The 57,315-nt window shown below is 64.7% G+C and carries 49 protein-coding genes and 1 tRNA gene (2 of these 50 running past the window's edge); 34 read left to right on the forward strand and 16 right to left on the reverse strand.

The genetic code is table 11. From position 1 onward, the window contains the following. Positions 1–29 carry the 5' end (the start) of a ThuA domain-containing protein gene (locus OSH05_RS14130; protein ID WP_104219918.1) on the reverse strand. Its footprint begins 760 nt before the window's first position, so only the first 29 of its 789 coding nucleotides appear in the window; its start codon is at positions 27–29; its stop codon lies off the left edge, out of view. Between the two features lie 258 nt (positions 30–287). Here OSH05_RS14130 and OSH05_RS14135 point away from each other — a divergent pair. Further along, a tRNA-Val gene (locus OSH05_RS14135) sits at positions 288–362 on the forward strand. Between the two features lie 3 nt (positions 363–365). Here the strand turns inward: OSH05_RS14135 and mazG are convergent. Beyond that, positions 366–1,208 (reverse strand): nucleoside triphosphate pyrophosphohydrolase, encoded by an 843-nt coding sequence (mazG, locus tag OSH05_RS14140; protein ID WP_104219917.1) that lies wholly within the window; start codon positions 1,206–1,208, stop codon positions 366–368. A 99-nt stretch (positions 1,209–1,307) separates the two neighbouring features. Between mazG and OSH05_RS14145 the strand changes: the two genes are divergently transcribed. Together OSH05_RS14145 and OSH05_RS14150 are read left to right on the forward strand one after the other, a co-directional pair. Further along, on the forward strand, positions 1,308–2,060 hold the full coding sequence (locus OSH05_RS14145) for a thioesterase domain-containing protein (RefSeq protein WP_133163125.1): 753 nt from the start codon (positions 1,308–1,310) through the stop codon (positions 2,058–2,060). Positions 2,061–2,091: 31 nt separating this feature from the next. Continuing rightward, complete coding sequence (locus OSH05_RS14150) at positions 2,092–3,180, forward strand: NAD-dependent epimerase/dehydratase family protein (protein WP_104219915.1); 1,089 nt, start codon at positions 2,092–2,094, stop codon at positions 3,178–3,180. On the opposite strand, the gene OSH05_RS14155 is transcribed toward OSH05_RS14150, so the two are convergent. Continuing rightward, positions 3,177–4,475 carry a flavin-containing monooxygenase gene (locus OSH05_RS14155; protein ID WP_104219914.1) on the reverse strand — a complete coding sequence of 433 codons (1,299 nt, stop codon included), beginning with the start codon at positions 4,473–4,475 and terminating at the stop codon, positions 3,177–3,179. The genes OSH05_RS14150 and OSH05_RS14155 overlap by 4 nt on opposite strands. Positions 4,476–4,776: 301 nt before the next feature. Here OSH05_RS14155 and OSH05_RS14160 point away from each other — a divergent pair, with 301 nt between their 5' ends. The 4 genes from OSH05_RS14160 to OSH05_RS14175 all read left to right on the forward strand — a co-directional run bounded on the left by OSH05_RS14160 (position 4,777) and on the right by OSH05_RS14175 (position 10,784). Continuing rightward, positions 4,777–6,213, forward strand: coding sequence for a basic amino acid/polyamine antiporter (locus tag OSH05_RS14160; protein WP_104219913.1), 1,437 nt, complete (start codon positions 4,777–4,779; stop codon positions 6,211–6,213). 28 nt (positions 6,214–6,241) lie between these two features. Next, positions 6,242–7,480 (forward strand): arginine deiminase, encoded by a 1,239-nt coding sequence (arcA, locus tag OSH05_RS14165; RefSeq protein WP_104219912.1) that lies wholly within the window; start codon positions 6,242–6,244, stop codon positions 7,478–7,480. A 218-nt stretch (positions 7,481–7,698) separates the two neighbouring features. Then, positions 7,699–9,183 carry a Na+/H+ antiporter NhaC family protein gene (locus tag OSH05_RS14170; protein ID WP_104219911.1) on the forward strand — a complete coding sequence of 495 codons (1,485 nt, stop codon included), beginning with the start codon at positions 7,699–7,701 and terminating at the stop codon, positions 9,181–9,183. Positions 9,184–9,218: 35 nt separating this feature from the next. After that, positions 9,219–10,784, forward strand: coding sequence for an alpha/beta hydrolase (locus OSH05_RS14175; protein ID WP_104219910.1), 1,566 nt, complete (start codon positions 9,219–9,221; stop codon positions 10,782–10,784). Positions 10,785–10,792: 8 nt separating this feature from the next. On the opposite strand, the gene gltS is transcribed toward OSH05_RS14175, so the two are convergent. The 3 genes from gltS to OSH05_RS14190 are packed head-to-tail and all read right to left on the reverse strand — an operon-like array spanning position 10,793 to position 14,529. Continuing rightward, positions 10,793–11,998, reverse strand: a complete 1,206-nt coding sequence (gltS, locus tag OSH05_RS14180; protein ID WP_104219909.1) for a sodium/glutamate symporter — start codon at positions 11,996–11,998, stop codon at positions 10,793–10,795. 27 nt (positions 11,999–12,025) lie between these two features. Next, positions 12,026–13,480 carry a GntP family permease gene (locus OSH05_RS14185; RefSeq protein WP_104219908.1) on the reverse strand — a complete coding sequence of 485 codons (1,455 nt, stop codon included), beginning with the start codon at positions 13,478–13,480 and terminating at the stop codon, positions 12,026–12,028. A 2-nt stretch (positions 13,481–13,482) separates the two neighbouring features. Beyond that, positions 13,483–14,529, reverse strand: coding sequence for a patatin-like phospholipase family protein (locus tag OSH05_RS14190; protein WP_104219907.1), 1,047 nt, complete (start codon positions 14,527–14,529; stop codon positions 13,483–13,485). A 383-nt stretch (positions 14,530–14,912) separates the two neighbouring features. Here OSH05_RS14190 and OSH05_RS14195 point away from each other — a divergent pair, with 383 nt between their 5' ends. Further along, positions 14,913–15,854: a helix-turn-helix domain-containing protein gene (locus OSH05_RS14195; RefSeq protein ID WP_165801629.1), complete on the forward strand. Its 942-nt coding sequence runs from the start codon at positions 14,913–14,915 to the stop codon at positions 15,852–15,854. A 2-nt stretch (positions 15,855–15,856) separates the two neighbouring features. Here the strand turns inward: OSH05_RS14195 and OSH05_RS14200 are convergent, their stop codons facing one another. From OSH05_RS14200 to OSH05_RS14230, 7 genes are read right to left on the reverse strand one after another with little or no spacing between them, the layout of a single operon-like run. Continuing rightward, positions 15,857–17,500 carry a complex I subunit 5 family protein gene (locus OSH05_RS14200; RefSeq protein ID WP_104219905.1) on the reverse strand — a complete coding sequence of 548 codons (1,644 nt, stop codon included), beginning with the start codon at positions 17,498–17,500 and terminating at the stop codon, positions 15,857–15,859. Further along, complete coding sequence (locus tag OSH05_RS14205) at positions 17,497–19,035, reverse strand: complex I subunit 5 family protein (RefSeq protein WP_165801628.1); 1,539 nt, start codon at positions 19,033–19,035, stop codon at positions 17,497–17,499. Before OSH05_RS14205 ends, OSH05_RS14200 begins: the two co-directional genes overlap by 4 nt. After that, positions 19,032–19,361 (reverse strand): cation:proton antiporter subunit C, encoded by a 330-nt coding sequence (locus OSH05_RS14210; RefSeq protein WP_104219904.1) that lies wholly within the window; start codon positions 19,359–19,361, stop codon positions 19,032–19,034. Before OSH05_RS14210 ends, OSH05_RS14205 begins: the two co-directional genes overlap by 4 nt. Then, positions 19,358–20,299 (reverse strand): hydrogenase subunit MbhD domain-containing protein, encoded by a 942-nt coding sequence (locus tag OSH05_RS14215; RefSeq protein ID WP_266352487.1) that lies wholly within the window; start codon positions 20,297–20,299, stop codon positions 19,358–19,360. The genes OSH05_RS14210 and OSH05_RS14215 overlap by 4 nt, the downstream gene beginning before the upstream one ends. After that, a complete protein-coding gene (locus tag OSH05_RS14220; RefSeq protein WP_104219903.1) occupies positions 20,296–20,589 on the reverse strand; it encodes a monovalent cation/H(+) antiporter subunit G in 294 nt (97 codons plus the stop codon). Before OSH05_RS14220 ends, OSH05_RS14215 begins: the two co-directional genes overlap by 4 nt. Beyond that, entirely contained in the window at positions 20,586–20,873 is a 288-nt protein-coding gene (locus OSH05_RS14225) for a monovalent cation/H+ antiporter complex subunit F (RefSeq protein ID WP_266352488.1), read from the reverse strand. The genes OSH05_RS14220 and OSH05_RS14225 overlap by 4 nt, the downstream gene beginning before the upstream one ends. Then, a complete protein-coding gene (locus OSH05_RS14230) occupies positions 20,866–21,369 on the reverse strand; it encodes a Na+/H+ antiporter subunit E (protein ID WP_104219902.1) in 504 nt (167 codons plus the stop codon). Before OSH05_RS14230 ends, OSH05_RS14225 begins: the two co-directional genes overlap by 8 nt. A 566-nt stretch (positions 21,370–21,935) precedes the next feature. Between OSH05_RS14230 and OSH05_RS14235 the strand changes: the two genes are divergently transcribed. The 3 genes from OSH05_RS14235 (at position 21,936) to OSH05_RS14245 (ending at position 27,353) form a co-directional block, all read left to right on the forward strand. Beyond that, positions 21,936–23,060, forward strand: a complete 1,125-nt coding sequence (locus OSH05_RS14235) for an efflux RND transporter periplasmic adaptor subunit (protein ID WP_104219901.1) — start codon at positions 21,936–21,938, stop codon at positions 23,058–23,060. Then, positions 23,057–26,164 carry an efflux RND transporter permease subunit gene (locus tag OSH05_RS14240; RefSeq protein WP_104219900.1) on the forward strand — a complete coding sequence of 1,036 codons (3,108 nt, stop codon included), beginning with the start codon at positions 23,057–23,059 and terminating at the stop codon, positions 26,162–26,164. Before OSH05_RS14235 ends, OSH05_RS14240 begins: the two co-directional genes overlap by 4 nt. 97 nt (positions 26,165–26,261) lie before the next feature. Beyond that, positions 26,262–27,353 carry an AI-2E family transporter gene (locus tag OSH05_RS14245; protein ID WP_165801627.1) on the forward strand — a complete coding sequence of 364 codons (1,092 nt, stop codon included), beginning with the start codon at positions 26,262–26,264 and terminating at the stop codon, positions 27,351–27,353. 144 nt (positions 27,354–27,497) lie between these two features. On the opposite strand, the gene OSH05_RS14250 is transcribed toward OSH05_RS14245, so the two are convergent. Then, complete coding sequence (locus OSH05_RS14250; protein ID WP_266352490.1) at positions 27,498–28,685, reverse strand: alpha/beta hydrolase; 1,188 nt, start codon at positions 28,683–28,685, stop codon at positions 27,498–27,500. A gap of 101 nt (positions 28,686–28,786) precedes the next feature. On the opposite strand from OSH05_RS14250, the gene OSH05_RS14255 reads away from it, so the two are divergent. The 8 genes from OSH05_RS14255 (at position 28,787) to OSH05_RS14290 (ending at position 38,934) form a co-directional block, all read left to right on the forward strand. Next, positions 28,787–29,455 carry a MarC family protein gene (locus OSH05_RS14255; protein WP_104219898.1) on the forward strand — a complete coding sequence of 223 codons (669 nt, stop codon included), beginning with the start codon at positions 28,787–28,789 and terminating at the stop codon, positions 29,453–29,455. 195 nt (positions 29,456–29,650) lie between these two features. Beyond that, on the forward strand, positions 29,651–30,157 hold the full coding sequence (locus OSH05_RS14260; RefSeq protein ID WP_104219897.1) for a GAF domain-containing protein: 507 nt from the start codon (positions 29,651–29,653) through the stop codon (positions 30,155–30,157). A gap of 14 nt (positions 30,158–30,171) precedes the next feature. Continuing rightward, entirely contained in the window at positions 30,172–32,241 is a 2,070-nt protein-coding gene (locus tag OSH05_RS14265; RefSeq protein ID WP_104219896.1) for a hydantoinase/oxoprolinase family protein, read from the forward strand. Between the two features lie 3 nt (positions 32,242–32,244). Then, on the forward strand, positions 32,245–33,915 hold the full coding sequence (locus OSH05_RS14270; protein ID WP_104219895.1) for a hydantoinase B/oxoprolinase family protein: 1,671 nt from the start codon (positions 32,245–32,247) through the stop codon (positions 33,913–33,915). After that, positions 33,912–35,144, forward strand: a complete 1,233-nt coding sequence (locus OSH05_RS14275) for a metal-dependent hydrolase family protein (protein WP_104219894.1) — start codon at positions 33,912–33,914, stop codon at positions 35,142–35,144. Before OSH05_RS14270 ends, OSH05_RS14275 begins: the two co-directional genes overlap by 4 nt. 97 nt (positions 35,145–35,241) lie before the next feature. Beyond that, a complete protein-coding gene (locus OSH05_RS14280; protein WP_165801626.1) occupies positions 35,242–36,237 on the forward strand; it encodes a sugar ABC transporter substrate-binding protein in 996 nt (331 codons plus the stop codon). 187 nt (positions 36,238–36,424) lie between these two features. Then, a complete protein-coding gene (locus OSH05_RS14285; RefSeq protein WP_165801625.1) occupies positions 36,425–37,954 on the forward strand; it encodes a sugar ABC transporter ATP-binding protein in 1,530 nt (509 codons plus the stop codon). Beyond that, positions 37,951–38,934, forward strand: coding sequence for an ABC transporter permease (locus OSH05_RS14290; RefSeq protein ID WP_104219891.1), 984 nt, complete (start codon positions 37,951–37,953; stop codon positions 38,932–38,934). The genes OSH05_RS14285 and OSH05_RS14290 overlap by 4 nt, the downstream gene beginning before the upstream one ends. A gap of 79 nt (positions 38,935–39,013) precedes the next feature. Here the strand turns inward: OSH05_RS14290 and OSH05_RS14295 are convergent, their stop codons facing one another. Continuing rightward, positions 39,014–40,324 (reverse strand): porin, encoded by a 1,311-nt coding sequence (locus OSH05_RS14295; protein ID WP_104219890.1) that lies wholly within the window; start codon positions 40,322–40,324, stop codon positions 39,014–39,016. A gap of 735 nt (positions 40,325–41,059) precedes the next feature. Between OSH05_RS14295 and OSH05_RS14300 the strand changes: the two genes are divergently transcribed. The 5 genes from OSH05_RS14300 to OSH05_RS14320 all read left to right on the forward strand — a co-directional run bounded on the left by OSH05_RS14300 (position 41,060) and on the right by OSH05_RS14320 (position 47,351). Beyond that, positions 41,060–41,779, forward strand: coding sequence for a sugar transferase (locus OSH05_RS14300; RefSeq protein ID WP_104220015.1), 720 nt, complete (start codon positions 41,060–41,062; stop codon positions 41,777–41,779). Positions 41,780–41,927: 148 nt separating this feature from the next. After that, the gene (locus OSH05_RS14305; RefSeq protein WP_104219889.1) at positions 41,928–43,445 is read left to right on the forward strand and encodes an O-antigen ligase family protein; all 1,518 of its coding nucleotides are present in this window, start codon (positions 41,928–41,930) and stop codon (positions 43,443–43,445) included. Between the two features lie 30 nt (positions 43,446–43,475). Continuing rightward, on the forward strand, positions 43,476–44,294 hold the full coding sequence (locus tag OSH05_RS14310) for a metallophosphoesterase family protein (RefSeq protein WP_104219888.1): 819 nt from the start codon (positions 43,476–43,478) through the stop codon (positions 44,292–44,294). Between the two features lie 61 nt (positions 44,295–44,355). Next, on the forward strand, positions 44,356–46,599 hold the full coding sequence (locus OSH05_RS14315) for a GumC family protein (protein WP_165801624.1): 2,244 nt from the start codon (positions 44,356–44,358) through the stop codon (positions 46,597–46,599). Then, entirely contained in the window at positions 46,596–47,351 is a 756-nt protein-coding gene (locus OSH05_RS14320; protein WP_104219886.1) for a hypothetical protein, read from the forward strand. The genes OSH05_RS14315 and OSH05_RS14320 overlap by 4 nt, the downstream gene beginning before the upstream one ends. Positions 47,352–47,360: 9 nt before the next feature. On the opposite strand, the gene OSH05_RS14325 is transcribed toward OSH05_RS14320, so the two are convergent. After that, positions 47,361–49,172 (reverse strand): DEAD/DEAH box helicase, encoded by a 1,812-nt coding sequence (locus OSH05_RS14325; RefSeq protein WP_104220014.1) that lies wholly within the window; start codon positions 49,170–49,172, stop codon positions 47,361–47,363. 207 nt (positions 49,173–49,379) lie between these two features. Between OSH05_RS14325 and OSH05_RS14330 the strand changes: the two genes are divergently transcribed. The 10 genes from OSH05_RS14330 to OSH05_RS14375 form a co-directional block, all read left to right on the forward strand. Further along, positions 49,380–49,739, forward strand: coding sequence for an FtsB family cell division protein (locus OSH05_RS14330; RefSeq protein WP_104219885.1), 360 nt, complete (start codon positions 49,380–49,382; stop codon positions 49,737–49,739). Between the two features lie 144 nt (positions 49,740–49,883). After that, entirely contained in the window at positions 49,884–50,975 is a 1,092-nt protein-coding gene (gene pdhA, locus OSH05_RS14335) for a pyruvate dehydrogenase (acetyl-transferring) E1 component subunit alpha (RefSeq protein WP_104219884.1), read from the forward strand. A gap of 13 nt (positions 50,976–50,988) precedes the next feature. Next, positions 50,989–52,386: a pyruvate dehydrogenase complex E1 component subunit beta gene (locus OSH05_RS14340; protein WP_104219883.1), complete on the forward strand. Its 1,398-nt coding sequence runs from the start codon at positions 50,989–50,991 to the stop codon at positions 52,384–52,386. A 9-nt stretch (positions 52,387–52,395) separates the two neighbouring features. Then, positions 52,396–53,736 (forward strand): pyruvate dehydrogenase complex dihydrolipoamide acetyltransferase, encoded by a 1,341-nt coding sequence (locus tag OSH05_RS14345; protein WP_104219882.1) that lies wholly within the window; start codon positions 52,396–52,398, stop codon positions 53,734–53,736. Between the two features lie 93 nt (positions 53,737–53,829). After that, on the forward strand, positions 53,830–54,066 hold the full coding sequence (locus tag OSH05_RS14350; protein ID WP_104219881.1) for a YdcH family protein: 237 nt from the start codon (positions 53,830–53,832) through the stop codon (positions 54,064–54,066). Between the two features lie 114 nt (positions 54,067–54,180). Continuing rightward, a complete protein-coding gene (gene lpdA, locus OSH05_RS14355; RefSeq protein WP_104220013.1) occupies positions 54,181–55,620 on the forward strand; it encodes a dihydrolipoyl dehydrogenase in 1,440 nt (479 codons plus the stop codon). 27 nt (positions 55,621–55,647) lie between these two features. Continuing rightward, positions 55,648–55,902, forward strand: coding sequence for a GlsB/YeaQ/YmgE family stress response membrane protein (locus OSH05_RS14360; RefSeq protein WP_104219880.1), 255 nt, complete (start codon positions 55,648–55,650; stop codon positions 55,900–55,902). Between the two features lie 76 nt (positions 55,903–55,978). After that, complete coding sequence (locus OSH05_RS14365) at positions 55,979–56,230, forward strand: GlsB/YeaQ/YmgE family stress response membrane protein (protein WP_104219879.1); 252 nt, start codon at positions 55,979–55,981, stop codon at positions 56,228–56,230. 17 nt (positions 56,231–56,247) lie between these two features. Further along, positions 56,248–57,210 carry a lipoyl synthase gene (gene lipA, locus OSH05_RS14370; protein WP_104219878.1) on the forward strand — a complete coding sequence of 321 codons (963 nt, stop codon included), beginning with the start codon at positions 56,248–56,250 and terminating at the stop codon, positions 57,208–57,210. Positions 57,211–57,216: 6 nt separating this feature from the next. Continuing rightward, positions 57,217–57,315, forward strand: partial view of a type II toxin-antitoxin system RatA family toxin gene (locus OSH05_RS14375; protein WP_104219877.1) — the start only. 372 nt of this gene lie beyond the right edge of the window; the window shows 99 of its 471 coding nt (coding positions 1–99); it begins with the start codon at positions 57,217–57,219; its stop codon lies beyond the right edge, outside the window.

A 57,315-nucleotide genomic window follows, 5' to 3' on the forward strand; every position in this document is an offset into this window, starting at 1 on the left:
TCGCCCCAGACGACGACGCGGATGGTCATGGAGACTTCCTCCCTTGCGGTTGTGGATTGTTTTGATTCGGCCTCCCAGGAGGTGGCCGGTGCCGGTTAAAGGCAGCGATGGCTGCTGCGCGTGAACTCCGTCCAAAGCGCTTTGGATGCCCTTTGCAGTATGTATAGCGCGCGCGGCGCCGGGTGCAATATCGCGTCGATCACCAATGAGCGGAGGATCGCCTGATCCCCCGCCTTGACTTCGCTTCACGCCGGATTCTATATGCGGCGACCCGAACGATGGGTCGAGGGCGGTTAGCTCAGCGGGAGAGCATTCGCTTCACACGCGAAGGGTCACTGGTTCAATCCCAGTACCGCCCACCATTTTCATGACGATCCCGAAGCGGCGGCCTTGCCCTTCGCCTCCACCCAGAGCGCTTCCATCTCATCCAGCGACGCTGATCCGAGCGGCGTCCCTCGCGTGGCGAGGCTCGTTTCGATGTGTCGGAAACGCCGCTTGAACTTTTCGTTTGTGCCGCGCAGCGCCGCGTCCGGATCAACGTCGACATGTCGTGCGAGATTAGCGACGGCGAAAAGCAGGTCGCCGATCTCGTCCTGAATCCGATCGGGTGACCGGGTTTCCGCGTCGAGTTCTTCCTCGATCTCGGCGATCTCCTCGCGGATCTTGGCGAGCACGGCACGCGGATCGTTCCAGTCGAACCCGACCGTGCCAGCCTTCTTCTGAAGCTTCACCGCGCGGGCAAGCGCCGTCATGCCCGCCGGTATGTCATCCAGCAGGCTGGACGCTGATGCCAATTCGCTGGATGCGCCGCGCCGCTCCGCGCGCAGACGCTTCTCCTCGGCCTTGATCTTCTCCCAGAAGCCTTTGGCCGAGCCAGCGCTCCGTGCTTCCTCGCTGCCGAAGACATGCGGGTGACGGCGGATCATCTTCGATGTGATCGCCATGACCACGTCACCAAAGGCGAAGGCGCCGGCCTCGGCCGCCATCTGGGCATGATAGACGACCTGCAGCAGCAGATCGCCCAGTTCCTCTTCCAGATCCAGCATGTCGCCGCGCTCGATCGCATCGGCAACCTCGTAGGCCTCCTCAATCGTGTACGGAGCGATCGAGGCGAAGTTCTGGACAATGTCCCATGGGCAGCCCGTCGCTGGATCGCGGAGCGCAACCATGATCTCGATGAGGCGTTGGATGTCGGTCGAGGGCTGCATGGCATGTTTCCAGGGCGGGATGTGTAATTTGTGTCACTTGCACGCTGTTTGGCCCTTCACCTATAGTTCGGATCATTCGAAACGGAAGCGGAGGATGCCGTGAGAATCGGAGCGCGGGGCTGTGTTCTATTTCTCATCGCCATGCTTGCGGGAACGTTGGCGGTCGGACCTGTCTCGGCTGCAGCCGTCGACGATCCTTCTCCAGCTGTTGCCGCCAAGCCTCTGACGAAAACCAGCTCAGCGGAAGCGCCGGTCAAGAAGCAAAACCGGTCCGCAGCGAAGGCCAAGCCGAAGGTCGCGCCGGCCAATCCGGACTTGAAGCCAACCGGCGCCGCCAATGTCTATTTGTTCCGCGGCTTCATGGGTGTGTTCTCGCTCGGCATGGACGAGCTGAACGAGAAACTGAAGGCGAAGGGCGTCAAGACCAAGCTGCTCGGTCATACGGGCTGGGCGAGTGTCGTCAACGAGATCGTCGCCGAGTCGGCGCGCAATCCGAAAGGCCAATATCCGATCGTCCTCGTCGGCCATTCGCTCGGCGCCAATGCGGCGCTCGTGCTGGCGCGTGAGCTTGGCGAGAAGGGTATTTCGGTCAATCTCGTGCTGACGATCGACCCGACCGTGTCGCAACCTGTAACGCCTACCGTCCGGCGCTATCTCAATATCTATCAGGCCAACAACGGCTTGGGCGTTGCTCTCAACCCGTCGGGTCTGCCCCCGAGCCGGCTCCTGAACTACAATACCTGGGAGCACAAAAACCTGACCAAGCCCGATGTCACGCATTTCACGCTGGACAAGAACAACGATGTCCAGCAGCAGATGTACGATGCGATCATGAAGGCGCTGAAGCGCTGACCTTCGCAAGATAGAGGCTGGGCCTGAACGTATGACGCTATCCTCCGTTGCGATGTTCCCTGCGCGTGTCATCGTCACGGGGGCCAGCGGTCATCTCGGGGGGTGGATCGCCGCTATATTGGTCGAGCGCGGCCATGAGGTGCTAGGCACTTCGGGGCCGGGCGAAGATCCGCGTGACATCCGGGACCGTCTCGTGGCGGCTGGTGTCGACCGCCGGCGGTTCGACATGGTCACGCTCGATCTGCTCGCCGAGGAAGACCTGGCCGGCCTCCTGGCAGGTCGCGAGGCGCTGATCCATGTCGCGGCGCCGATCCCGCTTCACCTTCCCGAGGCGTCGCCTTCCATGCTGAGGGCGGCACGCGAGGGCACGCGGCGAATTCTGGAATCAGCTGCGACGGCTGGCGTCCGCCGTATCGTCTCGACCTCCTCGATCATGGCCGCGGTCTATGGCCCCGGGCATGGGTCGCCCGGATTGCTTCAGGAAACCGATTGGTCGGCGCCGGAGACGGAGCCGATGACGGCCTATGCCATCGCCAAGACCGAGGCGGAGCGGGAATCTTGGCGCTGCGCGACGGAATTGGCGCTCGACTTGACGGTAGTCAATCCAGGTGTGCTGCTCGGGCCGGGCCTCACCGGCTCTGTCTCAGCCTCGCTGAACGTGTTTCATGAGGCGCTGGCTGGGAGGGCGACCATCAGCCCGCGCGTCCTGTTGCCAGTGGCGGATGTGCGCGACGTCGCGCGGCTGCATGTCGACGCGCTGGCGGCTCCAGCCTCGATCGGCGAGCGGATCTTCTGCGTTTCCGAACAGGTGTGGCTCATCGATCTCATCGAGATGATCCGCGCCGAATCCGGACTGGACACGTTGCCTGCCCCCCGCCTGCTGCATGATGAACTCGCGCGAAAGATCGCCGATTCCTTCTCGATGCTCCGGTATCTTCGCTATGACATCGGCGAGAGCCGAGCGATCGACCGGGGCAAGGCGGCCAAGCTCGTTGGGGCCCGTTGGCGGCCGCTCGCCGAGACGGTTCGTGACACGATCGCCTATTTGCGCGAGGTCTTTCCGGACCTCCGCCAGCCGGCGGGAAGCGCGCCGCGCCCGATTGTGAAGGCTCCCGTCTAGGCTGCCTTGGCGCGGCCGAGTTCGCGGCGCAGTGCGTCGCCGAGGTCATAGGTATCGACCTCGATCGCGTGGCGCGGCGTCCGTTCGAAATTCCAATGCGGCGCCGCCTGTTCCGCCGCGATGCGCTGTTCGATATCGGCCGGGCGGTCGAGCCGGCCTGCGATCTGCGCGGCGATCACACGGGCCTGAAGTTCGGCGAGCGGCCAGATGCAGCCGATCGGCTGGAACAGGCCGACGAAATCGAGCGTCGGATAACCGACCGGCATCATCTTCAGATAGAGCGGCACGTCGAGCGCGCCCTCCCAGTCGAACAGCCCCGGCTCGAAGAAGGGGAACGAAATGCGGTAGCCGGTCGCATAGATCACGGTATCAAACGGCTCGGCGCCGCCATCGGCGAAGCGCACGACCTCGCCGTCGAGCCGCTCGATGCCGACGCGCGGATGCACGCGGCCATGGCGGATCAGATAGAGCAGCTCGGAATTGAGCGTGGGATGCATCTCCATGATCCGCCGCGACGGCTCCTGCAGCCCGTAGCGCGAATAGGGTCCGACCAACAGCTTGAGCATGCGATCCAGAACACGCTGGCGCAGCCATTTCGGCAGCCTGCGGATCTTGCGATAGGCGATGTCGACCGGCAGGCCGAACACGACCTTGGGCACGATGTGATAGCCGCGCCGCATGCTGATGGCCGTGAAGGCCGAGACGCGCGAGGTTTCCACCGCGATGTCACAGGCCGAATTGCCCCCGCCGACGACGAGGACGCGCTTGTCGCGAAAGGGTTCGGCTCGGCGATAGTCATGCGCGTGCAGTATCTCGCCGTCGAACGTGCCCGGATAGTCCGGCCAGTTCGGCTTCCAGTGATGGCCGGAACAGACGATCAGCCGGTCGACGATCTCTTCGCTCGGCCCCTCCGGCGCCAGGAGTAGAAGCCGCCAGCGGCCGTCCGCTTCGAGAGTCGCGTGTTCGAGGCGGGTATTGAAGCGGATAAAGCGCTCCAGCCCGAACTCGGCCGCATAGCCGCGGAAATAGTCGAGCAACTGCCGGTGCGAAGGGAAGTCCGGGTAGCTGCGTGGCATCGGATAGTCGGAATATTGCGACAGCCGCCGGGACGAGATGATGTGCGTCGTCTCGTAGACGCTCGCATGGCCGGACGTGTCCCGGTAGACCCAGTTTCCACCGACCTCAGCCTGTGCCTCGACGGCGAAGAGATTGTCGCAACCTGCCTCGACGAGTGTCTTGATCGCCGCCAGGCCTGAAGGGCCTGCGCCGATGATCGCTATCCGGGGCTGCTTCATCGATCCTCCGCTCCGATGCTGCGAGGAACTCTAGCGGGCCTTGCCTCGAGACAGAAGGCGCAAGCTGTCGCGGGGCGTCACCAACGACGTGCCGAGGCAGGTGCGGCTGGCCGGACTCGGGCATATGGCCGTAGCGGGCGGTTTCTGGTAAGTTGAAATCGCCGTGGCCGTCGATCCGGCCAATATGAATAAAAGAGACATCAAGCACAGAGGTGAGATTCCGGGCTCATGTCGAGTTGCCCGGAAGGCGTCATAAAGCAGATAACAGCCGGAATCGGCGAAGATCTTCTCGGGAGGAAGCATGGCGTCTTCGTCACAGGCGAGGCTGTCTGTCGGTGCCTTGACGGCTATGGTCGTCGGCTCGATGGTCGGCGCGGGAATCTTCAATTTGCCTGGCCGGTTCGGCACGGCCACGGGTCCGTTTGGCGCCATCATCGCCTGGGCGATCGCGGGCACCGGCATGTACATGTTGGCGCGGGTATTCCAGGCGCTCGCCGAAAAGCGGCCCGACATCGACAACGGCGTCTTCGCCTACGCCAAGGCCGGCTTCGGCGACTATATGGGCTTCCTGTCGGCCTTCGGCTATTGGCTCGGCAGCTGCCTCGGCAACGTCTTCTACTGGGTGCTGATCGGCTCGACGCTCGGCGGCTTCTTCCCGGAATGGTTCGGCGAGGGCAGCACGGCGATCGCGATTATCGTCTCGCTGATCGGCATCTGGCTGTTCCACTTCATGATCCTGCGGGGCGTCGAGCAGGCGACCTTTATCAACACCATCGTCACCATCGCCAAGATCGTGCCGATCCTCGTCGCGATCCTCGCCTTCATCTTCTTCTTCAACTACGCGCAGTTTTCCGAGAATTTCTTCGGCGGCGTCGGCATGCCGGAGAAAACGTTGGTGCAGCAGGTGCGCGACACCATGCTGATCACCGTCTTCGTGTTCCTCGGCATCGAAGGCGCCAGCGTCTATTCGCGCTTTGCCAAGAAGCGCTCGGATGTCGGGACGGCGACCATCCTCGGCTTTGTCGGCGTCACCGGCCTGATGGTGGCCATCACGCTGCTGCCCTTCGCGACGATGCCGCGCGCCACGATGGCCGGCGTCAGCAACCCGTCGCTTGCCGGGGTCCTGGAAGTCGTGGTGGGCCATTGGGGCGCCGTTTTCATCAAGATCGGCGTGCTGATCTCGGTGCTCGGCGCCTATCTCGCCTGGTCGCTGATCTGCGCCGAAGTGCTTTCGGCCGCGGCCAAGTCAAGGGACATGCCGAAGCTCTTCGCGGCGATGAATAGCAACAAGGTGCCGGCCAACGCGCTGTGGCTGACCAACATCGTCGTCTCGCTGTTCGTAATCTCGACCTATTTCTCGCGCGACGCGTTCAACTTCATGCTCGACATGACCAGTGTGACGGCGTTGCTGCCCTATCTGCTGGTCGCCGGCTATGGCGTGCTGGTGGCTCGGCGCGGCGAGGGCTATGAGACGACGCCGCGGGAACGCACGCGCGATCTGATCTTCGCCTGGATCGCGGTCATCTACACGATCGTCATGTTTCTGGCAGCCGGCCTCGAGAAGGTGCTGCTGCTCGCGGTGCTCTTCGTCCCCGGCACAGCCATCCTCTATTTCTGGGCGCGGCGCGAACAGAACGCCCGCCTCTTCACCCCGACTGAGCTCATCATTTTCGGCGTCACGCTGGTCGCCGGGCTGGCAGGGGCCTTTGGTCTGCTGACCGGCGCGATCACCGTCTGACGCGAGGCAATCAAGAAGGATCATGGCGATGGAAACGAAATTCGGCGTCCACTCCGAAGTCGGCCAGTTGCGCAAGGTGATGGTGTGCGCTCCCGGGCGCGCGCACCAGCGACTGACGCCCAGCAATTGCGACGATCTGCTGTTCGACGACGTGCTCTGGGTCGAAAACGCCAAGCGCGACCATTTCGACTTCATGACCAAGATGCGCGATCGCGGCATCGAGGTGGTGGAGATGCACAATCTGCTCGCCGAGACGGTGGCGATCCCCGAGGCGAAGAAATGGATCCTCGATAACCAGATCATCCCGAACAAGATTGGGCTCGGCCTCGTCGACGAGGTCCGTTCCTATCTCGAAGGGCTTTCCAATCGCGATCTGGCCGAGACGCTGATCGGCGGCCTTTCGACCGAGGAATTCCCCGATACGATCGGCGGCGAGATGCTCGCGATGATCCGCGATGCGGCCGGCGTCAACGAATATCTGCTGCCGCCGCTGCCCAATACGCTCTACACCCGCGACACGACCTGCTGGATCTATGGCGGCGTGACGCTGAACTCGCTCTATTGGCCGGCGCGGCACGAGGAGACCATCCTCACCACCTCGATCTACAAGTACCATCCCGATTTCGCCGGCAAGGTGAATGTCTGGTGGGGCGATCCGACCCATGAATGGGAACTCGCCACGATCGAGGGCGGCGACGTCATGCCCATCGGCAAGGGCAATGTCCTCATCGGCATGAGCGAGCGCACCTCGCGCCAGGCGATCAGCCAGGTGGCGCAGGCGCTGTTCGACAAGGGTGGCGCCGAGCGCGTCATCGTCGCGGCGATGCCGAAGCTGCGGGCCGCAATGCACCTCGACACGGTCTTCACCTTCGCCGATCGCGACTGCGTGCTGCTCTATCCCGACATCGTCGATAGCATCGAGGCCTTCTCCTACCGTCCGGACGGCAAGGGCGGGCTGGAACTGCACAAGGACAAGGGCACCTTCGTCGAGACGGTCCGCGATGCGCTCGGCCTCAAGAAGATGCGTGTCGTCGAGACCGGCGGCAACGCCTATATGCGCGAACGCACCCAGTGGGATTCGGGTGCCAATCTCGTCTGCGCCTCGCCGGGCGTCGTCTATGCCTATGACCGCAACACCTACACCAACACGCTGCTGCGGAAAGAGGGCATCGAGGTCATCACCATCACCGGCGCCGAGCTCGGCCGCGGCCGCGGCGGCGGCCACTGCATGACGTGCCCGATCGCCCGCGACGCGGTGGATTACTAGGGCCGGCTCTCTTCTTGGACCCTCCCCTTGAGGGAGGGTCAAAACCGCAAAGCGGTTTTGGGGAGGGGTCACGTTGGTCGGGGAGAACAAGCACGCTTCGGCTTTGCCGAAGCTAGCCCCTCCCCGAAAACGCCTTGGCGTTTTCGACCCTCCCGCAAGGGGAGGGTTCAAGAAAGATGCGTCGTCCGGCTTGCTGGGGAATCGATTGGGGGCATCCGATGGAGCGGGAAGACGGCGCGAAGACGGTGGCCCTCCACCGGCCGCTCTCCTTCGTCGAAGCGATCATCCCCGTGGCGGTCCTGGTCGGGCTCGTCGGTCTTTCCTATTATCTGTTCGGCGATGCGGGCATGAGCGGGCCGAACCAGGTGGCGCTCGTCGTCGCCACCATGGTGGCGGTGCTGGTGACGCGGCGCCATGGCTATACGCTGGACGAACTCGGCGAGGCGGCGGTTGCCAGCGTCAGCACGGGCGTGGGCGCGATCTTCATTCTCTTCGCCGTCGGCGCGCTCATCGGCACCTGGGCCATGAGCGGTACGCTGGCCGCCATGGTCTATTACGGGCTGCAGATTCTCTCGCCTGATTATTTCTACGTCACCACCGTCGCCATTTGCGCCATCGTTTCCTTCGGCATCGGCAGTTCATGGACCGTGGCCGGCACGATCGGCATCGGGCTCATGGGCATCTCGGCCAATATGGGCCTCGATCCGGCGATCACGGCCGGCGCCATCATTTCGGGCGCCTATCTCGGCGACACGACATCGCCGCTCTCCGATTCAGCAAATCTCGCGGCCGGCGTCGCCGGGGCCGAGCTCTATCGCCATCTCGGCGAGACGTTCGTTACGTCGATCCTGGCGATTGCCATTGCGCTTGGCGTGTTCTGGTTCCTCGGTCAGAGCGGCGCGGCGATCGATGTCGCACCGAAGCTCGCCATCATCGACGGCGCCTTCCATATTTCCCCCATCCTGTTCATTCCGCTCGCGATCGTCATCGTGCTGGCCCTCTTCAAGTTGCCACCCTTCACGACGATCTTCATCGGGGCGCTGGCGGGCGGCATCGTCGCGGTCATCCTGGCGCCGGAGCGGGTGGGCGCCTTTGCCGATCCCGTCGGCGAGCTTCCGGTCTGGCTTGGCCTCATGAAGGGCGTCTGGCTCGCGCTGGCGCGCGGCTATGTCTCGTCGACGGGCGATCCCGGCCTTGACCAACTTTCGACGCGCGGCGGCATGAGCAGCATGCTGGAGACGATCTGGCTGGTGATCACGGCGCTGGCCTTTGGCGGCGTCGCCGAGCGCACTGGCATCCTTCTGCGCCTCACCGCGCCGATCGTTCAGACGGCGAAGTCAACCGGCAGTCTCGTGGCCGCGTTGGTTGCGACCGTATTCGCGACGAACATCGCCACCGCTGATCAGTATCTCGCCGTGGTTCTGCCGGGACGCATGTTCAAGCAGCCCTTCGCGGATCGCGGCCTTGCGCCGGTCGTGCTGTCGCGATCGGTCGGCGCATCGGCAACGCCGAGTTCGGCTCTGGTGCCCTGGAACAGCTGCGGCGCCTATATGGCGGCCACGCTGGGCGTCGCGACCTTCAGCTACCTTCCCTACGCCATCTTCAATTTCGCCAGCCCCTTGCTCACGATCGTCGGCGCCTATGCCGGCATCCGCCTCTTGCGTGGCCCCGCGGCTGCAACGAAGGTGCCGGACGCGTCTTGATCGGGATGGCGAGTCGCAAGCGGGAAGGGCGGGGGATGCGTCGCTGGTTCATGCGTTGGGTGAGACGGATCGTTGCGGTGATCGCGATCGTCGCCATCACCTTCTTCGGCGCACGGGTCTATGAAATCGAGGGTGGGCCGCCGCTGCAGCTCTGGCACAGCTATATTCCGCGCGAGATGACGAGAGCGGCCATGGAGCGGGCCGATTGGGCCGGCTACATCGCGGCGGAGGACGCTATCTTCGACGGGGTGCGCCGCGAGGTCACCGAAAAGCTCGAACCGGCCCAACAGGTCCCAAGCAACCGCTATTTCAGCGGCAGCCCGGTCAATCCCGGCCGCTTCGCGCAGGACTGGAACCGTTCCTTCGTGCTGAAGCCGGAGGGAGAGCCCCAGGGCGCCGCCGTCTTCCTGCATGGGCTCACCGACGCGCCCTATAGCCTGCGCCATATCGCGGAGGATTATCGGAGGCACGGCTTCGTCGCCGTTGGCATCCGCCTGCCCGGCCATGGCACCGTTCCGGGCGGCCTCACCCAGGTCGACTGGGAGGACTGGACGGCGGCGACGCGCCTTGCCGTGCGCGAGGCGGAACGGCTCGCCGGCGCGGGCAAGCCGCTGCACGTGATCGGCTATTCGAATGGCGGCGCGCTGGCACTCATGTATGCGCTCGACGCGATCGAGAACCCGAAACTCTCCCGTCCGGACCGCATCGTGCTGATGTCGCCCATGGTCGGCGTGACGCGCTTTGCCCGCTTTGCGGGTCTCGCCGGTCTGCCGGCGCTGCTGCCGCCCTTCGCCAAGGCGGCGTGGCTCAACATCCTGCCGGAGTTCAACCCGTTCAAATATAACTCCTTCCCGGTCAACGCGGCGCGGCAGTCCTTCCTGTTGTCCGACGCGCTGCAGCGGCGAATCGCCGAGCTTGCGAGCGCCGGACGGCTGACCTCCCTGGCACCGGTCCTGACGTTCCAGTCGGTGCTCGACCATACGGTCAGCACGCGGGCGATCATCTCGGCGCTCTACGACCAGCTTCCGGCCAATGGCTCGGAACTGGTGCTGTTCGACTTGAACCGCAGCAGCAAGGTGAGCCCGCTCCTGACGCAGGCCGCCGACGATACGCTGGAGGAGATCTTGACGCCGCCGCCGAGGCGATATCGCACCTCCGTGCTTGCCGATGCGGGAGGCGGCAGCACCAATGTCTTCGAACGCGTGACCGATGCTGGGTTATCCGAGGCTCGCACGGTCCCTCTGGGACTGACCTATCCGAGCGACGTCTATTCCCTGTCGCATATCGCGATCCCGTTCCCCGTCAGCGACGGGCTCTACGGCACGGACCCCGATCCCGCCGACGATTTCGGCATCCAGCTTGGCGCCATGGCCGAGCGCGGGGAGCGCGGCGCGCTGATCATCGGCGCGGATACGTTGATGCGCATGTCGTCGAACCCGTTCTATCCCTACATGATCGGGCGCATCGACGAGGGCTTCGCGGCGGTCGCTGCGCCGCCCGCGGCACCGGCGGTGCAACCCGCGCCTGCCACCGTGCCGGCCGACGAGGCGCTCCCGCCCGTCCTGGCGCCCGAGGAAGCGGTGCCGTCTCAGGCGCCGTGAACCAAAGGTCAGCGGACCATGAAGCCGATGACGAGCGCGTTCACGATGTCGATGAAGAAGGCGGAAACCAGCGGCAGGATGATGAAGGCGACCGGGGAGGGGCCGTGCGTCTTCGTCACCGCCGTCATGTTGGCGATGGCGGTGGGCGTCGCGCCGAGGCTGATGCCGCTGAAGCCGGCCGAGATCACCGCCGCATCATAGTTGCGTCCCATGGCCGGGAAGACGACGAACAGCATATAGAGGACGGCGGCCAGCGTCTGCAGGCCGATTACGACGACCAGCGCCGGCCCAAGCCCGCCCAGCGTCCAGAGCTGCATGCTCATCAGCGACATGGCGAGGAAGATGTTCAGCGACAAATCGGAGATGAGCGCCAGCGCGCGGGTTCGCGTCGGCCAGGCGAGACGCGGCAGGATGCGCGGCACGATGTTGGTCAGCACGATCGCCACCATGAGGCAGGCGACGAAAAGCGGCAGGCGGACGCCGATCTCCGTCAGGAAAGCGTCGACGCCATAGCCGATCAGCACGGCGACGTTGAGCACCAGAATGGTGCGCAGCAGCGTGAAATGATCGAGATCGTCGTTCTGCGGGCGAAGCTTGCCTTGCGGGAGCCCGACCACCGGCGCCTCATTTGGCTTGCCGCTCAACTTGTAGCGCTTGATCAGCAGTCCCGCGACCGGGCCGCCGACGAGGCTCGCCACGATCAGGCCGAGCGTCGCCGAGGCGACGCCGACTTCCATCGCATTGGCGAGGCCGAAGCGCTGGGTGAGAATCGGAGCCCAGGCGATCGTCGTGCCATGGCCGCCGATCAACGAGATCGAACCAAGCAGGGGCGCCATGCCGTCAGGCAATTGGAGCAGGGCGGCGCTGCCGAGGGCGATCAGGTTCTGGAGGATGAGATAAGCGATCGTCAGGCCGAGCAGGATGACGAGCGGCCATCCGCCTGCCTTCAGGTCGGCGAGCCGCGCATTGAGGCCGATGCCGGTGAAGAAATAGAGCAGCAGCAGGTCGCGCGCGCCGAGATCGAAGCTGATGGCGATGCCGAAGACCCGGTAGATCAGGAGCGTCGCCAGCGCGGCCAGAAGGCCGCCGGTCACCGCCTCCGGAATATTCCAGTTGCGCAGCGGGTCGATGGCCTTGTTGACCCCGGAGCCGAGGAAGAACACGACGATGGCGATCGTCAGGCTCAGGAATCCGGGTACCGCTACTTGTTCCACGACGTCTCCGCCCCTTCTACGCTTTGGTCAAAACGATCCGAACATGGATCCGAGCACGATGACGCCGGACAGCGCGATGAGCGCGCCCACGATACCCACCATGACGATATCGAAATAGCTCTTGCCATGCGTCGAGCCGCAGACGGCCAGCAGTGTCACCACGGCGCCATTATGCGGCAGGCTGTCGAGCGTGCCGGCGCCGATGACGGCGACGCGGTGCAGCAGGGCCGGGTCTATGCCCTGTTCGGCGGCGAGCTTCATATAGGTCGCCCCCAGCGCATCGAGCGCGATGGTCAGGCCGCCCGATGCCGAGCCAGTGAGCGCGGAGAGGATGTTGGTTGCGATGGCCAGCGAGACCAATGGCCCGCCCTCGATCGACAGCACCCACTCGCGCACGAGCCCGAAGGCCGGTAGGGCCGCGACCACGGCGCCGAAGCCGACGAGGCTGGCGACGCTCACAGCCGGCAGCACGGCGGCATTGGCGCCGGCATCGATGGTGGCTCTGAGGGTCGGCAGGCGACGGCCGCTGATTGCGAGCAGGGAGAGGATCGCAGCGAACAGCGCCACGATCACCGACCATACGCCGCCGACCGCGGTCAGCGAGGTCGAGCCCCATTCCGGCAGGCCAAGGAAGCTGGTGTCGAGCCGCGGCAGAACCACGAAGCTCATCAACACATTGACCAGCACGACGACGACCAGCGGCAGCGCTGCCTGAAGGATCGGCGGCTTCGATGGGCTGCGCTCGCCATGGCTGATTTCGGCGGGATCGAACTCATGCGCGGTGGTCGCGCGCTCGCGCACCACCGGGTCCGCGGCGGCAAGCTCCGCCGCATCGCCGGCATCGTCTCCGAAGCCTTCGCCGGCTCGCCGTGCCTTCGCCTCGGCCCGTGCCAGCCACCAGAGCCCGAAGCCGAGCATGATGATCGATGCGATGATGCCAAGTCCCGGCGCGGCGAAGGGCGTTGTGCCGAAGAATGGCATGGGAATGGCGTTCTGGATCGCCGGTGTGCCGGGCAGCGCCGACATGGTGAAGGTCGACGTGCCGAGCGCTATTGCCGCCGGCATGAGGCGGCGCGGGATCGCGGCGGCGCGAAAGAGGGCCATCGCCATCGGCGCCAGCACGAAGAAGGCGACGAACAGGCTGACGCCGCCATAGGTGACGATCGCTCCCGCGAGCACCACGGCGAGGATGGCGCGCTTCTCGCCGAGCTTCTCGACCATGAAATCGGCGATCGACGTCACCGAGCCGCTGTCTTCCATCAGCTTCCCGAACAGGGCGCCGAGCAGGAAGATCGGGAAGAACTGCGCGATGAACTGCGCCGCGCTCAGCATGAAGGTCTGAGTCCAGTGCGCCAGCAACGGCTCGCCCGACAGGAGAGCGGCGATGAGCGCCGCGGCTGGCGCCAGCAGCAGGATCGACCAGCCGCGAAAAGCGAGCCAGATCAGGAGACCGAGGCCGATCAGGATGCCGAGGAGACCCATGGTCAGCACTCCGAGAGCAGGACGTCGATATCGGTAGTCGAGCGGACGCCGAGATCATCGCCATGTTCGGCAAGGAAGACGTCGGCGGATCTGCGGCCCTCCTCCTTGAGTAGGGCGAGGAACGAAGCTTCGGCGTTCAGTTTCGACGAGGCGCCGAGCTCGACGATCATTTCGCTCATGATGCGGTGGGTGCGCATCGCCGCCCATCGCGCCCCTTCGCCGGTACCCGGATCGGCCACCTGGCGCAGCAGCGAGATCATCCGCATCTCCTTCATCAAGGGAGCGTTGAACGATATCTCGTTGAGGCGGTTGAGAATTTCGCTGGCTGTCTTGGGTGTTCCCGGTCGGACGCGCGGATTGATCTGTACCAGGATGGAATCATGCGCGTCGCTCTCGCGCACCAGCGGCGTAATGGTCGGGTTGCCGGCGAAGCCACCGTCCCAATAGGGCTCTCCGTCGATTTCGACCGCCTGGAACATGGTCGGCAGGCAGGCGGAGGCGAGCAGCACGTCCGGCGTGATCTCGGCATTGCGGAAGATCCGGCCCCGGCCGGTCTGGACATTCGTCGCGGTGATGAAGAGGCGGATCGGCGAGCGTGTCAGCCGCTCGAAATCGATCTGCTCCTCCAGGATGGAACGCAGAGGATTCTTGCCCGATGGATTGAGATCATATGGCGAGAAGACGCGCGACATGAGGTCGATCGCCATATAGGCCGGCGAATGATCCAGGGTCCATCGGCCGAGCAGCACATCGAGCGGGCCGCGCTGGAACGGGCTGAACCGTGCCGCCTGCGAGACCGCGGTCCAGAAGCGGTCCAGCGCCGCGCGCGCGCCATCGGCGCCGCCCGCCTCGAAGCCGTCCGCCATGACGGCGGCGTTCATGGCGCCGGCCGAGGTGCCCGAAATCGCCTCGATCTTTAGCCAGTCTTCCTCGAGCAGGCGGTCGATGACGCCCCAGGTGAAGGCGCCGTGCGAGCCGCCGCCTTGAAGGGCGAGGTCGATGAGAAGCGGGTCCTTCGGGGTCCCGTTGCTCCGCTGCTTGCCCGTCATGGTGCCTTGCTCCGTCGCCCGGTCGTTGGATTGAAAGGACTCGCGTCGATCCCGGTTTGAAGTCGCCCGTTTGCCGCCTCTTGGCCGATGGTCGAACCGGTGCTGGTCTCCGGCTCAAACACGGGCCGGCCAAGGTCGCGCGCCGGGCCGCTTCCCGATATGTTGCACTGCAATATCTGCCATGTATTGCGACCGGATTGCAACATGGCGATGCGCGCGATAGTTTCAGTGCTCGGGATGATGGCATTCGGGGTGTTTGAATGGGCAGCACAAAGCCCGGCTTCGAAGAGATGCCGACGAATTCGGCACAGCCTCTGCGACCCATCCGGTTTTCCACCCGTGACCTGCCGGTAGCCAGCCAGTTTGACGCGTGGCGGACGTTCATGGCCTCCGCAATCGAGCTGGAGCTTCCCGGTGGCACGCAGGATGGCTTCGCGGCGGAGCAGTCCGTCTGGGACCTCGGCCGCTTCGCCTTGACGCGTTCGGTCATGCCGTCCGCTGGCTATATGCGAAGCTGGCGGCATCTGCGTCGCGGCGCCATGGACCATTGGTGCATCGTTCTCGTCTGCGACCGGTATGACGATCCAGTGTCCGGTCGGCGGGCGCGGCCGACGACGATGCATATACGCTCGCTGGGAGAGTCCTTCGAAGCGAACGCGAATGACGGCGAAGTCATCAGCCTCTACATGCCGCGCGACGCTTATGGCCGGAATTCCGTCCGATTCGAGCGCCTTGCGGGGGATCTGGGCCGCTCGGCGCCAATCGAACTTCTCGCCGACTACATCATGAGCCTTGAACGGCGCGTGGGCGATTGCCGGATCGGCGATATCCCGGCGCTCGTCCAGGCGACAGAGGCCATGATCTCGGCCTGCCTCGTTTCGAACGCCGACGAAATCGATGCGGCCCGTGACGTGCTGACGCTTTCGCTTGCCGAGCGGGCGAAGCGGATCATCCGCGGTGCGCTGTTTTCGCCGGACCTGACGCCGGAATTCCTGGCGCGGTCGATCGGCATTTCGCGCTCCGGGCTGTATCGGCTGTTCGAGCCGTTCGGCGGCGTCCGGAACGTCATCCAGCGCGAACGCCTGTTCGCGGCTCGCACCGCCTTGGCCAATCCCGCTCGTGAGGGATCCATAGTCGAGATCGCCGAGCGCTGCGGCTTCGGCGATGCATCGGCCTTCAGCCGTGCCTTTCGCCGCGAGTTCGGCATCACGCCGAGCGAAGTCCGCGTTTCGGCGGCGATCGGCGCGCCGGTCGGGGCGATCCGCACGCAGCCCGTCACGGAAGGCGCCGATCTCGCGGGCGTTCTGAGCCGCCTGCAAACCTGACATCAGCGCATTCCGGCGAGATACATCGCAAGGCTGGTGGCCAGCACCAGCGCCAGAAAGATCGCGCCCGCGACCGGCCATTCGCGCAGCCGGGCCTCGGTCCGCTCCATGCCGGCCGATACCGCCATGGCGAGGGGGCCGAGGCGGCGTGCCGGGATCAGGATGTCGCCTGGTGGGATCGCCGGCAGACGGCCACCCCAGCGCCGGAGAGCGAGCGCCATGACGCCGCCCAAGGCGATCGGCCAGAGCCCGTCGAAAAGGGCGCTGGGCGAGACGACGTCACCGAGGCCATAGCCTGTGGCAGGAAACAGGATCCAAGGCACGAGGATCGAAGCCGCGGCGATTGCCCAGCCAATGATGCGAAGGCGGAGCGGGGCCGGCTCGTCGCCGGGTGGGGCCATGGCGGTCAGCTGGCGCAGGAAGTGGATCATCAGCAACGCACTCGCGACGGCCGACAGCTTGCCGAGCGTGCCGGCGAGGCCGTAGCCGAGCATGTCCTTGACCGCGATCTTGGCGAGGCCGCCGCCGGTGAGCGGCAGGCCGGCAATGCCGAGCGCGACGATCGCGGCCGGAACGAGGATCGGCGTCAGGCGCCAGCGCCCGGTGGCGGCAACGACGCCGACCAGCAGGAACAGCGCTCCCTTGGCCAGCAGATGGCCGACCGCATAGAACGCGACCTCGGTCGGGACCGAGGCGCGGCTGGCCGCGAGGCCCATGCCCAGCACCGCCGCGATCACGCCCATCTGGCTGATGCTGGAATAGGCGAGGATCACCTTGGGATGGGTCTGGGTGATGCCGATGGCGACGCCGTAGAACGCCGTCGCGAAGCCGAGGACCGTGAGCGCCTCGCCCCAGGGCACGGAGCCCATGTCGAAGGGGAGGAAGCGGATGAGGCCGATCACGCCCGCCTTCACCGCCGCGCCGGAAAGCGCCGCCACGGCCGGGATCGGCGTCGCGCGATAGGAAAGCGGCATCCAGACATGCAGCGGCAGCTGCGCCATCTTGGTGCCGAAGCCGAGGATCAGGAGCGCGATGGTCCAGTCGCGCCAGGGCGACCAGGGCAGGGCGGAGACGACATCGGAAATGGCGAGGCTGCCGCTCGGCTCGGCGCTTGCCAGCAATACGAACGCCATCAGCAGGAAGGCCTCCCCCAGCACGGCGAAGGCGACATAGATCTTGCCGGCGCGGCGGACGGAGGAATTGCCGTCCAGCACGACGAGCCCATACGCGGCGAGGCTGACCAGCGAGAAGAGCAGGTAGAAGCTGACGAGGTCATCGGCCGCGAAAACGCCGAGGCTGCCCGTGAGCGTCAGCAGCCACCAGAGCGCGGCGCGCGGCAGCTTCGAACCGCCCTGCCAATAGGATGGCGCATAGAGGCCGGCGGCAATCCAGAGGATGGCGGCGGCGCCGAGCAGCATGGCGCCGGGACTATCGAGCGCCAGCGTCAGGCGGAACGGCCCCGGCATGGCGAAGCGCGCCTCGCCGCCTGCGATCGCGACCAGAAGCGCCGGCACCGGCGCGGCGGCGATAAGGAAGGGCAGATTGTCCCGCGCGCCGCGCCAGGCGAGGCTGACGGCGAGGATCAGCGGAAAGGCGATGGTGAGCGCCAGGAGCAGGCCGGTTCCCGTGGTCGTTGGCTCGATCATGGCGCCAGCACTCCGGCTTCCACGCCGCGTCCAATCTGAAGCATGGCGGACGGCTCCAGCGGGATGAAACCGATGGCGAGCGCGATGACGGCCAATGTCAGCGCCACCAGCTCGCGGCAGCGCGAGACCGGTCCCTTGGCCTTAATCTGTATCCGCGGACGGGCGGCGGCGGGGACCAGCACGCGGAAGACATAGCCCGCCGCGAGCAGCCCACCGATCAGGATGATGAGCGCCCACCACCACTGACCTTCGCCGACTGCGGAGTTCAGCATCAGCCATTTGGCCGAGAAACCGCCGCTCGGCGGCAGGCCCATCAGCGACATGCCGCCGAGGCCGAAAGCGAGGAAGGTGAGCGGGATGATGCGCGCGGCCCCGGCAAGGCCGCTGATGCGGTCATGGCCGAGCGCGTCATAGACGAGGCCGGCCGCCATGAACATCGCCGCCTTGGCAAAGGCATGCGAGGCGAGTTGCAGCACGCCGCCGGTCCAGGCGATCGAGGCCCAGGGCTCGCTGGCGCCGGTTCCCGTCGCGAGCGGGAAGACGAGGAAAAGATAGCCGATCTGCGCCACGGTCGAATAGGCGATGAGCAGCTTCAGCCGCGCCTGGCGAAGGGCGATGACGCTGCCGAAGAGGATCGCGAGCGCGCCGAGCCCGCCGAGGATCTGCGTGCCGAATTGGCTGACGCCGTCCGGCAGCACATCGAACCAGAGGCGCAGGATGATGAAGAACGAGCCCTTGACGACGAGGGCCGAGAGCACGGCGCTGGCCGCGGCCGGCGCGCCGGCATGGGCTGCGGGCAGCCAGATATGCAGCGGGAACAGCGCCGTCTTGGCCAGCAGGCCGACCGTCATCAGCGCCACGGCGATGAAGAGCAGCGGCGTCGGCTGCACGACTTGCTTCAGGAGCACGATGTCGAGCGTGCCATAGAGCGAATAGATCAGCGCGGTGCCGAGCAGATACATCACCGAGCCGAGCAGCGCGAAGAGCAGGTAGCGCAGCGCGGCCCGCATCGTCTCGGTGCGGCCGTCGAGGCAGACGAGCGGCACGGCGGTGAAGGTGACGAGTTCGATCGCGACGAAAAGGTTGAAGAGGTCGTCACCGAGGAAGATCAGGTTGAGCGCCGCCGAGATGCCGAGCAGCAGCGTCCAGAACATCATCGGCCCGCGCTTCTCGGGCCCGGCCGGGTCGAAGCCGAACTGGCCCTTGGCGAACAGGCCGGTGGCAGCGATGATGATGGCGGTCAGGACGATGAGCGCCACCGACAGCCCGTCGGCGCGCAGCGCGAGGCCGAGCGGTGGTTTCCAGCCGCCGACGAGGTAGATCACCGGCCGCGCCGTGCCGAGGAGTTCGGCGCCGATTGCGAAAGCCAGCGCGGCGCCGACGGCGAGCGTGGCGAGCGCGATGCGTTCCGTCTGGCGGGAGCCGAGCGACCAGATCAGCAAGATGCCAGCGATCGGCACCAGAATGGCTAAGACCAGCAGGAAGCCGCCGGCGGTGGTGTCGGCGGGGAAGGGCAGGGCGACCGGGACGCTCATGGGCGGTCCTTCCCGTCAGCGTCGCTCGCCGCCGCTTCCTCCTGCGACAGGCGCTGGACGAGGGTCACGGCGAGCGCCGTCGCCGAGAAGGCGACGACGATTCCGGTGATGACCAGCGCCTGCGGGATCGGATCGCCGCCGAAGCCGGCGCCCGCGCCGCGCTTCGCCACCACGCCGAAGAACAGGAAGACGCCCGCACCGATCAGGTTGAAGGCGAGGATCTTGCGGATCGGCTTCGGGTCGACGATCAGGCCGAAGAGGCCGATGCCGATGAGCAGGGCGCCGACCAGCCCGTAGAGCGTCGCGGTATCGAACGGGAAGGTCATGGCTCGCTCTCCCGCATCGGGGGGCCAGCCAGCAGCATGCCGAGCGCGGCGGCGACCGAGATCAGCATGGCGGCCTCGATGACGATGATGACCGGCTTGGCGAAATCGGGCGGATAGGCGAGGAAATCGCCCGCAAGCCAGAAGCCGGCAATGCCGACCGCCATGAAGACGGCGGGGCCGACGAGGAGGGCGGCGCGCAGCCTTCGACTGGTGACCGGCGGCGCATCGGTGAGGCCGGCCATCATCAGCAGCACCCACATGGCGGCGAGGATGGTGGCCCCCTGGAATTTGCCGCCGGGCTCGTCGGCGCCGATCCAGAAGATGTAGATCCCGATGAGCACGCCCAGCGGCACCAGCCATTGCGCCAGGAAGGTCAGCGGCGCCGGCACGCTCGCAGCGGGCGCGGGGCCCGGCCTTCCACCCCAGAAGCGATCAGGCGTGAGCGACCAGACGCCGAGCAGCGCCAGCAATACGACTACGGTCTCCAGGAAGGTGTCGAAGGCGCGATAGGCCATCAGTACCGCCGTGATCGGATTGCCGACGCCGGTCAGATGCAGGTTCTCCGCCGCTGCATAGGCAAGCGTCGGGGCGGGATCGGGTGGCATCAGCACCAGCGCGGCAAGGCCGAGCGTTACGCCGCCGCAGAGGGCGCCGACGAGGATCTTGAAGCCGATCGACGGGGTCGCGCTCATCTCGTCGCGGTCGCGGGCGAGGCCCCGGGCGCGCAGCAGGATGACGCCGGTCGCGCCGCTGCCGATGGCGATCTCGGTGAGCCCGACATCGGGCGCTTCGATCCGCAGCCAGGCGAGCGCGAGCAGCAGGCCGAACACCATGAAGTCGATGATCGCGGCGAAGGCGTTCTTCACCGAGATCATCCAGACGGCGACGACGATCATGGCGACGGCGAGCAGCGTGTCGAACAGCAGGGCGAGGATCACTTGCCGCCCCCTTCCTTGCGCAGAACCATGGCGACCAGCTGCGCGCCGGTCGCGCCGGCGAACTGCACGAGCATCCAGACCAGCACCAGCTTCAGCGCGTCGAAGAGGCTTCCCGTCTGCGGCAGCAGCCCGAGCACGACGAAGCCGAGGCCGAGATTGTCGGCCTTGGTGAGGGCGTGCAACCGCGTCAGCGCGTCGGGGAAGCGCAGCAATCCGGTGGTCCCTGCCGCGAAGAAGATGAGGCCGATCGCGACGCAGACAATGGTGAAGAGATCGAGGATCAGGCTCATGGTTCGCCGGCCCCGCTTCCCCCGCCCAGCGCATTCAGCGAGAAAGCGACCGAGGCGAAGGCCGCCAGCAGCGCCAGCGTCAGCGCGATATCGACGAAGGCCGAGCGCCCGCCGGCAAAGGCGAGCAGCAGGATGATCGCGACGCTGCCGCTGCCGAGCAGTTGCGCTGCCATCAGCCGGTCGGCGCGCGAGGGGCCGCGCAGGATTCGAACCATACCGATAACGACCAGCGCCAACACCCCGCAGGCGGCGAGCATCAGGAAGGCGGTCAGGAAATCAGCCACGGTCGATCTCCCTGCCAAGCGCGGCGGCGAGGCGGCCCTCATCGGCCGCCAATTGTGCCGCGACATCCGTGTCGGTATCGAGACAATGGACGAGCAGCGTCCCATCAGGGCGCTCCTCCACCGGTAGCGTCCCCGGCGCCATGCTCGACAGATCGGCGAAGAGCGTTCTTTCCATGCCTGCCGGCAAGGAAGGGGAAAATTCGATGAAACCCGTCTTCAATGGCAGCTTCGGATCGAAGGCCCGGCGCGCGACGTCGAAACCGGCGACGACGGATTGGCGCAGGAAGATGCCGACGTAGGTAAGTGTCGGGATGAGGCGGAGGGTGACCTGGCTGGTTGGACGGATGCGGACGCTGACAAAGGCCGCCACGGCGACGGCGATAAGGCCGACCGGCAAATCTTTGAGGCTGCCGCGCGTCAGGATGATCCAGATGAGCAGAAGGGCAAAGGCCCGCGCCCAGGGCACGCGCCAGGCAGTCATCGGGCCCGCGTTCATGCCGATCGCCTCACCGAGACCGACGAGCCTGGATTGCGCCGCGCGGCCCCCATCTCGTGCCGGTCGGTCGCCGCCCTCGGACCCATCATGCCATTGCCCGTCGTCATGAGTGGATACCAGTCCATGGCTGCGGCCCGCGCGAGAATATGTCCCGCTTGGGGCCGGTCATTGCTGTGTCGTCAGCGAATCGACCATCCGCCGATCCGCGCAAGCCAAGCATAGGCCTCGACTTCGCAAGATCGATGTCGGAACCGTCTTCTAGGGTTTATCGATATCGACGACGTTGACAAGCGCCGCCGCGGGCTCACACTGGATTGAGACTTCGTGCACAGAGGTGAGACGCCATGCTCATCACATTTGAGGTCCAAGGCGATAGCATGCGGCCTGCAAAAGATGGCGCATTGCGGGAAACGACTGTTTGCATTGTTGAATCGCCCTCCGATATCGAATCCGGGCAGGTTTATCGGGGTCCGAATGCAAGACGAGAGTCGCCATTCCCATGACGTACCCGTCGTGACAATAGACAGCGAGGCACGTGTCGGGATGCACCGTTTCAGGATCGGACGATGGAATTGAACCAGAGCGCGAAGAAGTCCCCGACGCGAGCGTTGCGCGTAGGACGTGGAACGATCCTAACGCTCGCGGCGATCCTGCCCCTGCTTGCGGCGTGCCAGCGCGAAGCCGAAGCGCCCGCGCCCGATGCAAGGCCGGTGCGCACCGTGACGGCCTCCCGCGACAATCTGGGCGAAACCGTCGTCCTCACCGGCAATGTCCAGGCGCAGAACGAAGCCAGCATGGCGTTCCGCATTTCGGGGCGGATCATCGAGCGGCCGGTCAATGTAGGCGATCAGGTGACGGCCGGCCAGGTGCTGGCCAAGCTCGATCCGGTCAACGAGCTCAACGCGCTGCGCTCGGCGCAGGCTGCAGTCGTCGCTGCCGAGGGGCAGCTCGTTACGACGAGCAACGCCTTCGACCGGCAGGATCACCTGCTCGGCAATGGCTTCACCACGCGCGCCAATCATGACCAGGCGCTGCAGGCGATGCGTTCTGCCCAATCTCAGCTGGACGATGCCGAGGCACAGTTGCGCATCGCCGAGGACCGCGTCAGCTTCACCGAGCTCAAGGCGGATGTCGACGGCACGATCACGGCGCGCGGCGCCGAGCCGGGCGAAGTCGTTCAGGCCGGCCAGATGGTCGTGCAGCTCGCGCGGCAGGACGGCCGCGATGCCGTCTTCGACGTGCCGGCGCAGGTGCTCCGCGCCGCTCCCGCCGATTCTGAGATCACCCTGCGCCTGACGGACGACCCGTCGGTGACCGCGATCGGCCGCGTTCGCGAAGTGGCGCCGCAGGCCGACGCCGCGACGCGGACCTTCCCGGTGCGCGTCGGCATCAACCATCCTCCGGCGGCGATGCGGCTCGGATCGACCGTCACCGGCACGCTGAAGCTCGACAGCGGCCCGGTCATGGCCTTGCCGGCGACGGCGCTGACGACGGCCAATGATCGGCCGGCCGTCTGGGTGGTCGATCCGGTGGCGGAGACGGTGGCGCTGCGCAATGTCGAGATCCTGCGCCACGACCCCGCGGTCGTGGTGATATCGAGCGGCCTCGACATCGGCGAGATCGTCGTCACCGCCGGCGTGCAGGCGCTGCATCCCGGCCAGAAGGTTCGCCTTGTCGGTGGCAATTCATGAGCGGCCTCAATCTCTCCGAATGGGCTCTCAAGCATCGCTCGTTCATCATCTACTGGATGATCGCCTTTGTGGTCGCCGGTACGGCGGCCTTCGTCAATCTCGGCCGTAACGAAGACCCGGCGATCACGATCAAGACGATGATCGTGCATGCGGTCTGGCCGGGCGCAAATATCGACGACACGCTGTCGCAATTGACCGAACGGCTGGAACGCAAGATCCAGGAGATCCCCGAGGTCGACAATGTCCGTAGCCAGACGAGCGCCGGCGAGACGACTTTGTTCGTCACCTTGAAGGACGAGATCACTTCCAAGGAGACGCCGGACATCTGGTACGAGGTTCGTAAGGGCATCGGCGACATCCGCTTCACGCTGCCGCAAGGCGTGGTCGGACCGTTCTTCAACGATGATTTCGGCGATACTTACGGTATCATCTACGGCTTCACCGCCGACGGCTTCACGCATCGCGAACTCCGCGACTATGTCGAGGACGCGCGCTCGAAGCTGCTCCATGTGCCGGACGTCTCCAAGATCGAGATCATCGGCGCGCAGGACGAGAAGATCTATGTCGAGTTCTCGACGCAGCAGCTCGCCGGTCTTGGCATCGACCGGCAGGCGCTACTTGCCGCGCTCAGGGCGCAGAACGTCGTCAGCCCCTCCGGCGTGCTGGAAACCGGCGACGAGCGGATCGCGCTGCGTGTCACCGGGGCCTTCGATTCCGAGCAGGACCTGCTCAACCTGAACTTCGTCTCCAATGGCCGGTTGATCCGGTTGCGCGACATCGCCGAAGTGCATCGCGGCTTCGCCAGCCCGCCGCAGCCCATGTTCCGTGTCAACGGCAAGCCGGCGATCGGCCTCGGCATCTCGATGCGCGACGGCGGTGATGTGCTGGCGCTCGGCACCAATGTCCGTAAGGCGATGGCGGAGATTACCGACAATCTGCCGATCGGCATCGAGCCCAGCATCGTGGCAGACCAGGCCGTCGTGGTGAATGACGCGATCGGCGATTTCACCACCTCGCTATGGCAGGCGATCGCCATTATCGGCGTTGTCAGCTTCGTCAGCCTCGGCGTGCGCGCGGGAACCGTGGTGGCGCTCGCGATCCCGCTGTCGCTCGCCATGGTTTTCGTGGTGATGCAGATCAAGGGCATCGATCTGCAGCGCATTTCGCTCGGCGCGCTGATCATCGCGCTGTCGCTGCTCGTCGACGACGCCATGACTATGGTCGATTCGATGACGTCGAGGCTCGCCAATGGCGAGAGCAAGGAGAAGGCGGCGTCCGAGACGTTCCGAACGCTGGCGCTGCCCATGCTGACCGGAACGCTGGTCACGGCCGCGGGCTTCGTGCCGATCGGATTCGCCCAGAGTTCTGCCGGCGAATACACCTTCTCCATCTTCGCGGTGGTTGCCATTGCGCTGGTCGTGTCGTGGCTCGGCGCCGTGCTGTTCTCGCCGCTGGTCAGCGCCGCGCTGTTGAAGGCACCGAAGGAGCCGAAGAAGGCGGATGCGAAGCCGAGCTTCATCCTCTCGACCTTCCGCTCCATTCTCGTCACGGCGATGCGGATGCGCTGGATCACCATCGGCGCGACGGTCGCGGCCTTCGTTGCCGCGCTGCTGGTTCTGCCGCTGGTGCCGCGCCAGTTCTTCCCGGCATCCGACCGCCCCGAACTGCTGGTCGATCTGCGGCTGAAGCAGAACGCCTCGATCTATGCGACCGGCGATGTGTCGGCCAAGCTCGACACGATCCTCGCCAAGGATCCTGACGCCGCGCAATGGAGCACCTATGTCGGACGCGGCGCGATCCGCTTCTACCTGCCGCTCAATGTCGAATTGCCGAACGAGTTCTTCGCGCAGTCGGTCGTCATCGCTAAGGATGTCGACGCCCGCATCCGCCTGCAGGACAAGCTCGAGAAGCTGCTGGCGGAGGACTTCCCCGAGTCGATTTCGCGCGTCGCGCCGCTGGAGCTTGGGCCGCCGGTCGGCTGGCCGGTGCAGTATCGTGTCAGCGGCCCCGATATTAATCGCGTCCGCGACATCTCGCTCGACCTGGCCCAGATCCTCGCCACGGACCGCGACGCGCTCCGGGTCAATTTCGACTGGATGGAGCCCTCGCGCATGGTGCGCGTCAAGATCGACCAGGATCAGGCGCGGCTGCTCGGGCTTTCTTCGGCGACGCTGGCGGCGGTGCTGAATTCGGTCGTCACCGGCACGACAGTGACGCAGGTTCGTGACGATATCTACCTGGTCGACGTCGTGGCGAGGGCCAATGACGAGCAACGCGTGTCGCTCGCCAATCTCCGTACGCTGCAGGTGCCGCTGGCCAGCGGGCGCACCGTGCCGCTCAGCCAGGTCGCGAGCTTCGATTTCGGCCAGGAATATCCGCTGATCTGGCGGCGCGACCGCGTGCCGACTCTGACCGTCCAGGCCGATGTGGCGCCCGGCGGCTCGCCCGAGGCCGTGGTCGAGGGGCTGGCGCCGGCGGTGGCGAAGCTGAACGCGTCGCTGCCATCCGGCTATCATGTCGTCGTTGGCGGCGTGGTCGAGGAGAGCGCTTCGTCGCAGGCCTCGGTGCTCGCCGTCGTGCCGTTCATGATCTTCCTGATGGTCTCGATCCTGATGGCGCAATTGCAGAGCTTCAGCCGCTTGGCGCTGGTGCTTGCCGTCGTGCCCATGGGACTGATCGGCGTGGTCGGGGCGCTGTTCCTGTTCAATCGCCCGCTCGGCTTCGTCGCGATCCTCGGTATTCTGTCGCTGCTCGGCCTCATCGCCAAGAATGCCGTCATTCTGATCGAGCAGATCGAGACGGAGCGGCGGCGCGGCCTGGCACCCTGGGACGCGATCGTCGAGGCGACGGTGTCGCGCTTCCGGCCGATCATGCTGACCGCCATTTCGACGGTTCTCGGCATGATCCCGATCGCCGGCACGATCTTCTGGGGCCCGATGGCGATCGCGATCATGGGCGGCCTGCTCGTCGCCACGATCCTGACGCTGGTCTACCTGCCGTCGCTCTATGTCGTGTTCTTCGGCGTCAAGGAAGGCGAGAACGGCATCGCGACCGCTCAGCCATCGCCGCCGCCCGAAACGCCCGCAGCGGCGTCACCGGCCTGAGTCGGTAGACTGGCTGCCGCCGCGCCGGCATGCGAGAGATAATCTGGAAGGCCGGCATTGCCGGCCTTCGTTGTGGCCGCGGAACAGGATCCATCCGATGACCGACGATCTGCCGGCGACCGTATCCGCCGAGCCCGCGGACTGGGCCGGCTGGCGGCGCGCCTTCGCCCTGGCGCTGGCGCTGATCGCGGTGGCGATCGGGCTCGCCCTGATCGGCTGGACCGCGTCCAGCTTGCTAGTGCTGTTCGCCGGCGTCCTCTTCGCCGCCTTTCTCGACGCCTGCACGCGGGCGCTGCGGCCCATCCTGCCGATCGCCCGGGTCTGGCGCCTGTCGATCGTCATCGCCGTCCTGACGGTACTGTCGTTCTGGGGCATCCTGCGCGGCGCGCTCGGCCTGCCGGCACAGGTGCGCAGCCTGATCGTCATCATGGAGCAGCAACTCGCTTATCTGCAGCAGCGGCTCCTCGCCTATGGCATCGATTTTCTCGGCACCGATGCGCCGCCGACGCTGTCGAGCCTGATTCCCGAGCACAGCCAGCTTTTCGGCCATGCTCAATTCGCCGTCGGCACCGCGACGAGCGCGCTGGCCAGCGCCATCATCATCCTGTTCGTCGGCCTGCTGCTCGCCTTCGACCCGAAGACGTATCGCGAAAGCATCGTCGTCTTCGTGCCCCTGGCGCGGCGCGAGCGCGTGCGTTCGGTCATGGACGAGATGGGTCGCGCGCTGCGCCTCTGGCTCGTGGCGCAGGCGGTGCGCATGGTTCTGATGGGAGTTGCGGTCTGGATCGCGCTGACGCTGCTCGGCCTTCCCGGTGCTGCCGTCCTCGGGCTGCAGGCGGGCCTGCTCAATTTCATTCCCTATCTCGGGCCGATCATCGCCGGCATCCCGATCGGCCTCGTCGCCATGCCGCTCGGCCTGCCAATGCTGCTCTGGGCCGTCGGCATCTACACGGTGATCCAGACGATCGAGGGCTATATTGTCGGTCCGCTGATCCAGCGCTCCGCCGCCAACATCCCACCGGCCTGGACTCTGATCGGTATCGTCCTGCTCGGCGCGCTGTTCGGTACGCTCGGCATCGCGCTCGGCATGCCACTGATGGCGATCGCAAGGATCGCGGCGATCCGGTTCTATGTCGAGGACTGGCTGGGCGACCGGTCGGGGGTGACGGAAAGGACGGTTACGGAATGAAGGCCATTCGTCTTCCGGAGATGCACTTCGGCTCGCCAAGGCCTTCTTAACCGCACCTGAATTCTGGCTGAACCTGCAGGCGAGCCATGATCTCGATACCGAGGCAGAACGGCTGAAGACCGGGATCGCCGCTGCTGCTGCGCCTCAGTTCCTTCCCCCGCCCTGGAAAATCAGGACCGGCGCCGATAGTACCGACCCGATTACCTGGCCTGTGCCGACGGCGCCGGCAGCGAGCTGGTCGCCGCCGCCGATGCGGGGCGTCGCGTCGAGTGTGTTGCCATCGATCAGCCCTTCGCCGAGCAACTGCACGACTTCCGGGCTGGTCGCGAACTGGCTGTGGTTGAGACGGTCGCCATCCTGCAGCGCAGAGAGGTCGAGCACGGTGATGTTGTCGGCCTGCTGCAACTGAGTCAGATATTGTTCCTGCGACAGGTCGACGGCGCCGACGCGCGTCACCTGACCCGAGATCAGGCGCGACACGCGAAGTGCCCGATCGTTGGTGGAGATGAAGACGGTGATGTGAGGCCGCTTCGGCCCGATTTCGCGGACCTGCTTGCGGAAGACGTCGATATCGAGGTCAGGGGAGGCGAGGATCAGATTGCTGACCTTGGCCGGAACGCGACCCCGTTTCAGGGCGATGTCGCGCAGCGCCTCGACGGCGACCCAGCTCCCCATTGAATGGGCCATGATGGTGACATCGGAGACGTCCGGGCTCGATGCGGCCGCCTCGATCATGCTGGCGAGGTCACTGCGCGAGAAATTGGCGCTCTCGCGATCGTAATTATAGGCGAGCACGCTACCGCGAGAGGGCCAGGAGAACAGGATCGGTGCGACGTTCGAGCCGGAATCATGGACGATCTGCGCGAAGCGGAACACGGACGCATCAAAGGGCGTGTTGAAGCCGTGCACGAAGATCAGCACGCGGCGTGAGCGGGTCTTGTGGTCCTTGAACCATTGGCGCGCGCCCGACGGCGCCAGCGTATCCATGGCCGTCGTCGTGAAATATCGCTCGGGATCGCCCGGTGCACGGGGCGGCCATTCGACATTGCCCTTCACATGGACCGGCGGGATCGAGACGACGACATTGGCGAGCGAAAGCGAGTCTCCCCGTTCGCCGTTGAAGAAGTCCTTGCCCTTCGCGTCGGGCGCGCGAGTCGTGGCGACCAGCATGTCGACCTTCGACGCATCCGCCGCTGGCGTTGCGATCGGCACCAGCAGCCCCTCCGGCCGGGAGGCGCAGCCCGTAAGTGTCGCAATCATGGCCATGACAAGGACGATCGTCCGCCACGGCTTCGTCGTCTGCGGCAGTCGGGCTTCGAGTTCGAAATTCATGCGGACTACCGGCGGGCCGCGGCCCGATCGCCGCAGTTTGGATTTCTACACACAAGCCATGTCATGGTGAAGCGATACCGGGCCTCCCGGAGGAGCCGACGATGTCGAATACCTATCCCGTCCTGATGTTCCTCGCCCTGTTGGCGCTGTTCAGCCCGCTGGCGGCGCTGTCGGCCTATATGCCGGTGGTGGGGCGCTATAGCGCCCGCGACCAGATGCGGCTGGTCGTCGGCCTGTTCATCAATGTCGCGATCTTCGCGCTCGGCTCGGTCTGGATCGGCGAGCCGCTGCTCAACCTCCTGGGGATCTCGACGGCGGCGCTCGCCATGACTGGCGGCATCGCGCTGCTCTATGCCGGCATACCAATGATGCAAGGCACCGACGAAATCGCGCCGGAGCAGAATGCGGCCCGGTCTGGGGACGGGGAGGGCGCCGGGGAGACGGAGAACTGGCGCAAGATTCTGTTCACGCCGCTGACCTTTCCGTTGACCGTCGGTGGCACTAGCTTCGGCATCATCGTAGCGTTCTCGTCCAATTCGCGCAGCCTCGCCGATCATGTCGCCTTCTCGGTCGCCGGCCTTGGCTACGCCGCGCTGGCGGCCGGGACACTCTATGCGGCCGGCCATCTCCATCGCCGGGTCTCGCCGCAGGCGCGCATGATCCTGTCGCGCATCGCCGGCATCCTCCTGACCGCGATCGCCGTTTCTCTGCTGGCCGATGGCGGCACACGACTGGTCGTTGCGACATTGGCATCGCTGGGGCGCGGATAGGGCGCCCTGCCCAAGGCATTGCGGCAAGCGAAGCTCGATTGCCGCCGTCCGCGGTCGTCGCGCTGGTGCGAACTTGGCACCCGCCGAAGCTACCTTTTTCGCACATGCCCAATTCGTGACCACGCCTAAGCTTGAAACTAGGCTTGTCGACAATCTGGACACAATGTAGCTTGCGCCTCGGACAGGGAGTTTCCGATGGCTCGAGACATCTGCGAATATTGGGATGTGTTCCTGGCGGCCGCAGCGGAGCCGGAGCAGCCGGCCGCGATGTTCCGCGAATTGGAGCGGATCGCGTGCGAGACCGTCGGCACCCGGCTCTTCACGGCCATGACCTTCGATGCGGCGAGCGGCATGGGTCGGCGCAGCTATTCCGGCAACGAGGCGGCCTATCCGACAGGCGGTTTCAAGCCGATCTCGATCGGGATCTGGTCGCAGACGGTACTGGAGCAGCGACGGCCCTTTGCTTCGCTGACCATCGAGGAGGTGGCGGCCGTCTTTCCGGATTGGCCGCTGATCCAGTCGCTTGGCTGTGAATCGGGCTGCAACATTCCGGTGGTGGTCGCGGACCGGGTGCTCGGCACGCTGAACCTGCTTGATGTCGCCGGTCATTACACAGCGGAGCGCGTCGCCGAAGCGATGAAACTGCGCCCCTTCGCGGCGATTGCCTTTCTGGCCGAGGCGGCCGCGCGACGAATTCGATGAAACGGAATGGGACGATGGGCGAGACGACCTTGCGCGTGGCGACGGATGTCGGGGGTACTTTCACCGACCTCGTCTATTTCGAGACCGATCGGGCGACCGGCAAGCAGACCATCCGTACCGCCAAATCCGATACTACGCCGCCGAACTTCGAGGCCGGCGTTCTCAACGTGCTCGCCAAGGGTGAGGTCGATATCCGCGAGGTCGATTTCTTCGCCCATGGCACCACGGTGGTTATCAACGCGCTGACCGAGCGCAAGGGCGCGAAGACGGCTCTGATCACGACCGAGGGTTTCCGCGACGTGCTGGAGATTGCGCGCGGCAACCGGCCGGACTTTTTCAACCTGATGTATGAGAAGCCGGCGCCTTTCGTGCCGCGACATCTGCGCCGTGAAGTGCCAGGTCGCATTTCCTATCGCGGCCGCGAGGCTGCGCCGCTCGACCTCTCCGGGCTGCCGGAAATTCTCGCGGATTTTCGCGCCGAGGGCGTCCAGGCGGTCGCGGTCTGCTTGCTGCATGCCTATGCCGATCCGCGCCACGAGCAGGCGGTCGCGGCGGAGATCAAGCGGCTCTGGCCGGAAGTCTCCGTGGTCGCATCGCACCAGATCACCCGCGAATGGCGTGAATATGAGCGCTCGAACACCACGGTGCTCTCGGCCTATGTCCAGCCGGTGGCCGAGCGTTATCTGAGCCGGATCGAAGAGGGCCTTCTGTCGAAGGGCTATCGCGGCCGCCTCTATATCATGCAGTCGAATTGTGGTGTCGATTCGCTGGCCTCGACCAAGGCGATCCCGATCACCATGGTCGAATCCGGCCCGGCCTCCGGCTTCTGGGGCGCGGCGGAACTCGGCCGCATCATCGGCGAACCCAACATCCTGGCGCTCGACATCGGCGGCACGACGGCAAAGTGTTCACTGATCGAGAACGGCCAGGTTCGGATCAAGACGGATTACTGGATCGAGCGCAGCCGGAAATCGGCCGGCTATCCGATCATGGTTCCGGTGGTCGATCTCGTCGAAATCGGCAATGGCGGCGGGTCGATCGCACGCGTCGATGCGTTCGGCAAGCTGCATGTCGGTCCGCAATCGGCCGGCGCCTCGCCGGGTCCCGCCGCCTATGGCCGCGGCGGCACGGCGGCGACGACCACCGACGCCAATCTCGTGCTCGGTCGCATCAACCGCGACTATTTCTGCGGCGGCGAGATCATCGCCGACATGACGGCGGTGGAAGCGGCGCTGACGCCGATCGCCAAGACGTTGGGCGTCTCGCTGCAGGACGCGGCGCGCGGCATCGTCCGCATCGCCAATTCCAACATGGTCAACGCGCTGAAGCTGGTATCGCTCAATCGCGGCCACGATCCGCGCGATTTCACGCTGGTCGTCTTTGGCGGCGGCGGCGCAATGCATGGCGTCGCGCTCGGGCAGGAACTCGGCGTCAAGAAGGTCGTGGTGCCACGCGGCGCGCCGGTGTTCTCGGCTTGGGGCATGATGATGTCGGACCTCCGCCGCGACTATTTCCTGACGCGACTGATGGGCGAGGACGATGTTGAGGCGCTCGGCGATCTCGTCGCCGGCGCGGTCGAGCATGCAACGGCTCAGTTCGCAGGCGAGGGCGTCGCGGCCGCCAGCATCCGCTTCGATGCGCTGGTGAAGTGCCGCTACCAGAACCAGGAACACTCCGTCGAAGTGCCGATCGCGGCGGGTGCCGTGGATGCGGCCGCGATGGCCGGCATGATCGATGCCTTCCACGCGATCTATGAGCGCGAATACACCTATCGCCTGCCGGCATCCGTCGAAATCGTCGGGCTGCATCTCATTGCCTCGGCCGAGGTCGGCAAGCTGGAGATCGTGGCGCTGCCGAAGACCGGCGTGCGGCTGGAGGATGCGGTGAAGGGCCGGCGCGAGGTCGACTACGCCACCGAGGGTGTCCATCTCGCCACCATCTATGACGCCGAGAAGCTGGAGCCGGGCATGCAGTTTTCGGGGCCGGCGGTGATCGAGGATCCCGGCACGACCATAGTCATTCATCCAGGCAATTTCGTCACCATCGACGAGTTCGGCAACACTCATATCGAGATGGGGGGCTGATCCATGTCCGAGACCAAGCACGATCCGGTCACGCTCGACATCATCCAGAATGCGCTGGAAGCGGTTGCCGACGAGATGTTCGCCGCGCAGCGCAAGACGTCGATGAGCGCGATCATCTATGAGGTGCTCGACCTTGGCACTGGCATCTGCGACGCCAATGGCGAGATCGCGTCGTCGGGCGCCGGCATTCCGGCCTTTATCGGCGTGCTCGACAAGGCGGTGAAGCGCATTCTCGACAAGCATCCGCCGGAGACGATCCGGCCGGGCGATCTGTTCGCGTCGAACGATCCCTATTGGGGCGGCGTGACGCATCTGAACGACATGATCCTCGCCATGCCGGTATTCTCGGAGGGGAGGATCGTCGCCTGGACCTCCAACATCGCGCATTGGAACGATGTCGGCGGCATGGTTCCCGGCTCGATGTCGTCGGACGCGACCTCGATCTTCCAGGAAGGCGTTCGCATTCCGGCGGTCAAGCTGATCGATGCCGGCGTCCCGAACCAGGCCGTGTTCGATATTCTCTACGTCAATACGCGGCTGCCGGATTATCTGCGCGGCGACCTTTGGGCCGGCATCGCCGGCGTGCGCATCGGCGAGCGACGGATCCTCGAACTGGTCGGAAAATATGGCACTGACACCTTCGAGGCGGCACTGGCCGATTTCATGGAACTGGGCGAGCGGCGCGCGCGGGCCTCGCTGAAGACCTTGCCGAAGGGCGTCTTCCATTTCGAGGAAGAGCAGGACGACGGCGCGATCCACAAGGTCATGATCGAGATCCGGGACGATGAATTCCTGATCGACCTTCACGATAATCCGAAGCAGTCCGGCTCCAATAATTCGAGCCGCGAGGGCGTCGAGATCGCCTGCCAGCTGGCATTCAAGGCGGTCAGCGACCCGCAGGCGCCGGGCAATGGCGGCTTCTTCCGCCCGCTGCGCATCCTGACGACGCCGGGAACGATCTTCCATGTCGAGGAGCCGGGCGCGCTCGGCTATTATGCCGAGGTCGAGATCCGCCTGTTCGATCTGCTGCTGCGCTGCCTGGCGCCGCATCTGCCGGGCCTCGTGCCGGCGGGGAATTTCGCCTCGATCTGCGGCACGGTCGTCGGCGGGCCGCATCCCGACAGCGGCCGCCACTATACGATCGTCGAGCCGCAGCTTGGAGGCTGGGGCGCCGAGAAGGGCAGGGACGGCAACAGCGCCATCTTCTCCGGCTTCCACGGCGACACGTTCAATTGCCCGGCCGAGATCGCCGAGGCGCGCTATGGCCTGACCGTCGACCAGATGGCGCTGAATGGCGAGCCGGGCGGCGAGGGCGAGTGGCGCGGCGGCAAGGGCATCAACGTCCATTACCGCGTCCGGGCCGACAACAACTTCCTGTCCGTGGGCTATACGCGTTCGCGCATTCCGCCATGGGGCGCGGCCGGCGGGCTCGACGGCACGCCGAATTATGTCGAGGTGCTGCGCACCGGCGGGACGAGCGAGCGCTATGCCTTCGGCACGGATATAGCCCTCAACACCGATGACATCGTGCGCGTCGTTACCGGCAATGGCGGCGGCTTCGGCGATCCAAAGCTGCGCGACCGCGCCGCGATCGAGGTCGACCTCAAGAACGGCTATCTGACGGCGGAACGCGCCGCCGAGATCTATGGCTACCAGGCGGAGACCGCAGCATGAGCGCCCTGCTTTTCACCGGCGGGCGGTTCCTCGACCCGTCGAAGGATGCGCTGCTCGATGGCATCGATGTCCTCGTCGAGGATGGCCGAATCGTTGAAGTCTCGGAACATCCGATCCGATCCACCTCTGCGACACGGATCGACCTTGGCGGCCGGACGCTGATGCCTGGGCTGATCGACTGCCACCTGCATGTCGTCTCGACCACGGTTGACGGCTCGGCCAACACGCTGGCGCCGTCCTCGCTGATCGCGCTCAAGGCCGGCCGGATCCTGGAGACGATCCTGCAGCGCGGCTTCACGACGGTGCGCGACTGTTGCGGCGCCGATCTCGGCCTCGTCATGGCGATCGAGCAGGGCGTCGTCGATGGCCCGCGCCTGATCATCTCCGGCAAGGGGCTGACCCAGACGGGCGGCCATTGCGATCAGCGCGTTCGCACCGATGATCGCACGCAGGTGATGGAAGAGCGGCTCGGCAATCTCGGACGCATCGTCGACGGCGTCGACAATTGCCGCCTCGCTGCCCGCGAGGAACTCAGGAAGGGCGCCAAGTTCGTCAAGATCATGGCCAATGGTGGCGTGTCGTCCCCGACCGACCCGATCCACTCGATCCAGTACTCCCGCGACGAGATCAAAGCGATCGTCGAGGAGGCGGAGAACGCCGGCACCTATGTCTCGGCGCATGTCTATACCGACAAGGCGATCCGCCGCGCCGTCGAATGCGGCGTCCATTCGCTCGAACACTGTAACCTGATCCAGTCCGATACGGCACGGCTTGCCGCCGAGGCGGGCGCGATCGCCGTGCCGACCCTCGTTGCCTATGAGGGACTGGCGCTGGAAGGCGAGCGCTTCGGGCTCTCCAAGGAAGCGGCGGCGAAGATCGAGATCGTCCGCAAGGCCGGGCTCGAATCGCTTTCGATCATGCGAGACGCCGGACTGCCGATGGCGTTCGGCTCCGATCTGCTCGGCGAACTCCAGAAATACCACACGATGGAGTTCGAGATTCTCGCCCGCGTCCTGCCGACGGCGGAGATCATCCGCTCGGCGACGCTGATCGGCGCGAAGCTCTGCAAGCTCGAAGGCGAGATCGGCGTGATCGCGCCGGGCGCGCAGGCCGATCTCCTCGTGGTCGATGGCGATCCCTATGCCGACATCACGCTGCTCGCCGATGACGGCGCCCATATGTCCGCCATCCTGCGCGGCGGGCGCTTCTACAAGAACACGCTCCATTGAGGCCAGACCTCCAACAAAGAGCCGGATCGCGCAATCCGGCCATCCAGATCACCGGTCCGGGGATCGTCCCTGGGCCTTCGGGAACCACGGAGTTCACATGATGAAATCGAATGTCCTAGCTCTGGCGGTGGGCCTCGCCGGGCTCCTGTCCAGCGCTGCCCTCGTTCAGGCTGCCGAGTACAAGGTCGCCTTCCTCGCCGCCTCCAGTCAGAACGGCTATAATCAGGCGATCTACGAAGGTGTGAAGAAGGCCGCCGCGGCCCGCGGCGTCGAGGTAGAGATCTTCAACGGCGAGTTCGACGCGACCAAGCAATATTCCCAGGTCGAGGACATCGTCGCCGGCGGCAAGTTCCAGGGCATTGTCATAGCCCCGAACGATTCGATCGGTATCGCCACCGCGATCGAGGAGGCGACGAAGGCCGGCCTCAAGGTCGCGACGACACTATTCCCGATCGGGCCGAAGCTCGACGTGCTGGAGCCGCAGGTCCCCGGCCTCGTCACCACGGTCGCGTCCAATCCCGCCATCGGCGCCAAGGCGCAGGCCGATGCCGTCATCGATTTCTGCAAGGACAAGAATCCCTGCAAGGTCGTGATCATCATCGGACAGAAGATCTATCCGTTCGATAATCTGCGCTACGATACCTATCTGAAGGCGCTCGGCGAGCAGAAGAACATCGAGATCGTCGCCACGGTCGAGGGCAATTATGACCCCGACAAGTCGATGACGGGCATGCAGGACGTGCTGCAGGCGCACAAGGACATCAATGTCGTGCTGTCCAATGCCGATCAGCACCTCGTCGGTGCCGAGATCGCCATCAACGATGCCGGGCTGGACCTAAAGTCGCTCTACCTGATCGGCGGCGGCGCGAACCAGATCGCCATCGACGCGATCAAGGCCGGTCGCTGGGATGCGACGCTGGCCCAACTGCCGATGAGCGAGGGCGAATATGCCCTGAATGGCGTCGTCGACGCGCTCGAAGGCAAGCCGACCCCCGCCTTCACCGACGAGATGTCGCTCGGCACCGTTCCGCCGATCATCACCAAGTCGGTTCTGGATGCCCATCCCGAATACAAGCCTGAATGGCAGGGCTGATCTGATCCGGGCTTGCTTCGCCAGCGAAGTACGCAATCAGGAATGCGCCGTCATCCCCGCGAAAGCGGGGGTCCATTCAGGCTTGAAACGCCTCAAGTCTGAATCGATCCCGGGTCACGCGCGGGATGACGGCCGTTCGGGTTGTTCGAAGGTTCCCGAAACGATGCAGGGGATGGAAACGGCCACCATGTCAGACGAATCCATCCGCCTTGCCGGGATCGAGAAGAGCTTCGGCAGTGCGAAGATCCTTCACGACATTCATCTCTCGTTCCGCCGTGGCGAGGTGCATGCGCTGATCGGCGAGAATGGCGCCGGCAAGTCCAGCCTCGGCAAGATCATCGGCGGCTATTATTCTTTCGACGCCGGCACGCTTTCCGTGTTCGGCAAGCCGGTGGGCCACTGGTCGCCGCGCGCCGCGCTGACGAGCGGCATCGCCATGATCCACCAGGAACTGCAACTCGTCCCCGAACTCAGCGTGGCGCAGAACGTCTTCCTGGGCATGGAGTCGAATCGGGGAGGCATCCTCTCCGGCGGCGAGGCCGCGCGGTTCCGCTTATTGGACGAACGCTGCGGCTTCGGACTGCAGGCCGGAACCCTCATTGCCGATCTGCGCATCGCCGAGCGGCAGAAAGTCGAGATCCTGCGCGCCATCGCCCGCGACGCCCGCGTCATCATCATGGATGAGCCGACCTCTTCGCTCACCGCCGACGAGGCGGAGAAGCTGCATCATGTGATCCGCTTTCTGCGCGATGATGGGCGCACGGTGATCTATGTGACGCATTTCCTCGACCATGTGCTGGCGACCGCCGACCGCGTCACCATCATGCGCGACGGCCGCGTCGTCCGGACAGGCGACATTGCCGGCGAGACCAAGGCGAGCCTCGTCGAGGCCATGCTTGGCGAACCCGCCGATGTCGCCTTTCCGCCGCTGCCCCCGGCGCCGGCCGCCGAAGTGGCGCCGCTCCTGGAAATCACGGGCCTCACCAGCGATTCGGGACTTCACGACATCACGCTCGACGTGCGGCCGGGCGAGATCGTCGGCCTGATCGGGCTGGTCGGCAGCGGCCGCAGCGAACTAGCGCGGGCGATCTTCGGTGCCGATCCCGCCACCGGAACGGTGAGGATCGCAGGCGAGACCTATGACAATCGCAGTCCGCGACGCTCTGTCGAGCGAGGGCTCGCCTTCGTGCCGGAGGACCGCCGCAAGCAGGGGCTCGATCTGGTCCAATCCGTGCGGCCCAACATGTCGCTGCCGCATCTTGGGCTCGTCTCGCGATTCGGCGTCCTGCGGCCGAAGGAGGAGAGACGGCGAACGGCCGAGATGATCCGCCATTTCAACATCGTCCCCGGCCATATCGACGGCGAGGTCGCCTATTATTCCGGCGGGAACCAGCAGAAGGTCCTGCTGTCCAAATGGGTCTATGGCGCGCCGCGCCTGGTCATCCTCGACGAGCCAAGCCGCGGCGTCGATATCGGCGCGCGACGGCGTATTCATGATTTCATCGTCGAACTCGCGCGCGGTGGCGCGGCGGTACTGCTGATCTCCTCTGAGCTCGAGGAGGTGATCAGCCTGTCGCATCGCGGCTACCTCATGCGCGAGGGCCGCATCATCGACAGCGTCGATTGCCGCACGCTTGGCGTCGAGGACGCTCTTTTCCGCCTCTTCAACATCGACCGCCCCGCCGCGGTCGGCCCGCTCACGGGAGCCCCGTCATGACCGATATCTCCACGCCAGCGCGGCAGACCTCCGCTCGATCCGTCCCGATCTCGCGGCAGGCCGTGATATGGCTGCAGCGCTACGGCATCCTCATCATCATCGCGCTGTTGATGGTGGGGCTGTCTTTCCTGTCCGATTCGTTCCTGACGCCGCGCAATCTGCTCAACATCCTGAACCAGAGCGCGCCGCTGGCCATCATCGCCTGCGCGCTGACGCTGGTGATCGTTGGCGGCGGCTTCGATCTCTCGGCCGGCGCGGTGTTTGGCGTCGCCAGCGTTTCCGCCGCCTGGGTCGCCGTCAATGTCGATCCCATGCTCGGCATCCTGATCGGTCCGCTGGTTGGACTGGCGCTTGGAATCGTCAACGGGCTGATCATCACCGGTTTCAACGTCCATTCCTTCCTGGCGACGCTCGCCAGCAGCATGGTATTTCGCGGCATCGCCATCCTGATCACCGGCGGCGCGCTGATTCCCGTGCGCATGGAGGAATTCGCCTGGCTCGGCCGCGGCAAGATCGGCATCGTCAATATCGCCGTGATCGTCTTCGTGCTGTTCGCAGCGGCGATCATGTTCCTGCTCAACCGCACCACTTTCGGCCGCCGCGTCTTCGCCGTTGGCGGCAATGAGGAGGCCGCCATCCTTTCCGGCGTGCGGACCAACTGGGTCAAGATCGCCACCTTCGGTCTCACCGGATTTGCAGCCGGGCTTGCCGGCGTCATCGCGGTCTCGCGCATTTCGATGGGCCAGCCCCAGGCCGGCGCGGGCATGGAACTCGACGCGATCGCGGCGGTGATCCTCGGCGGTACGTCGATCTATGGCGGCAAGGGCGCGGTCTGGCGCTCGATCGCAGGTGTCCTGCTACTGGCGCTGATTGGCAACGGCTTCAACATCTTGAACGTCAATCCCTTCTTCAAGGACCTGACGACCGGCCTCATCATCGTCGTAGCCGTGGCGCTCTCGGCGGGCCGCAAGCGGCGCTGACCGAAAGATCGTAGCCGTGAAAAAGACCCGGCGGAGCGATCCGCCGGGCCTTTCATTTTGAACCCGAAGGTCCCGGAATTTACCAGGAGCGCTTCAGCCAGAGGACGCCCGACCAGGCGTCGCCGTCCTTGATCGAACCTTCGCCCGTCACGCTGTTGTACGAGCCTTCAGCCAGCACATCGAGACCCTTGACCGGCGTCCAGCCGGCGCCGAGAACGCCACGCCACGCCTGAAGCGCGTCGCCGCCACGGTAGTAGCCGTCGCCATCATATTCGGCATAGCTGGCGGTCGCGGCCATATAAACGGCCGGCGTGAACACGTGCTTGTAGGAAGCGAACGCGCTCCAGCTCGTGCCCTGCGCCATGGCCGCATTCGCCTGGGAGGTGTAGCTGCTGAGGCCCGCCACCGAGGTGCCACCGGCGATGCCGGTGAACGAGTTGGCGTTATCGCCATAGGCACCGTAGATCTGGAACTTGTCGCCAGCCGAGAAGGCGTCGAGCGCGAGCTCGATGCTGCCGCCGACGGCCCAGCCCTGCTGCGCCGAGAAGACGTAGGGATTGCTGGCCGTTCCGGTGCCGGTACGGTCGAGAGCGATATCGGTGTAGGCCGCGGCGAGCTTCGCCGAGACGATGCCCGACGCATAGGAGATCGCGCCGATCACGTTCGGGATGTTGTCCGAACCGCCCTCGGCATAGGTCGTCTTCAGGATCGGATAGTACTGGCCGGTGCCGCTATCGTAGCCGTAAGTGACGGCCGTGCTCGCGGTCAGACCGCCGAGATTGCCGGCCGAACCGCGATCGCGCTGGTCTTCGACCGCAAGCGCGAGGCCAAAGCCGTTCACGGTGTAGTTGAGCATGATCTGGTCGGTCTTGGTGTCCGACGAGAAGCCGCCCGTGTCGTTATAGCCCTGGCCGAAGTCGAACAGCGAGTCGAAGTAACCGGCCTTGACCGGACCGAGCGACAGGTAGGCGGTCTGCATATAGGCCGACTTGGTCGTCGCGTTGACAGCCTGGGTCAGGGAGGTGTTGAAGCCGCCCGTGTTGCCGGTCTGCGCGCGCATTTCCAAGAAGCCGGTCAGGTTGCCGAATTCGGTAACCGACGAGGCCGTCAGCTGGATCGACACTTCCGTGTAGAAGTTCGACCAGTTCGAGTCCGGGTAGGTCGAGTTATAGTTCGTGAAGTCGGTATCGCCAACCGACGTACCGAACTTAACGTATCCGCCGACCTTGATGCAGGTATCGGTGCCGGGAGAGTAGTAGAAACCCTTGCCGAACGCATCGCAGACCTTCACGTAGTCGACCGGTTCGGCGACCGTGAGATCCGCCGCATGAGCGCCGCCCGCCACGACCATCGCGGCGGCAGAGCCGAGAAGCAGAGTCTTGAAATTCATGTCTGACCTCGATTTGCGAAGTCGAGGGCAAGCAACAACGATCCTCACGGCCACGCGATACCCTCGCGCCGTCCGATCTCGCTGTTCGCCCCCAACCCCGAATGCATGGATCGCATGCACTGACGTGCACGCAACGCTCGCGGCGACCCCTCGCAGCGAGCAAGGCAAACTTAACCGAGTTGGTATTCAATGCCTGCTGAAAAGTGCGTTGCAACAAATTGTAACGGCTTTATGAAAACGCCTCGTGGCTGAATTGGCACAACGCATGGATCGAATTGATTATTGAGATTGCCTTTTTCCGAAGATCAATTTGGCAAATCGAATCGATAGATCAGATGAAGATGCGCCGGCTAAGCGACGAATAGCTACGAATCGGCTGGTAAGTACGGAAGCTCGTCATTGGCTTCGATGAGCCGCCTTATATTTGCACGAGCGATCTTGTGGTCGGGCCGGCGACATGGCCGGAGGTCGCACACGCCAAAGGCGAGCGGTGTTGTCCGCGTCATTGGTCCAAGTTGCGTTTGAACTCAGATTTAGCTGCATTGTTAGGAAATTATCGATGCCGCTGCACAACACTTCTATACGATGTTGTTGCCCTAGCCTCCCTGCACAGCGAAACGCCAGCCTGTGAGACAAGAAAGCGCTTGAAGGCGATCCAGACTGCGGCTACAAGGATTGTGCTGCGCTGCAAATTGTATGTTGCAGTGCAAAAATTGGCCAGCTGCGGGGGCCTATATGTTTTTTGATGATTCAGCACGTGTCTTGATTGGCGACCCTCGTCGAGGTGTCTCTAAAGGTGCCTATGAGACAGATGAGGAATCCGGGAGTTTCCCGGCATCGCAGCTCATATCCCGCGCTCAAGCGGTCAACGCTTCGCGATTGAAGCGTGTCATTGATCTCTTGGGGGCAGGGGCCCTGTTGATCTTCTTTTTGCCGGTCATGCTGCTGATCGCCCTGGCGATCCGTTTGGAGTCGAAGGGGCCCGTGCTCTTCCGGCAGCAGAGATATGGCGTCGACCGATCCGTCTTCATGTTGCTGAAATTCCGTTCGATGACGGTGATGGAGACTGAGGGTGCGTTCCGGCAGGTTTCCGCCGGCGATGCCCGGATAACGGCCGTCGGCCGCGTGCTTCGCCGCAGCAGTCTCGACGAACTTCCCCAGCTCATCAATGTTCTGCTGGGCCAGATGTCGCTGGTGGGTCCTCGTCCGCATGCCGTTGCCATGGACGAAGCCTATGCGACCCTAATCCCGAATTATTGCGACCGTCATCTGGTGCGTCCTGGCATCACGGGGCTTGCCCAAATCGAGGGTTTTCGCGGTCCGACGGATGGCCTGGACAAGATCCGCTCTCGGCTGCGCTGCGACCGCACCTATATCCGTCGCTGGTCGCCTGCTTATGATATCAAGATCCTGCTGCAGACGCCGCTGCGCCTGCTGACGCCGAACGCGTTCTGAAGGTCGGTTTGACCGGTCGGGGCGGACTTTTGCGATTGTTCGCTTCTGGATGTCGTTATGCTGGATGGGGGCGGGGGAACTACGGGACCAATCGGAGGACGGATCGTCTCGTGACGGAACTCCCTGCAAAGCGATCTGAGGCCTGATCGTGCATCGACGCACCCTGACAGGCCCGAACGGCGTCTCCTTCGTCCTGGTCGCCCTGCTCCTGGCGCTAGCCCCCGTTCCGGTCGGAAGCAACCGGCCGTTCTTCTGGGAGCTGAACGCCGTCGCTGTTGGCCTCATCGCCTTCCTGTATCTCGGCTTCATGGCGAGAGAGCCTGGCCGCTTGAGGCTGCCGCTGGCAGAGCTTTACTGGCCCGCAGTCCTGGGCGCGATTTCGGCCGCATGGATGGCCGTGCAACTCCTGCCGCTGCCCTTCGATCTGTTCCTGCCGCCCGTATGGTCCGACGCTTCGGCGGCGCTCGACTTCAGCCTTTGGCGGCGGATCAGCATGGACACGGCGGCGACGAGCCTCATGCTGCTCAACTACCTCACCTACGGACTGCTGTTCTTCCTCGTCGCCGAGATTACGGTGAACGATGTGCGTGCGCATCGTTTCATGCAGACTCTGTTCGCCATCGTCACCGCGCATGCCGGCATCGGCATTTTTCTGCTGTTCCAGCTCGGTGATACGATGCTGTTCATGCAGAAATGGACCTATCAGGGCTTTGCAACCGGCTTCTTCGTCAATCGCAACTCCTTCGCGACGTTCTTGGCCTTTGGCCTCGGTATCGGGTCGTCTCTCCTGGTCAACGCCGTGTTGCCCCGCCAGCGGGGCAAGCAGAATCGGCCCTTCCGCGAGATTTTCCGGCTCGACAACGCCCTGATCGCCATTGCGGGCTATGGCGCGGGCCTCGCGATCATCGGCTCGGCGCTGCTGCTGACGGCCTCCCGGATGGGTGCTTTCGTGGGCGCTGTCGGGCTCGTTATGCCTGTCGTCCTTGGCGCTGCGCGCGCGCCGGGTCGCCGCCGCACGGCTTTCGCCATCGCGCTTGTGCTGGTTACCGTCGTGCTGATGGTGGCATTGCTGTCTGCGGGCGGACTCACCGAACGCTTTGGGAGCCAGGAAGCGACGCAGGATCTGCGCTGGCCGCTCTTCGTGCAGACGATCGGCATGATCCTGCACAGGCCGTTTGTCGGTTTTGGCGGCGGGACGTTTGAGGATGCCTTCGCCATCTTCCATCGTCTGCCGCTCAGCGCCGACGTCGTGTGGGACCGCGCGCACAACGTCTATCTCGAGCTGTTCGCGGATCTTGGCATCTTTGCGCTCGGCGTCATGGCGGCAGTCGCCTACGTCCTTTGGCGCACCGCACGTGCCTTGTTCGGCACGACGCCTTCCGTCGCTCCCGTTGCCGCCGTCACGGTCGGAACCATCGCCATCTTGCATTCGCTGGTCGATTTCAGCCTTCAAATCCAGGCGATCGAACTGCTGTTCATCGCCGTCCTGGCCGCCGGCTATGCGCAGGCGGTCGGAAGCGACAGCGGTGAGCGATTGGCCGAACCGGAGATCGAAGTTGCCCGCCCTCGCGCGGCGCGGGGTTTGGAGGCCGGGCCTTTCGCCGCCGCGGCTCGCCCGAAGGGACCTGCCGCCAGACGAATGGGGGAGGGCTCGAATGGGCAATAGGGAGGGCGTCCTTTTCGGCCGCCAGCTGAAATGAGGGCCTCGCTGGGAGCGCCGTCGCTGCTTGCCCGCCTTTCGACGGCGCTTGTCGGTTCCCGTCCGCTCGCCTCCACGGCTGCCGGTCACGCAGCGATCGATTTGCCCGACAACGACCAGATTCTCTATGTCGTCGGCGATGTTCACGGCTGCCTTAGGCAGCTTCAGGAAATGGAGCGCCGTATCGGCGAACTGGCATCGCGATCCGCCGATCGTGAGCACGTGATCGTGCTTGTCGGCGATCTCATCGACCGCGGTCCGCAATCGGCCGACGTCATCGACTATGCGATGACGCCGCCGGGCGGCAACCTCAAGCGGTTTGTCCTCCTTGGCAATCATGAGGAGGCGATGCTGGAGGCGAAGGAAAGCGCTGTGGCCGCCGGAGATTGGCTAGGCTTTGGCGGCTTCGAGACGCTCAAATCCTATGGCGCCGACGACGTGCCCCGCTTGCAGAGCCGCGCTGACTTTCGGCAGCTGCAGCGCATGATGGATTTCCTGGTTCCGCCGGATCATTGGGAATGGTTGCGGGGCCTGCCGAAATCGCTGCGCTGGCGGAACTACTTCGTCGTCCATGCCGGCGTTCGGCCCGGTCTCGACATCAACGAACAGGCGCTGCGCGATCTCATCTGGATCCGAGAGCCTTTCCTGTCGAGCGACGAGGATTTCGGTGCAGTCGTCGTTCACGGGCATACGCCGGGACAGCAACCGATGCGCTACCCCAACCGGATAGCCGTGGACACCGGCTGCTATGCGAGCGGCACCCTTTCGGCGGTCATGTTGGACCGTGATAATGTGCGATTCCTGTCCGTCTCGTGAGCGCTGAACGCGGTATCGACTGTCTCGAAATTTGGATTAATGCGTTATGGAAATGCAGCGAATGAAGCGAGACGGTGAAGCCGCGATCGAAGTGGACGAGAACTCGGATGCCGCCTGGACTTTGCGGCGCGAGCATGGCCCTGCGATGCCGGAGGAAAGCGTCCAGTCCCAGCGCGTGGCTGGGACCTTCGATCTTCGTTCGCTCGTCGGGCTGCTGCGCCGCCAGATCAAGCTGATCGTTGCCACCATCCTTGTCGTCAACGGCATCGCCGCGCTCGTCATCTTCCAGCTGACGCCGATCTACACCGCGTCGGCGCTCGTCATGGTCGATCCGCGCCAGAAGGACATTCTCGATCCGGATGGCCAGGTCTCGCTGCTGCCCAACGATTCGGGACGCGTGGAGAGCGAGGTTGGTATCCTGCGATCGCCCGCCGTCATGGTTGGCGTCGTCGACGACCTGAACCTGACCCAGGATCCGGGTTTCGTGCCACAGCCGGGTTGGCAAAGCCGGCTGAAGGAGATGATCGGCGCGAAGGACAGCCCGCCAACGCCCGAGGCCATTGCCAATACGGTCCTGTCGAACCTGCGCAATACGGTATCGATCGCGCGCCAGGGCCTCACCTATCTGATTGAAATCTCGGCCAAGTCATCCGATCCGCAGAAGGCCGCGACGATCGCCAACAGCATGGCTGAGAACTACATTCGGGCGCAGATCGACGCGAAGATCGAGACGGCGGATATCGCGCAGCAGAAGATCCTGAACCGCCTCGAGGCGGCCGTTTCCTCGGTCCGCTCGGCCGAGGACAAGATCGACCGCTTCGTCGATGACAATCTGACGATGATTCACGATTCGGCGACGCTGGACGACATCAACAATTTCCAGCGCGACATCGACTCGCAGCAGGCGAGGCGGCTCGATCTGGCCAAGAATGCCGGCGAAATCGACCAGTATCGCCGCAGCGGCAATTGGGAACAGCTCGTCGCCACGGTGCAGTCGGACCAGCTGAAGGCGCTCAACGATTCCAGGCAGACTGTCGAGCAGCAGCTCCAGAGTGTCAGCGCGGACGACGCCAAGGCCGTCAATCTTCGCGAGCAATTGGGAGAGCTCAACAAGCGCCTTGACCTTGAGGCTCTGACCGCCGTCAGCCAGCTTCGCGCCGACGTGGACGCTGCGCAGCAGGAGGAGAATGATCTGAAGCAGAGGCGCCGCGACAAGATCATCTCGAGCCTTCCGAAAGACGTGGTGGTGCGGCTCTACGAGGTGCAAAAGGAAGCGGATTCGAGCCGCTCCGTCTATGAGCGCATGCTGAACAGTTCCAAGGCGATCGAGGCGCAGAAGGACCTGCAGGTCGCGGACAGCCGCGTCGTCTCGAAGGCCTTGCCGCCGTCCTCGCCGAGCTTCCCGAACACGCGCATGCTGTTCATGCTCTGCGGTCTGGCGTCGATTGGACTTGGCCTCGGCCTCGCCTTCCTGCGCGAGAACTATGTCGGCGGCTTCGTGGACGAAGCGCAGACGGAATCGGTGCTCGGCGTGCCGACGCTCTCCTCGCTCCCGAGCCTTGAGCAGAGTGCCGGATGGAAGACGGACGGCGCGCTGGCCTCCAACGAAATCATTCTGCATCCGATATCGCCTTACAGCGAGGCCGTTCGGCGCGTTCGTCTCGGCGTCGATGTCGGCCGGCGCCGCCGCTCGGTCGGGGCTCAGACGATCCTTGTCACCTCGGCAGTTCCGAATGAAGGCAAGACGCAGACGGCCGTGTCGCTCGCCCGCGCGTTCGCGCTATCCGGCAAGAAAACGCTGCTGATCGATTGCGATCTGCGCCGCCCGACGGTGCACAAGTCCCTCGGGATCGAGGCGAGGCCCGGCTTCGTCAACTATCTGTCAGGCACTGCCGGCGAGGACATATTGAGCGATCTCGTCACGATCGACCCGGCGACGGGACTTTCGATGATCGTCGGAACGACTGGAAGCCGCGGAGCGACGGATTCCTTGCTCGATTCGGCCCGTCTCGAGCGGCTGCTGGAGCTGGCGCAGGGCTGGTTCGATTTCATCGTGATCGATAGCTCGCCGCTGCTGCCCGTCATCGACGCGCGACTGTTGCTGCGCTACTCGACCGCTGCCGTCCTCGTCGTGCGTTGGGCGCAGACGTCGCAGCAGGAGGTTCGCGCCGCGCTCTCCGACCTGTCACGTGTCAACTACCGCAATGTTCCGTTCTTCGTGGTTCTCAACCAGGTCGAGGTTGGATCGTTCGGTTATGGCTATCGCGGCCGCTACAAGTCCTACTATGCCGAGGCGTCGGGATGAGCGACGCAACACCCCCGCGCCGCCGACGCGGGGCCAGAACCAGACGCATCCTGCGCGGCGTACAGATCCTCGCCGGCGTCACGGTGTTCTTGGGAGGGTTTCTCGCCTGGCGAGAGGCAAAGCCCTTCACCATGAATCTGCAGCCGGTCAGCCAGCAGCAGGCCGTCTTCCTCGCCATGGAGCGGCGGCCGGCTCACTTCTACGAGCTGGAAAGCCGCTTCGCCCGCCGCGCGCGGATTGATAGCTGCGTGCAGGGGTGGTTCCAGGGCAGGAATGATCCGGCTGTGACAGCCGATCAGTCTCGGGCGCGGCTCGAAGCGTGCCGTACCGTCGTGACGCGCAATCTGACGATTGCGCCCGCCTCGTCCAACGACTGGACGATCGCGGCGATCCTGGCGCAGACGGCGGGGGATATCCCCGCCGCATCGACGTATCTGAAGCGTTCGCTGGCCACCGGGCCGACCGAGCAGTGGATTGCGCGCCGCCGGGCTCCGCTCATGTTCGACCTTCGGGATCAGGTCGACGACGAACTCCGAAGCCAGATCGATCCGCAGCTGGCTTTGCTGCTGCGCACCGAGGAAGGCATCAAGAGCCTCGCCCGGAACTATCTCGCCAATCCGTCCTTCCGCGATCGCATCATAAGCGTCGCTGAAACGGTCGAGCCGTTCTATCAGAAGCGGTTCCTTGACTTCGTCAAGCTCTGGGCGCCCAAGGCGCAGCCAGCGGCACCCTCGACAGGCGACGCCGGCTGAGCCAGTCGCCTAGGCCGGCCGGCGAGGGCGCTTCGCGGTGCCTTCGGGGCGCGGCTTGCGCGATTTGGCCGTGGGCATCGGCTTGTTGGGCGGCCCATCCTGACGTTCGATGCGGATGTCCTCGGCCGAGCCTCGCGCCAGCGCCATCTCGAATCGATCGGCCGCGTCGGCGTTGATCTCGAACACGGTTTCCTTATCGAAGATTCGGATCGCGCCGACCTCGTTGCGCGTGACATGGCCACGGCGGCAGATCAGCGGCAGCAGCCACTTCGGATCGGCGTTCTTCTGCCGGCCGATCGACATCTTGTACCAGGCGGCGCCGCTGTCGGAACCAATGGCGAGGGGCGGGCGGCGATCTTCGTCCTGCCCCTGCGGACCGGCCGATGCATCCACCGACGCTCCGTCCTCGCGCCCGCCGCGCGAGCGGTCGGAGCGGATGCGCTCGTGCCGATGCGTCTCGGCCCTCTGCCGGCCACGGCTCTCGCGTGCGTTGCGGCCGTCGACCTGCGGACCCGGATCGAACAGTTCCTCGGGCGCCGGCAGTCTGGCGCGGTCGAGGCGGAGAAAGGCGATCGCGACGCCGTTCGGTCCCAATCGGCCAAGCAACTCTTCGGCGAGTTTGGCTTCGTCGTCCGTGGGTGGCTCGGCCGTCGACATGCTGTCCATCAGCCGCTCGTGATCGCGCTGGCGGATCTCGTCGGCGGAGGGAGCGGCCGTCCAATAGGCTTCGACGCCAGCCGCCGTAATAAGGCGCTGGGCCTTGCTGCGGGCGTTATAGGGCACGATCAACGCGCTGACGCCCTTGCGGCCGGCGCGCCCGGTGCGGCCGGAGCGATGGAGCAGCGTCTCGTGATTCTGCGGCAGGTCGGCATGAACCACCAAGCCTAGATCCGGAAGGTCCAGCCCTCGCGCCGCGACATCGGTCGCGACGCAGACCTGCGCGCGTCCATCACGTAGGGTCTGCAGTGCCATGGTTCGGTCGGTCTGGCTCAACTCTCCGGAAAGCGCGACGACGAGGAACCCCCGCTCCAGCAGTGCGCCATGCAGTCGGCGAACTGCCTCGCGCGTGGCGCAGAAGACGATAGCCGTCGGCGCGTCGGTGTAGCGCAGTATGTTGACCAGCGCCGGCTCGATCTCATTGGGTGCCACGCGATAGGCGCGGTATTCGATATCGCGGTGGGGCTGGTTTTCGTCGTTCGTATCGATGCGCAGGGCATTATGCTGGTAGCGCTTGGCGAGCTTGACGATTTCGCGCGGCAGCGTGGCGGAGAACAGCAGCGTACGTCGTACGCCGGGCGAGGCGTCGAGGATGAACTCGAGATCTTCGCGGAAGCCGAGGTCGAGCATCTCGTCGGCCTCGTCGAGCACGACGGCGGCGAGCTTCGAAATGTCGAGACGGCCGCGCTCCAGATGATCGCGCAACCTTCCGGGAGTCCCGACGACGATATGGGCGCCGGACGAAAGCGCGCGCTGTTCGCGGCGCACATCCATGCCGCCGACGCAGGAGACGATGCGCCCACCCGCTGGTCCGTAGAGCCATTCGAGCTCGCGCTGCACCTGGAGCGCCAGCTCTCTCGTCGGCGCGACCACGAGCGCCATCGGCGCGGCAGCGGGAGGAAGCGCCTCGGCGGTGCCGAGCAGCGTCGAGGCGAGGGCAAGTCCATAGGCTACGGTCTTGCCGGAACCGGTCTGCGCGGAAACCAGAAGATCCCGTTCTGCCGCGTTCGACTCGAGCACAGCCGACTGAACGGGCGTCAGCTGGGTATAGCCGCGCGCTTCGAGCGCGCCGGAAAGGGCGGAATAGGGAATAGATAGGGTCATGGACACGCGATCGATCAAAGCTCCCGGTCCGATACGGACAGGGGAGGGAAGCTGCCTCTTAACGCTCCCTCGACGATACGCCAAGGCCGAGGCGGCCGGGAGTGCCAAATCTCTCGCTTCTGCGACGGATTTCTTTTCGGCAACGCCGCGTTAATCGTCTTCGGGCATGGTTTATCAACCCTGTTGGAAGCGTGTGCCCTCCGCCCGATGAAGACCCGATATCGCAAGAACTCCAGACTTCGTCGGTTCCTGCTGCCGCTTGGCTCGCTCGCAGTGCTCGCCTATTTCGGCTATCATTCGTTCAACGGCGACTATGGAATCTGGTCGCGTGATCGGATGCAGCGCGAGGCGATCGGCCTTGAAGCCGAACTCGTCTCGCTGAAGCAGCAGCGGGCGTCGCTGGAGCATCGCGTCGCCCTGCTCCGGCCGACCAGCCTCGATCCAGACATGATCGACGAGCGGGCTCGCCGCAATCTCAACGTCCTGCATCCTGATGAGATCGTGATCGATCTCGCTGCATCGCAGCAGACCCCGCAGCAATCACTTCTGCCGCAAAGCAGCAATTAACCGATATTTGGTTGATCTTCGCTTTTTTCAATGAAGTCATGTAGTTGGCGCATGGCTCCATTGCCTGCCATGCATCTTGGAATGCCATTCGGCTTCAGCTAACGTCTCCAGCAGAAAATTGGGAAACGCCCTGGAGATGAAGGTATGGCCGTAGCCAAATCGAAGGTCGGCAGCAAAGCTGCGTCGGCCGAAGGACGCAAGCCCGCGGCCTCAAGGCCGGCGAGAGCCTCGGCTCCGGCCAAATCGGCCTCCGGTGCCAAGGCGTCGGTGTCCGAATTCACGAAGGAGCAGGAACTCTTCGCCTATCGCGAGATGCTGCTGATCCGCAGATTCGAGGAAAAGGCCGGCCAGATGTACGGCATGGGCCTCATCCACGGTTTCTGTCACCTCTATATCGGCCAGGAAGCCGTCGTAGTCGGCATGCAGATGGCGATCCGGACCGGCGAGGACCAGGTGATCACCGGCTATCGCGACCATGGCCACATGATCGCGGCGGGCATGGACCCGAAGGGCGTGATGGCAGAGCTGACCGGTCGGCGCGATGGATATTCGCGCGGCAAGGGCGGCTCAATGCACATGTTCTCGATCGAGAAGCAGTTCTTCGGCGGCCACGGCATCGTCGGCGCGCAGGTCTCGCTCGGCACCGGTCTCGCCTTCGCAAACCGCTACCGCAAGAACGACAACGTCTCGCTGACCTATTTCGGCGACGGCGCCGCCAATCAGGGTCAGGTCTACGAGAGCTTCAACATGGCGGAGCTCTGGAAGCTGCCCGTCGTTTTCATCATCGAGAACAATCGCTACGCCATGGGAACCTCCGTGTCGCGCTCGTCGGCGCAGACCGATTTCTCCAAGCGTGGCCTTTCCTTCAACATTCCGGGCGAGCAGGTCGACGGCATGGACGTTCGGGCGGTCAAGGCCGCCGGCGAACGAGCTGTGGCCTGGGGCCGGGCCGGCAAGGGGCCCTACATCCTCGAGATGCAGACCTATCGCTATCGCGGCCACTCCATGTCCGATCCGGCGAAATATCGCTCGAAGGACGAGGTGCAGAAGATGCGCACCGAGCATGACCCGATCGAGCAGGTCCGCCTGCGCCTGATCGAGGGCAAGCTGGCGAGCGAGGAGGAGCTGAAGCAGCTCGACGCCGAGGTCCGTGACATCGTCAATCATGCCGCCGATTTCGCGCAAAACAACCCTGAGCCGGATGTCGCCGAGCTCTGGACCGACATCGTCAAGTAGGGCGGAAACCAAAATGCCAATCGACATTCTGATGCCCGCCCTCTCGCCGACCATGGAGGAGGGCACGCTCTCCAAATGGCTGAAGAAAGAGGGCGACACAGTCAAATCCGGCGACGTCATCGCCGAGATCGAGACCGACAAGGCGACCATGGAGGTCGAGGCGGTCGATGAGGGGACCATCGCCCGCCTACTCGTGCCGGAAGGCACGGAGAATGTGAAGGTCAACACGCCGATCGCGATTCTCGCCGCCGACGGCGAGGACGCCGCCAAGGTTGGCAGCGGCGCTGCCGCTCCGGCCCCTGCCGCGGCGCCCGCTGCTGCTGAAGCGGCTGCTCCCGCCGCTCCGGCGCCTGTGGCTGCCCCGGCCGCCGCCGTTGCTGCGCCGATCGTCGAGATCGCGCAAGATCCGGCTATTCCCGCTGGCACCGAGTTCGTCTCGATGACCGTGCGCGAGGCGCTTCGCGACGCTATGGCCGAGGAGATGCGGCGCGATGGCGACGTGTTCGTCATCGGCGAGGAAGTCGCGGAATATCAGGGTGCCTACAAGATCACGCAGGGTCTTCTGCAGGAATTCGGTGCCGATCGCGTCATTGACACGCCGATCACCGAGCACGGGTTCGCCGGCCTCGCGGTGGGCGCCGCGCTCTCCGGTCTGAAGCCGATCGTCGAGTTCATGACCTTCAACTTCGCCATGCAGGCGATGGACCAGATCATCAACTCGGCTGCCAAGACGCTCTATATGTCGGGCGGCCAGCTTGGTGCGTCGATCGTGTTCCGTGGCCCGAACGGCGCCGCCTCCCGCGTCGGCGCTCAGCACAGCCAGGATTATTCGTCCTGGTACAGCCATATACCGGGCCTCAAGGTGGTCGCGCCCTATTCGGCCGCCGACGCCAAGGGCCTGCTCAAGGCCGCGATCCGCGACCCGAACCCGGTCATTTTCCTCGAGAACGAGATTCTCTACGGCCACTCTTTCGATGTGCCGAAGCTGGATGATTTCGTGCTGCCGATCGGCAAGGCGCGGATCCACAAGACCGGCAAGGACGTCACCATCGTCTCCTTCGGCATCGGCATGAACTATGTCGTCAAGGCGCTGGACGAATTGGCCAAGGAAGGCATCGACGCCGAGGTCATCGACCTTCGCACGCTGCGCCCGCTCGACATCGATACGGTGATCGCCTCGGTCAAGAAGACCGGCCGCTGCGTCACGGTCGAGGAGGGCTGGCCGCAGAACTCGATCGGTTCCGAGATCGCCTCGCAGCTCATGGAGAAGGCGTTCGACTATCTCGACGCGCCGGTGCTCAAGGTGACGGGCAAGGACGTGCCGATGCCTTATGCGGGCAATCTCGAAAAGTTGGCTCTGCCGAATGTCGGCGAAGTGGTCGCGGCTGTCAAAGCCGTCACGTATCGCTAGGGGGACGCCATGCCGATCAATATTCTCATGCCTGCGCTTTCGCCGACCATGGAGGAGGGCAACCTCGCCAAGTGGAACGTGAAGGAAGGCGACAGGGTCAAATCCGGCGACGTGATTGCCGAGATCGAGACCGACAAGGCGACGATGGAAGTCGAATCCATCGATGAGGGCACGGTCGGTCGGATCGTCGTCCCCGAAGGTACGCAGGGCGTGAAGGTCAATGCGCTGATCGCGGTGCTGCTGGCCGACGGAGAGACGCCGAGTGCGTTGGGTGACGCAACCGCTCCTGCGGCTCACGCCAAGGCCGCCGAGGCGCCTGCGCCAGTCGCTCCGGCCGCTGCTCCGGCTCCGGCAGCTCCTGCTGCGGCCTCGGTTGCCGCTGCGGCTCCGGTGGCAGAGAAGGGTGAGCGTCTCTTCGCCTCGCCGCTCGCCCGCCGGCTCGCCAAGGAAGCCGGGCTCGACCTGGCGAAGGTCGCCGGCTCCGGTCCGCATGGTCGTATCGTCCAGGCCGATATCGAGGCGGCGAAGTCTGGCGGCGCGGCCAAGGCTGCTCCGGCCGCCGCTCCAGCGCCCGCAGCTGCAGCCGCAGCGGCTCCGGCTCCGGTCGGACCGAGCGACGCGCAGATGCTGAAACTCTTCGCCGAAGGGTCGTACGAGCTCGTCCCGCACGACAATATGCGCAAGACGATCGCCCGCCGCCTCACAGAATCGAAGCAGACGGTTCCGCATTTCTACGTCACGGTCGATACCGATCTCGACGCGCTCCTGGCGCTGCGCGAGCAGATCAACGGTGCCGCGCCGAAGGACAAGGACGGCAAGCCAGAATACAAGATTTCGGTCAACGACATGGTCATCAAGGCCATGGCGCTGGCGCTGAAGAAGATTCCGGCCGCGAACGCTTCCTGGACCGGCGATGCCATGGTCGTCCACAAGGTGGTCGATGTCGGCGTCGCCGTATCGATTCCCGGCGGGCTGATCACGCCGGTGGTGCGCAATGCCGACAGGAAGACGCTGTCGGCGATCTCGAACGAGATGAAGGACCTCGCCAAGCGGGCGCGCGATCGCAAGCTGAAGCCTGAGGAATATCAGGGCGGCACGACGTCGGTATCCAATCTCGGCATGTTCGGGGTCAAGGATTTCGCCGCGATCATCAACCCGCCGCACGCGACCATTCTCGCGGTCGGCGCCGGCATCCAGCAGCCGGTCGTGCGCGGCGGCGAAATCAAGATCGCCACTATCATGTCGGTGACGCTCTCGACCGATCACCGCGTCGTCGACGGCGCGCTTGGGGCGGAACTCCTGCAGGCGTTCAAGGGCTTCATCGAGAAGCCGATGTCGATGCTGGTGTGATGGACAGATCTCGGCGGTCGGCTTGATCTAGCGCAAGGCCGGTCCGTCAGCGATCCGCATGTTCGGCGCGCAACCGCATCAGGGAGTAGCTATATGGCCCACACGCCGCACGAACTCGCCGAGGACTTTCCCGGCGAGCACGAGAAGATAGCCAAGCTCAGCGCCGAGAGCGCGCATTTCGCGAAGCTTGCGGACGAATATCACGAGGTCAACCGCGCCATTCACCGCGCCGAGACCGATGTCGAACCGACCGACGACGTCCACATGATCGAAATGCGCAAGACGCGCATGCGGCTCAAGGACGAGATCGCCGCGCTGCTGCGGGCGTGATCGGGCGCGGGTCCCGCCTTCGGGACGGGACCCGGCCTTGACGTTGCAGGCGATGGAATAAGGACGGCGCCGGCTTTCAGCTTGGCGCCCTAACGATGCGAGGGGATGCCCGCCATGGCCAACGGCTACGACGTGATCATTATCGGTTCCGGCCCGGGCGGCTATGTCGCGGCGATCCGGGCGGCGCAGCTTGGGCTGAAGACGGCCGTGGTCGAGAGCAAGCATCTCGGCGGCATCTGCCTGAACTGGGGCTGCATCCCGACCAAGGCGCTGCTGCGCTCGGCCGAGATCTATCACTATTTCGAGCATGCTTCGGACTATGGTCTCTCCGCCGAGAAGATCGGTTTCGACCCGGCCGCGGTTACCAAGCGCTCTCGCGGCGTTGCAAGCCAACTGAACCAGGGCGTCACCGGGCTTTTGAAGAAGAACAAGGTTGATGTGATCTGGGGTCTCGCCGAGATCACGGCGCCCGGCAAGGTCACGGTGAAGCCGGCCGCAGCCGAAGCCTATGGCAAGCCGAATACGCCGCCGAAGGGTGCGCTGCCGGCTGGAAACTACGAAGCCAAGAACATCATTGTCGCCACCGGAGCTCGGCCGCGCGCGCTGCCCGGTATCGAGCCGGACGGCAAGCTGATCTGGACCTATTTCGAGGCGATGGTGCCCGAGACGATGCCGAAGAAGCTGCTCGTCATGGGCTCCGGCGCGATCGGCATCGAATTCGCCTCGTTCTACAATACGATGGGCGTCGACGTGACCGTGGTCGAAGTCCTGCCGCAGATCCTACCCGTCGAGGACGAGGAAATCGCGGCCCATGCCCGCAAGCGCCTGGAAAAGCAGGGCATCAAGATCCTGACCGGCGCCAAGGTGACGAAGGTGGTGAAGGGCGCGGATTCCGTGACCGCGACCATCGACACCGGCGACGGCAAGACGCAGGAGATCACTGCCGACAAGCTGATTTCGGCCGTCGGCGTGGTCGGCAATATCGAGGGGCTCGGGCTGGAAAAGCTCGGCATCAAGACGGATCGCGGCTGCATTGTCGCCGACGGCCTCGGCAAGACCAGCGTCCCGGGCATCTTCGCGATCGGCGACGTGGCGGGACCGCCGATGCTGGCGCACAAGGCCGAGCATGAGGGCGTTCTCTGCGTCGAGGGCATTGCCGGCCTGCATCCCCACGCCATGGACAAGGCCAAGATCCCCGGCTGCACCTATTGCAACCCGCAGATCGCCTCGGTCGGGCTCACCGAGAAGAAAGCTCGCGAGGCCGGCTACGACATCCGCGTCGGCAAGTTCCCCTTCATCGGCAATGGCAAGGCGATCGCGCTCGGCGAGCCGGAGGGCCTCGTCAAGACGATCTTCGACAAGAAGACCGGCCAGCTGCTCGGCGCGCATCTCGTCGGCGCCGAAGTGACCGAACTGATCCAGGGCTTTGTCATCGCCATGAACCTGGAGACGACGGAAGAAGACCTGATCCATTCCGTCTTCCCGCATCCGACGCTTTCTGAGACGATGCATGAAAGCGTGATGGCCGCCTATGGCCGGGCGATCCATATCTGAGGCGCGCGTTCCGGGAGATAAGCGGGCATGGACAGTCAGCTCAAATCGATCCTGATCTGGATCGTCATCGGCCTGCTGGCGGGCTGGCTCGCCAGTCTGGTCGTCGGCGGCGGAGGGTTGCTCCGCAACATCATCGTCGGATTGGTCGGCGCTGTGGTGGGCGGGTTTCTCGTCCGCTATTTCGAGATCCCGATCAATCTCGGCAACGAGTTCGTCAACCAGATCGTCGTGGCGGCAATCGGCGCGGTCGTGGTCGTGCTGATCGCGCGGGTTCTTGCATGATAGCCATGTCGCGGCGGGGCTGGCGGCAAGCCGGCCCCGGGACCATATTGGCGCAAATGGATCGGAAGGCTCGCTCATGACCGGCGTTGGAATTTTCGCAACCATCATCATCGGCATCCTCGCCGGCTGGATCGCCTCGCGCACGCTGGGGCGCAGCCACGGCCTGATCGTCAATCTGATCGTCGGCCTCATCGGCTCGTGGATCGGCGCGATCCTTGTCTCCAGCTTCAACCTGATGCCCCAACCCGGCTTCATATCGAGCCTCGTCGTTTCGACGATCGGCGCGATCGTCCTCCTGTTCCTTCTCGGCCTCTTCCGCCGGAGCTGATCGAAAAGAAGCCCCACATGGTCGTCGTTCTCGACACGGTAACCGCCAAGGCGGAGCGTCCCCGCCATCCGGAAAAGGCAAAGCGTCCCGAGACGCCACTGCTGCGCAAGCCGGACTGGATCCGCGTTCGCGCGCCGGGCTCGCCGGTCTATCGCGAGACGCAGGAGATCGTGAAGAAGAACGGCCTCGTCACCGTGTGCGAGGAGGCCGGCTGCCCCAATATCGGCGAGTGCTGGTCGAAGAAGCACGCGACCTTCATGATCATGGGCGACACCTGCACACGCGCCTGTGCCTTCTGCAATGTGCGCACGGGAATGCCGCAGCCGCTGGACCGGGCCGAGCCGGAGAAGGTCGCCGAAGCCGTCGCCAAGCTCGGGCTCGAGCATGTCGTCATCACCTCGGTCGATCGTGATGACCTCGCCGATGGCGGTGCGCAGCACTTTGCCGAGGTGATTCTTGCGATCCGCGCCGCCGCGCCTGGAACGACGATCGAGATCCTGACGCCGGATTTTCTCCGCAAGCCGGGCGCGCTGGAAGTCGTCGTCGCCGCAAAGCCGGACGTCTTCAACCATAATCTCGAGACGGTTCCGTCCAAGTACCTGACCGTTCGCCCCGGCGCGCGCTATTTCCATTCGCTGCGGCTGCTGCAGCGGGTGAAGGAGCTCGATCCCGCCATGTTCACCAAGTCCGGCATCATGGTCGGGCTCGGCGAGGAGCGGAACGAGGTTCTGCAGCTCATGGATGATCTGCGCGTCGGCGATGTCGATTTCCTGACGATCGGCCAGTACCTCCAGCCGAGCCGCAAGCACCATCCGGTGATCCGCTTCGTGACTCCGGACGAGTTCAAGTCGTTCGAGACCATCGCCTATGCCAAAGGGTTCCACCTGGTGTCGTCGAGCCCGCTGACGCGGTCCTCGCATCATGCCGGCGAGGATTTCGCGCGGCTCAAGGCGGCGCGGCGGTCCGAACGGGGCGTCTGAAGGCGAATGCCCCATTATTCGACCGAGCGACCCGTCCGCCATTCGGCCGACGAGATGTTCGCGCTTGTTGCCGATGTCGAGAAATATCCGCAATTCGTGCCGCTT

It is taken from the genome of Kaistia algarum (assembly GCF_026343945.1).
GTDB classification, from domain to species: domain Bacteria; phylum Pseudomonadota; class Alphaproteobacteria; order Rhizobiales; family Kaistiaceae; genus Kaistia; species Kaistia algarum.

Excerpts from the sequence above, each read along its gene's own strand:
- mazG (WP_104219917.1), bottom strand. The coding sequence starts at position 1,208 with ATGCAGCCCTCGACCGACATCCAACGCCTCATCGAGATCATGGTTGCG.
- OSH05_RS14150 (WP_104219915.1), top strand. The coding sequence starts at position 2,092 with ATGACGCTATCCTCCGTTGCGATGTTCCCTGCGCGTGTCATCGTCACG.
- OSH05_RS14155 (WP_104219914.1), bottom strand. The coding sequence starts at position 4,475 with ATGAAGCAGCCCCGGATAGCGATCATCGGCGCAGGCCCTTCAGGCCTG.
- OSH05_RS14160 (WP_104219913.1), top strand. The coding sequence starts at position 4,777 with ATGGCGTCTTCGTCACAGGCGAGGCTGTCTGTCGGTGCCTTGACGGCT.
- arcA (WP_104219912.1), top strand. The coding sequence starts at position 6,242 with ATGGAAACGAAATTCGGCGTCCACTCCGAAGTCGGCCAGTTGCGCAAG.
- OSH05_RS14170 (WP_104219911.1), top strand. The coding sequence starts at position 7,699 with ATGGAGCGGGAAGACGGCGCGAAGACGGTGGCCCTCCACCGGCCGCTC.
- OSH05_RS14175 (WP_104219910.1), top strand. The coding sequence starts at position 9,219 with ATGCGTCGCTGGTTCATGCGTTGGGTGAGACGGATCGTTGCGGTGATC.
- OSH05_RS14185 (WP_104219908.1), bottom strand. The coding sequence starts at position 13,480 with ATGGGTCTCCTCGGCATCCTGATCGGCCTCGGTCTCCTGATCTGGCTC.
- OSH05_RS14190 (WP_104219907.1), bottom strand. The coding sequence starts at position 14,529 with ATGACGGGCAAGCAGCGGAGCAACGGGACCCCGAAGGACCCGCTTCTC.
- OSH05_RS14195 (WP_165801629.1), top strand. The coding sequence starts at position 14,913 with ATGGCCTCCGCAATCGAGCTGGAGCTTCCCGGTGGCACGCAGGATGGC.
- OSH05_RS14200 (WP_104219905.1), bottom strand. The coding sequence starts at position 17,500 with ATGATCGAGCCAACGACCACGGGAACCGGCCTGCTCCTGGCGCTCACC.
- OSH05_RS14205 (WP_165801628.1), bottom strand. The coding sequence starts at position 19,035 with ATGAGCGTCCCGGTCGCCCTGCCCTTCCCCGCCGACACCACCGCCGGC.
- OSH05_RS14210 (WP_104219904.1), bottom strand. The coding sequence starts at position 19,361 with ATGACCTTCCCGTTCGATACCGCGACGCTCTACGGGCTGGTCGGCGCC.
- OSH05_RS14220 (WP_104219903.1), bottom strand. The coding sequence starts at position 20,589 with ATGAGCCTGATCCTCGATCTCTTCACCATTGTCTGCGTCGCGATCGGC.
- OSH05_RS14230 (WP_104219902.1), bottom strand. The coding sequence starts at position 21,369 with ATGAACGCGGGCCCGATGACTGCCTGGCGCGTGCCCTGGGCGCGGGCC.
- OSH05_RS14235 (WP_104219901.1), top strand. The coding sequence starts at position 21,936 with ATGGAATTGAACCAGAGCGCGAAGAAGTCCCCGACGCGAGCGTTGCGC.
- OSH05_RS14240 (WP_104219900.1), top strand. The coding sequence starts at position 23,057 with ATGAGCGGCCTCAATCTCTCCGAATGGGCTCTCAAGCATCGCTCGTTC.
- OSH05_RS14245 (WP_165801627.1), top strand. The coding sequence starts at position 26,262 with ATGACCGACGATCTGCCGGCGACCGTATCCGCCGAGCCCGCGGACTGG.
- OSH05_RS14250 (WP_266352490.1), bottom strand. The coding sequence starts at position 28,685 with ATGAATTTCGAACTCGAAGCCCGACTGCCGCAGACGACGAAGCCGTGG.
- OSH05_RS14255 (WP_104219898.1), top strand. The coding sequence starts at position 28,787 with ATGTCGAATACCTATCCCGTCCTGATGTTCCTCGCCCTGTTGGCGCTG.
- OSH05_RS14260 (WP_104219897.1), top strand. The coding sequence starts at position 29,651 with ATGGCTCGAGACATCTGCGAATATTGGGATGTGTTCCTGGCGGCCGCA.
- OSH05_RS14265 (WP_104219896.1), top strand. The coding sequence starts at position 30,172 with ATGGGCGAGACGACCTTGCGCGTGGCGACGGATGTCGGGGGTACTTTC.
- OSH05_RS14270 (WP_104219895.1), top strand. The coding sequence starts at position 32,245 with ATGTCCGAGACCAAGCACGATCCGGTCACGCTCGACATCATCCAGAAT.
- OSH05_RS14275 (WP_104219894.1), top strand. The coding sequence starts at position 33,912 with ATGAGCGCCCTGCTTTTCACCGGCGGGCGGTTCCTCGACCCGTCGAAG.
- OSH05_RS14280 (WP_165801626.1), top strand. The coding sequence starts at position 35,242 with ATGATGAAATCGAATGTCCTAGCTCTGGCGGTGGGCCTCGCCGGGCTC.
- OSH05_RS14285 (WP_165801625.1), top strand. The coding sequence starts at position 36,425 with ATGTCAGACGAATCCATCCGCCTTGCCGGGATCGAGAAGAGCTTCGGC.
- OSH05_RS14290 (WP_104219891.1), top strand. The coding sequence starts at position 37,951 with ATGACCGATATCTCCACGCCAGCGCGGCAGACCTCCGCTCGATCCGTC.
- OSH05_RS14295 (WP_104219890.1), bottom strand. The coding sequence starts at position 40,324 with ATGAATTTCAAGACTCTGCTTCTCGGCTCTGCCGCCGCGATGGTCGTG.
- OSH05_RS14300 (WP_104220015.1), top strand. The coding sequence starts at position 41,060 with ATGTTTTTTGATGATTCAGCACGTGTCTTGATTGGCGACCCTCGTCGA.
- OSH05_RS14310 (WP_104219888.1), top strand. The coding sequence starts at position 43,476 with ATGAGGGCCTCGCTGGGAGCGCCGTCGCTGCTTGCCCGCCTTTCGACG.
- OSH05_RS14315 (WP_165801624.1), top strand. The coding sequence starts at position 44,356 with ATGAAGCGAGACGGTGAAGCCGCGATCGAAGTGGACGAGAACTCGGAT.
- OSH05_RS14320 (WP_104219886.1), top strand. The coding sequence starts at position 46,596 with ATGAGCGACGCAACACCCCCGCGCCGCCGACGCGGGGCCAGAACCAGA.
- OSH05_RS14325 (WP_104220014.1), bottom strand. The coding sequence starts at position 49,172 with ATGACCCTATCTATTCCCTATTCCGCCCTTTCCGGCGCGCTCGAAGCG.
- OSH05_RS14330 (WP_104219885.1), top strand. The coding sequence starts at position 49,380 with ATGAAGACCCGATATCGCAAGAACTCCAGACTTCGTCGGTTCCTGCTG.
- pdhA (WP_104219884.1), top strand. The coding sequence starts at position 49,884 with ATGGCCGTAGCCAAATCGAAGGTCGGCAGCAAAGCTGCGTCGGCCGAA.
- OSH05_RS14340 (WP_104219883.1), top strand. The coding sequence starts at position 50,989 with ATGCCAATCGACATTCTGATGCCCGCCCTCTCGCCGACCATGGAGGAG.
- OSH05_RS14345 (WP_104219882.1), top strand. The coding sequence starts at position 52,396 with ATGCCGATCAATATTCTCATGCCTGCGCTTTCGCCGACCATGGAGGAG.
- OSH05_RS14350 (WP_104219881.1), top strand. The coding sequence starts at position 53,830 with ATGGCCCACACGCCGCACGAACTCGCCGAGGACTTTCCCGGCGAGCAC.
- lpdA (WP_104220013.1), top strand. The coding sequence starts at position 54,181 with ATGGCCAACGGCTACGACGTGATCATTATCGGTTCCGGCCCGGGCGGC.
- OSH05_RS14360 (WP_104219880.1), top strand. The coding sequence starts at position 55,648 with ATGGACAGTCAGCTCAAATCGATCCTGATCTGGATCGTCATCGGCCTG.
- OSH05_RS14365 (WP_104219879.1), top strand. The coding sequence starts at position 55,979 with ATGACCGGCGTTGGAATTTTCGCAACCATCATCATCGGCATCCTCGCC.
- lipA (WP_104219878.1), top strand. The coding sequence starts at position 56,248 with ATGGTCGTCGTTCTCGACACGGTAACCGCCAAGGCGGAGCGTCCCCGC.